The sequence below is a fragment of the Aliiglaciecola sp. 2_MG-2023 genome (assembly GCF_030548145.1).
Taxonomy (GTDB): domain Bacteria; phylum Pseudomonadota; class Gammaproteobacteria; order Enterobacterales; family Alteromonadaceae; genus Aliiglaciecola; species Aliiglaciecola lipolytica_A.
In genome coordinates, this window is the sequence record NZ_JAUORY010000028.1 from 1 (window position 1) to 57,671 (window position 57,671).

At 40.1% G+C, this 57,671-nt stretch carries 47 protein-coding genes (1 of these 47 running past the window's edge); 31 read left to right on the forward strand and 16 right to left on the reverse strand.

Features of this window, described 5'->3' with window-relative positions; genetic code table 11:
- Positions 1 to 182 precede the first annotated feature (182 nt).
- Positions 183 to 734 carry a hypothetical protein gene (locus tag Q4567_RS19715; RefSeq protein WP_303501895.1) on the forward strand — a complete coding sequence of 184 codons (552 nt, stop codon included), beginning with the start codon at positions 183 to 185 and terminating at the stop codon, positions 732 to 734.
- A 76-nt stretch (positions 735 to 810) separates the two neighbouring features.
- Here Q4567_RS19715 and Q4567_RS19720 read toward each other — a convergent pair whose 3' ends face one another.
- The 3 genes from Q4567_RS19720 to Q4567_RS19730 all read right to left on the reverse strand — a co-directional run bounded on the left by Q4567_RS19720 (position 811) and on the right by Q4567_RS19730 (position 2,338).
- A complete protein-coding gene (locus Q4567_RS19720; protein ID WP_216047621.1) occupies positions 811 to 1,065 on the reverse strand; it encodes a Txe/YoeB family addiction module toxin in 255 nt (84 codons plus the stop codon).
- Positions 1,062 to 1,304, reverse strand: coding sequence for a type II toxin-antitoxin system Phd/YefM family antitoxin (locus Q4567_RS19725; protein WP_252728951.1), 243 nt, complete (start codon positions 1,302 to 1,304; stop codon positions 1,062 to 1,064). Before Q4567_RS19725 ends, Q4567_RS19720 begins: the two co-directional genes overlap by 4 nt.
- A gap of 449 nt (positions 1,305 to 1,753) precedes the next feature.
- Positions 1,754 to 2,338 (reverse strand): DUF922 domain-containing Zn-dependent protease, encoded by a 585-nt coding sequence (locus tag Q4567_RS19730; protein ID WP_303501897.1) that lies wholly within the window; start codon positions 2,336 to 2,338, stop codon positions 1,754 to 1,756.
- A gap of 180 nt (positions 2,339 to 2,518) precedes the next feature.
- Here Q4567_RS19730 and Q4567_RS19735 point away from each other — a divergent pair, with 180 nt between their 5' ends.
- Together Q4567_RS19735 and Q4567_RS19740 are read left to right on the forward strand one after the other, a co-directional pair.
- Entirely contained in the window at positions 2,519 to 3,979 is a 1,461-nt protein-coding gene (locus Q4567_RS19735) for a hypothetical protein (RefSeq protein ID WP_303501900.1), read from the forward strand.
- A 19-nt stretch (positions 3,980 to 3,998) separates the two neighbouring features.
- Entirely contained in the window at positions 3,999 to 5,240 is a 1,242-nt protein-coding gene (locus Q4567_RS19740) for a glycine betaine ABC transporter substrate-binding protein (protein WP_216047625.1), read from the forward strand.
- A gap of 32 nt (positions 5,241 to 5,272) precedes the next feature.
- Here the strand turns inward: Q4567_RS19740 and Q4567_RS19745 are convergent, their stop codons facing one another.
- From Q4567_RS19745 to Q4567_RS19770, 6 genes are all read right to left on the reverse strand, one after another.
- Complete coding sequence (locus Q4567_RS19745) at positions 5,273 to 6,175, reverse strand: hydroxymethylglutaryl-CoA lyase (RefSeq protein WP_216047626.1); 903 nt, start codon at positions 6,173 to 6,175, stop codon at positions 5,273 to 5,275.
- 4 nt (positions 6,176 to 6,179) lie between these two features.
- Positions 6,180 to 8,198 carry an acetyl/propionyl/methylcrotonyl-CoA carboxylase subunit alpha gene (locus Q4567_RS19750; RefSeq protein WP_303501903.1) on the reverse strand — a complete coding sequence of 673 codons (2,019 nt, stop codon included), beginning with the start codon at positions 8,196 to 8,198 and terminating at the stop codon, positions 6,180 to 6,182.
- The gene (locus tag Q4567_RS19755; protein WP_303501906.1) at positions 8,195 to 9,016 is read right to left on the reverse strand and encodes an enoyl-CoA hydratase/isomerase family protein; all 822 of its coding nucleotides are present in this window, start codon (positions 9,014 to 9,016) and stop codon (positions 8,195 to 8,197) included. Before Q4567_RS19755 ends, Q4567_RS19750 begins: the two co-directional genes overlap by 4 nt.
- A gap of 13 nt (positions 9,017 to 9,029) precedes the next feature.
- The gene (locus Q4567_RS19760) at positions 9,030 to 10,637 is read right to left on the reverse strand and encodes a carboxyl transferase domain-containing protein (RefSeq protein ID WP_216047629.1); all 1,608 of its coding nucleotides are present in this window, start codon (positions 10,635 to 10,637) and stop codon (positions 9,030 to 9,032) included.
- A 72-nt stretch (positions 10,638 to 10,709) separates the two neighbouring features.
- Positions 10,710 to 11,879 (reverse strand): isovaleryl-CoA dehydrogenase, encoded by a 1,170-nt coding sequence (locus tag Q4567_RS19765; RefSeq protein ID WP_303501907.1) that lies wholly within the window; start codon positions 11,877 to 11,879, stop codon positions 10,710 to 10,712.
- Positions 11,880 to 11,884: 5 nt separating this feature from the next.
- On the reverse strand, positions 11,885 to 12,316 hold the full coding sequence (locus Q4567_RS19770; RefSeq protein ID WP_303501909.1) for a MerR family DNA-binding transcriptional regulator: 432 nt from the start codon (positions 12,314 to 12,316) through the stop codon (positions 11,885 to 11,887).
- Positions 12,317 to 12,811: 495 nt separating this feature from the next.
- On the opposite strand from Q4567_RS19770, the gene kynU reads away from it, so the two are divergent.
- Complete coding sequence (kynU, locus tag Q4567_RS19775) at positions 12,812 to 14,077, forward strand: kynureninase (protein WP_303501911.1); 1,266 nt, start codon at positions 12,812 to 12,814, stop codon at positions 14,075 to 14,077.
- Between the two features lie 31 nt (positions 14,078 to 14,108).
- Here kynU and Q4567_RS19780 read toward each other — a convergent pair whose 3' ends face one another.
- Positions 14,109 to 15,761: a response regulator gene (locus Q4567_RS19780; protein WP_216047633.1), complete on the reverse strand. Its 1,653-nt coding sequence runs from the start codon at positions 15,759 to 15,761 to the stop codon at positions 14,109 to 14,111.
- Positions 15,762 to 16,122: 361 nt separating this feature from the next.
- On the opposite strand from Q4567_RS19780, the gene Q4567_RS19785 reads away from it, so the two are divergent.
- The 5 genes from Q4567_RS19785 (at position 16,123) to gmhB (ending at position 20,723) form a co-directional block, all read left to right on the forward strand.
- Positions 16,123 to 17,280 (forward strand): acyl-CoA dehydrogenase family protein, encoded by a 1,158-nt coding sequence (locus Q4567_RS19785; RefSeq protein ID WP_216047634.1) that lies wholly within the window; start codon positions 16,123 to 16,125, stop codon positions 17,278 to 17,280.
- Between the two features lie 11 nt (positions 17,281 to 17,291).
- Complete coding sequence (locus Q4567_RS19790) at positions 17,292 to 18,431, forward strand: enoyl-CoA hydratase/isomerase family protein (RefSeq protein ID WP_216047635.1); 1,140 nt, start codon at positions 17,292 to 17,294, stop codon at positions 18,429 to 18,431.
- Positions 18,432 to 18,543: 112 nt separating this feature from the next.
- Positions 18,544 to 19,305, forward strand: coding sequence for an SDR family oxidoreductase (locus Q4567_RS19795; protein WP_216047636.1), 762 nt, complete (start codon positions 18,544 to 18,546; stop codon positions 19,303 to 19,305).
- A gap of 67 nt (positions 19,306 to 19,372) precedes the next feature.
- Positions 19,373 to 20,197 carry a putative RNA methyltransferase gene (locus Q4567_RS19800; protein WP_303501915.1) on the forward strand — a complete coding sequence of 275 codons (825 nt, stop codon included), beginning with the start codon at positions 19,373 to 19,375 and terminating at the stop codon, positions 20,195 to 20,197.
- Positions 20,187 to 20,723 carry a D-glycero-beta-D-manno-heptose 1,7-bisphosphate 7-phosphatase gene (gmhB, locus tag Q4567_RS19805; RefSeq protein WP_303501917.1) on the forward strand — a complete coding sequence of 179 codons (537 nt, stop codon included), beginning with the start codon at positions 20,187 to 20,189 and terminating at the stop codon, positions 20,721 to 20,723. The genes Q4567_RS19800 and gmhB overlap by 11 nt, the downstream gene beginning before the upstream one ends.
- A 1-nt stretch (position 20,724) precedes the next feature.
- Here the strand turns inward: gmhB and Q4567_RS19810 are convergent, their stop codons facing one another.
- Positions 20,725 to 22,257, reverse strand: a complete 1,533-nt coding sequence (locus Q4567_RS19810) for a DUF3413 domain-containing protein (protein ID WP_216047639.1) — start codon at positions 22,255 to 22,257, stop codon at positions 20,725 to 20,727.
- Positions 22,258 to 22,482, reverse strand: a complete 225-nt coding sequence (locus tag Q4567_RS19815) for a DUF1414 domain-containing protein (RefSeq protein ID WP_303501919.1) — start codon at positions 22,480 to 22,482, stop codon at positions 22,258 to 22,260.
- 122 nt (positions 22,483 to 22,604) lie between these two features.
- Here Q4567_RS19815 and yejK point away from each other — a divergent pair, with 122 nt between their 5' ends.
- The 4 genes from yejK (at position 22,605) to Q4567_RS19835 (ending at position 25,923) form a co-directional block, all read left to right on the forward strand.
- Positions 22,605 to 23,654, forward strand: a complete 1,050-nt coding sequence (gene yejK, locus Q4567_RS19820; protein WP_216047641.1) for a nucleoid-associated protein YejK — start codon at positions 22,605 to 22,607, stop codon at positions 23,652 to 23,654.
- Between the two features lie 101 nt (positions 23,655 to 23,755).
- Positions 23,756 to 24,631, forward strand: a complete 876-nt coding sequence (locus Q4567_RS19825; RefSeq protein ID WP_216047642.1) for a 6-carboxytetrahydropterin synthase — start codon at positions 23,756 to 23,758, stop codon at positions 24,629 to 24,631.
- Entirely contained in the window at positions 24,624 to 25,436 is an 813-nt protein-coding gene (locus tag Q4567_RS19830) for a M23 family metallopeptidase (RefSeq protein WP_216047643.1), read from the forward strand. The genes Q4567_RS19825 and Q4567_RS19830 overlap by 8 nt, the downstream gene beginning before the upstream one ends.
- A gap of 85 nt (positions 25,437 to 25,521) precedes the next feature.
- Positions 25,522 to 25,923 (forward strand): hypothetical protein, encoded by a 402-nt coding sequence (locus Q4567_RS19835; protein ID WP_216047644.1) that lies wholly within the window; start codon positions 25,522 to 25,524, stop codon positions 25,921 to 25,923.
- A 184-nt stretch (positions 25,924 to 26,107) separates the two neighbouring features.
- On the opposite strand, the gene Q4567_RS19840 is transcribed toward Q4567_RS19835, so the two are convergent.
- Positions 26,108 to 27,898 (reverse strand): M61 family metallopeptidase, encoded by a 1,791-nt coding sequence (locus tag Q4567_RS19840; protein WP_216047645.1) that lies wholly within the window; start codon positions 27,896 to 27,898, stop codon positions 26,108 to 26,110.
- A gap of 258 nt (positions 27,899 to 28,156) precedes the next feature.
- Here Q4567_RS19840 and Q4567_RS19845 point away from each other — a divergent pair, with 258 nt between their 5' ends.
- The 4 genes from Q4567_RS19845 (at position 28,157) to Q4567_RS19860 (ending at position 31,524) form a co-directional block, all read left to right on the forward strand.
- A complete protein-coding gene (locus Q4567_RS19845) occupies positions 28,157 to 28,837 on the forward strand; it encodes a PilZ domain-containing protein (protein ID WP_303501924.1) in 681 nt (226 codons plus the stop codon).
- 119 nt (positions 28,838 to 28,956) lie between these two features.
- The gene (locus Q4567_RS19850) at positions 28,957 to 29,418 is read left to right on the forward strand and encodes a DUF962 domain-containing protein (RefSeq protein WP_303501926.1); all 462 of its coding nucleotides are present in this window, start codon (positions 28,957 to 28,959) and stop codon (positions 29,416 to 29,418) included.
- Between the two features lie 212 nt (positions 29,419 to 29,630).
- Positions 29,631 to 30,716, forward strand: a complete 1,086-nt coding sequence (locus tag Q4567_RS19855; RefSeq protein WP_216047648.1) for a sensor histidine kinase — start codon at positions 29,631 to 29,633, stop codon at positions 30,714 to 30,716.
- Positions 30,700 to 31,524: a LytTR family DNA-binding domain-containing protein gene (locus Q4567_RS19860; RefSeq protein WP_216047649.1), complete on the forward strand. Its 825-nt coding sequence runs from the start codon at positions 30,700 to 30,702 to the stop codon at positions 31,522 to 31,524. The genes Q4567_RS19855 and Q4567_RS19860 overlap by 17 nt, the downstream gene beginning before the upstream one ends.
- Before the next feature lie 36 nt (positions 31,525 to 31,560).
- Here the strand turns inward: Q4567_RS19860 and Q4567_RS19865 are convergent, their stop codons facing one another.
- On the reverse strand, positions 31,561 to 32,718 hold the full coding sequence (locus Q4567_RS19865; RefSeq protein ID WP_216047650.1) for an ROK family transcriptional regulator: 1,158 nt from the start codon (positions 32,716 to 32,718) through the stop codon (positions 31,561 to 31,563).
- A gap of 417 nt (positions 32,719 to 33,135) precedes the next feature.
- Here Q4567_RS19865 and Q4567_RS19870 point away from each other — a divergent pair, with 417 nt between their 5' ends.
- From Q4567_RS19870 to Q4567_RS19905, 8 genes are all read left to right on the forward strand, one after another.
- Positions 33,136 to 35,577, forward strand: a complete 2,442-nt coding sequence (locus Q4567_RS19870; RefSeq protein ID WP_303501930.1) for a TonB-dependent receptor plug domain-containing protein — start codon at positions 33,136 to 33,138, stop codon at positions 35,575 to 35,577.
- 111 nt (positions 35,578 to 35,688) lie between these two features.
- The gene (locus Q4567_RS19875) at positions 35,689 to 37,269 is read left to right on the forward strand and encodes a sodium:solute symporter (RefSeq protein WP_216047652.1); all 1,581 of its coding nucleotides are present in this window, start codon (positions 35,689 to 35,691) and stop codon (positions 37,267 to 37,269) included.
- A 15-nt stretch (positions 37,270 to 37,284) separates the two neighbouring features.
- On the forward strand, positions 37,285 to 38,535 hold the full coding sequence (locus Q4567_RS19880; RefSeq protein WP_303501932.1) for a glycerate kinase: 1,251 nt from the start codon (positions 37,285 to 37,287) through the stop codon (positions 38,533 to 38,535).
- A gap of 179 nt (positions 38,536 to 38,714) precedes the next feature.
- Positions 38,715 to 39,989, forward strand: coding sequence for a trehalase family glycosidase (locus tag Q4567_RS19885; RefSeq protein ID WP_303501934.1), 1,275 nt, complete (start codon positions 38,715 to 38,717; stop codon positions 39,987 to 39,989).
- Positions 39,986 to 40,999, forward strand: coding sequence for a carbohydrate kinase (locus tag Q4567_RS19890; protein ID WP_303501936.1), 1,014 nt, complete (start codon positions 39,986 to 39,988; stop codon positions 40,997 to 40,999). The genes Q4567_RS19885 and Q4567_RS19890 overlap by 4 nt, the downstream gene beginning before the upstream one ends.
- A complete protein-coding gene (locus tag Q4567_RS19895; protein WP_303501937.1) occupies positions 40,986 to 42,188 on the forward strand; it encodes an AGE family epimerase/isomerase in 1,203 nt (400 codons plus the stop codon). The genes Q4567_RS19890 and Q4567_RS19895 overlap by 14 nt, the downstream gene beginning before the upstream one ends.
- 297 nt (positions 42,189 to 42,485) lie before the next feature.
- The gene (locus tag Q4567_RS19900) at positions 42,486 to 45,584 is read left to right on the forward strand and encodes an efflux RND transporter permease subunit (RefSeq protein WP_303501938.1); all 3,099 of its coding nucleotides are present in this window, start codon (positions 42,486 to 42,488) and stop codon (positions 45,582 to 45,584) included.
- Between the two features lie 27 nt (positions 45,585 to 45,611).
- On the forward strand, positions 45,612 to 46,679 hold the full coding sequence (locus tag Q4567_RS19905; protein ID WP_252728953.1) for an efflux RND transporter periplasmic adaptor subunit: 1,068 nt from the start codon (positions 45,612 to 45,614) through the stop codon (positions 46,677 to 46,679).
- A gap of 32 nt (positions 46,680 to 46,711) precedes the next feature.
- On the opposite strand, the gene Q4567_RS19910 is transcribed toward Q4567_RS19905, so the two are convergent.
- Entirely contained in the window at positions 46,712 to 47,710 is a 999-nt protein-coding gene (locus Q4567_RS19910) for a 6-phosphofructokinase (protein ID WP_303501940.1), read from the reverse strand.
- Positions 47,711 to 47,923: 213 nt separating this feature from the next.
- Between Q4567_RS19910 and Q4567_RS19915 the strand changes: the two genes are divergently transcribed.
- The 3 genes from Q4567_RS19915 to Q4567_RS19925 all read left to right on the forward strand — a co-directional run bounded on the left by Q4567_RS19915 (position 47,924) and on the right by Q4567_RS19925 (position 52,130).
- On the forward strand, positions 47,924 to 48,772 hold the full coding sequence (locus tag Q4567_RS19915) for a DUF6279 family lipoprotein (protein WP_216047659.1): 849 nt from the start codon (positions 47,924 to 47,926) through the stop codon (positions 48,770 to 48,772).
- Positions 48,773 to 49,047: 275 nt separating this feature from the next.
- Entirely contained in the window at positions 49,048 to 51,120 is a 2,073-nt protein-coding gene (locus Q4567_RS19920; protein WP_216047660.1) for a TonB-dependent receptor, read from the forward strand.
- Between the two features lie 86 nt (positions 51,121 to 51,206).
- Positions 51,207 to 52,130, forward strand: coding sequence for a DMT family transporter (locus tag Q4567_RS19925; RefSeq protein ID WP_216047661.1), 924 nt, complete (start codon positions 51,207 to 51,209; stop codon positions 52,128 to 52,130).
- A 44-nt stretch (positions 52,131 to 52,174) separates the two neighbouring features.
- On the opposite strand, the gene Q4567_RS19930 is transcribed toward Q4567_RS19925, so the two are convergent.
- The gene (locus Q4567_RS19930; protein WP_216047662.1) at positions 52,175 to 53,182 is read right to left on the reverse strand and encodes a LacI family DNA-binding transcriptional regulator; all 1,008 of its coding nucleotides are present in this window, start codon (positions 53,180 to 53,182) and stop codon (positions 52,175 to 52,177) included.
- 145 nt (positions 53,183 to 53,327) lie between these two features.
- On the opposite strand from Q4567_RS19930, the gene Q4567_RS19935 reads away from it, so the two are divergent.
- The 3 genes from Q4567_RS19935 to Q4567_RS19945 form a co-directional block, all read left to right on the forward strand.
- A complete protein-coding gene (locus tag Q4567_RS19935) occupies positions 53,328 to 55,109 on the forward strand; it encodes a hypothetical protein (protein ID WP_216047663.1) in 1,782 nt (593 codons plus the stop codon).
- Positions 55,110 to 55,185: 76 nt separating this feature from the next.
- A complete protein-coding gene (locus tag Q4567_RS19940; protein ID WP_303501946.1) occupies positions 55,186 to 57,249 on the forward strand; it encodes a DUF4962 domain-containing protein in 2,064 nt (687 codons plus the stop codon).
- A gap of 54 nt (positions 57,250 to 57,303) precedes the next feature.
- A protein-coding gene (locus tag Q4567_RS19945; RefSeq protein ID WP_303501949.1) for a 2,5-didehydro-3-deoxy-L-galactonate 5-reductase crosses the window boundary here: on the forward strand, positions 57,304 to 57,671 show its 5' end (the start). The gene runs 397 nt beyond the window's last position; the window shows 368 of its 765 coding nt (coding positions 1-368); the start codon lies at positions 57,304 to 57,306; its stop codon lies beyond the right edge, outside the window.

A 57,671-nucleotide genomic window follows, 5' to 3' on the forward strand; every position in this document is an offset into this window, starting at 1 on the left:
AGCTTCTCCGTTTGGTTTTGTCACCTATCAGAGTAGCCTAAAAGTTACGCTGATTGGGGAGGCTCAATGAGTATCAAGCTGTTTAACAAGGACAAAGTACAGTTGGCTTTTGCTCCTTTGTCGCTTATTTTAGCCAACTATATTTTGCCCGTTAACAGGGCGTTAGCACCCAAGGAGGAAATATGAGCTTTCAGGCATTTATAAAAGCAGCAAAATCAATAATCACAATTGGCTCTTCGGCAAATGCTACATCCAGACAAGAAATTATTGATGTGGTCGGAAGCTTGAGTGATGAGTTGGACCGCGCCTTATCATTAACCGACTCTTATCTAATTGGTGCAAAGTTTTCCGTAGATGATAATGAGCTTGCTCGTTACTTGGCTGATGTGGATGGCACCTTAATGCGAAGCTATCATGAGCATCATGTTTGTGCCGCTTTGTATCACCTCGCTGATAAGTTCGATCAAATATTCGACCCAACAAGGTTTTCTGTAGACATAACATCCTATAAGGAAATACCTAGGCTGATTGATGAATTGAAAAATGGTGAGCAAGTTGTTCTTGATGACCTTCAGGAAATAGCCATCAAGCTTAGAGATTACTCTAATGAGCTTCATTCTGGTTCAACGAGCCGTGATGACATCCTTAAAGCCATCGAATATCACAGGAAAGAAATTGAGACATATCGAAAACAAATCAAAGCCAAGCGGAGAAATCTTCTATCAAAAATATAAATGCTAACAAGTCAATCAACTTCGCGCCTAAGGCGCCGGACGCAGCGAAGCTGCGCCGGTTATTGAGGCGTTAGATTTAATAGTGGTAGCGAAGTTGCGCTATTAGGATTGTATCTTCTTGATATTTATAAACGAGTCTATGTTCATCATTGATTCTGCGTGACCAATAACCTGAAAGGGCATGTTTTAAAGGTTCTGGTTTACCAAGTCCTTCGTATGGTTCACGCTGAATATCTTTAATTAATGTATTAATCCTTTTTAAAATCTTTTTATCCGTAGTTTGCCAATACAGATATTGTTCCCATGCTTTCGTTGAGAAGGTTAATTTCATTCAAGCAATTCTCTAGGGGTACCATTCCCAGCCTCTAACTCAACTATCGATTCTATTAAGGCTCTCGTGTTTGCTGGTGATCTGAGTAGGTAGGTAGTTTCTTGCATTGATTCATAATCATCTAATGACATCATCACAACAGGGCTTTCGCTCTTTCGTGTAATTATTACTGGAGCATGGTCGTCGCATACTTTTTCCATCGTTTTCGCTAGATTTGCTCTTGCAGCTGTATAACTCATTGCTTCCATTTTTCTGTACCTGTACTTTATTCTGTACCAAAAGTATAATTAAACCTAACAAACAAATCAACAAGGACTAAAAATGTTTGGCTCGGCTCACTTCGTTCGCTAGTATAGCCAAACGTTTTTAGCCCTTTATTTGAAGCGTTGGTATGACTCCCTTTGTCAATAAAAACCGAGTATCTCCCTGACATTTTTTCGGTCCATAATTAGTTATTCTTTCACTCAAATAAATTGAACTAACGCACCGGATGAGGCAGTAATGTCGTCGGTTGGTATGCTGGTATCCGAAGGTTACTTATTCAGTGAATAAACAGAGCTGACCTTACTCGTTTTGTCCCGCGCCGGTCACCGGTAGCACCTTCTCATCAGTCTATGCTCGTGGATCAATCACCGATTGATTCTGCCGCAATTCAATCTGCTAAGAAAACGAGTTAAAAAAACGCCATTTATTTTGCCGAAATAAACACACCTTGGGTTTTGCCGTGTCCGGTGTCTTGGTCGTATTGTTTATTCTGTAGTTGGTAGAATTTTACGAGTTTGGCGACTTGTTTGCTGGCTTGGGATTTTAATTGGCTGCATTGAAAATGGGGAGGCATGCTTTTTAGTTTTCGTTCAATGCTTTCACCAGCTTCAATCCAAATAGCCTGATGGCCTTTTTCGTGATCCAATAAAGCGGTGTAATAATCGTCAAAGGTTTGTTTTAAGTTTTCTGCGGCGGTTTTTCTGTTAGACATTTCGGGCATGGTATAAAGCCCCTCTAAATACACTTTGATGCCTACAAGTCGACATAGGTTGCCGCTAGTTTGTAATCCAAAAACCGGTGTTAACTGCCATTGAGTGCGACCGTGAAATAGTTGATTTTCTTTCACTACGGGGGAGTTTGCGCGCAATTCAATTTTAATTTGCTGTCGCGTCGTGGGGGCAATGGAATAGTGTTCGAACTTTTCAGTTAACACAACCTCAGAAAAAGCATTTAAGCTTGTAAACAGCAAGAAGCCGCAACTCACGCGCTTTATTCCAGCTAAAAACATCAATAATTCACCGTAACATCAAACGAATACACTCTAAATTACGGCTTTATAGCCTAGATTGAAAGAGGTTTACGCTGACTATCCACTAGCTTGCCATGAATAATTCCTTTTATTTAGCTTAAGATTGTTATCAACCTGACAAATGCTAATTAATTGTATAAAATTTAAACAGGGAAGGTGGTGGTAACACCATCAATTTATAATGGAAAGGTTGATACTTTGAATACAGCTCGCACTAAAAGTAACCCTATGATTATGGTTAGCTTGATTGTCGCACTGCTACTTTTAATTGCGGCTATTGTGTATTCGAGTTCTAAACCCGCCACAGGACCAAAGGTCATCCATTTATCTTCAGGTGAATGGGCTCCGTATTCGGGAGAGTCTCTACCGCAAAAGGGAATTGCGAGTGTCATAGTCACCTCTGTATTTGAACAGATGGGCTATCGAGTCGATTTGCAATTTATGCCCTGGAGTATTGCCCAATCAAAAGCGGAATTGTCGCAGCAGGATAGTCAAATTCGAGGGACTTACCCTTATATCAAAACCGCAGAGCGAGAAAATCATTTTTACTTTAGTGAACCTATCATTGATGTTCCTAACGGGATTTTCTTTCACCTGAAACATACCCCACAGGCGGCCAACATTAGCGAACCGTCTGAGTTACAAAATTATGCGGTAATCACCTTGGCAGGTTACGAATACACACCTAGATTGGGACAGTATATTCCTAACAATACCTGCAATTTCAAAGATACGCTTCAGGGCTTTGAAATACTTGATGCTAACCAAAACTGGATACTGATTAGCGAAAAAAAGTTAACTCAAAGACAATTAGTTGAAGTAGCTAGTAGCGCAGAAGCAAAAAGGTTGAAGCTGACCGAAAGGGTACTTCAGGTTAAACAAGTGAACCCATTTCACTACAACCAAATAGATCCTCAACATTCTCAACCCCTTTATGCTTATCAATCAAGTGAACAGCAATTTCACTCAGGCAGTGAGTTAATCGAGAATAGTAATCTAATTGTTACCCCTGATGTCGCGTCTAAAACAGCAATAAAATCGAATCAGCCCACAGTTTGTCAAATGCCGATTAACACCGCGTTAATATGGCTGGCTTATACCTCTAAGCCTAAAGTTTTCATTGAATCTCAGCAAGTCGGTGAAACCTTATTAACCCAGTCGATGCCAACGTTATCGGCAAAAATAGGCTTTGCAAAATACGTTGATTATGTGCCGCATAGCGTGATGTTTTCTAAAAATAATCCGAATAATCTCTCACTTAGAAATCAGTTTAACCAGGTTCTAGATAATCTAAAAAGTAATCCGCAGGCCTATGACAGCTTGTTGACGCAAGTTGCAAATGAAATTGATATGGCTGATTCAGTGAAATTGGTATCAACTGGTGGTAGTGCCCTTGTAGAAGGGCAGCGGTATGATCCTCAATCAAATCGTTGTTCGCCAACCGAAGTATTTACCTTTCCAAAAGGAAGCAAAGCGTTGGTGCGTCAATGGCCTGAAATTTTCTTAAATAACGCACGCATACTCACACAGCAGAAAGTCATTGCCAGTGTGTTAAATGGTCCATTGGCGTCAAAAACCACTTTATATTGTTTTGAGCCAACCGCTGTGCAACTACAATAAAGTTTGTTACGGAGAACGTATGAAACGTAAAAAAAACAGTAGTTTTTTATCAAAATCGGCACCTTACTTACTGACAATATATTGTTTGGCGGTGCTATTATTCTTTCTTGCTGAGTTAAAGCTCTTTGGCCTTGACGAATATTTGAGGGCCACCAATCAGGTATTGATCTTATTTGCATTGTTGATCATGCCATTTGTGATTATCAATATGCCGAGTTTTATTCAGTCACTCACCTTGAAGGTTTCCGATAAAGAGTTTCATGTTCAGCTCAATGAATTGGAATCAAATTTTAGTCAAACCATTGGGCGGGTGCAGCAACAAGTCAGTACATCGGAGCAGTCATTCTGGCCAATACTGGCTGGAGAAGATGTATTGGCGTCAAAACGTCTGGAAGGGCCTAATCCGAAAATCATCATTGGCGCTAAAAATGACCTCTCTCAGATGTTTTTTACAGAGCTTTTAGCGTTGGCTATAACCCATGAGAATTCACATATTGTCTGCGAAATACGTTATCCAAATGGTGATAGCATGCATAACTTCGCCGAACTTAAATACCGATGGCTGGATGTTTACATGGACTATACCGGTACCTGCCTGCAATATTTTAATATCCATCATAAAACCGAAACCGGCGGAATTAAATCACCAGATGAGCTCACTGAGGAGTTAAATCAATATGGACAAGGGTTAGGCATTCAATGGTTACCTAATTTAGGTTGCAGTGAAGATTATTGTTTAGTTATGACCCCTGAATACGCTGAATCTGAAGAAATAATCAGTATTAGCGATTTAAAAACCAAAGGCGGTAAACTGACGTTTAGTGCAGATCCTGAATTTATGAACAGAAAGGATTGCCTATTAGGCTTGTTAGACTACGGTGTGAAATTCAAATCTGTTTTACCTTGCAGTGTTACCGATCGTTATTCAGCCAAAGAAAGTGGTGAAGCTGAAGTGTTTGTAGGTTACGAATCTGACCCACAAGTATCAAGAGGCGAAGTGACTATGCTAAAAGATACTGATCAGTTTTTTCCTCGTTATTTAGCTCAACCGTTAGTGTCAGCTGCGGTTTTGAAAAAATTTCCGGAGCTTGAAGCACGGCTGCTAATATTGCATGACTGCATGGATACAGAACAATTAAATGAGATTGTTGCCAAAATAGGAAATTCGAATAATGATCCTGTGCGAGCTAAAGAGGAAGCGAAAAAAATATTTAAACAGGCACTGAAAAAGCACCAACAAAAAAACACAATGCAGATTTAACGACTCCGTCATAAAACAATCAGACTCAATACTCAAGATAACAGGGCGTTTGCGACCTTAGAGGTAGAAGACCGACCAAGCGCTTGCATTATATTGTTTCCCGCATTCACTAGTTTTTCGATATCAATGCCGGTGTGTATACCCATACCATTTAGCATGAATACCACATCTTCAGTTGCAACGTTGCCAGAAGCGCCTTTTGCATAAGGGCAACCGCCTAAACCTGCCACCGCGCTATCGATGGTACTAATTCCTTGTTGCAACGCGATCAAAATATTGGCTAAAGCTTGACCATAGGTATCATGAAAATGCACCGCAATTTTTTCCCTCGGAATAACCTGTTGAACGGCTTCTAACATCTTACTGGTTTTAATCGGTGTGCCAACACCAATAGTGTCGCCAAGTGACACTTCATAACAACCCATAGCCAATAAATGTTGTGCAACCTCTGCTACTTTTTGCGGCGCGATATCGCCTTCATAGGGGCAACCTAACACACAAGAAACATAACCTCGAACTGGCATGTTGTCTTTTTTAGCTTGCTCAACAATGGGAACAAAGCGCTCTAAACTTTCGGCAATAGAACAATTTATGTTTTTCTGTGAAAAGGTTTCAGAAGCCGCGCCAAATATAGCCACCTCATCCACATTTACCGATTTGGCATTGGTGTAACCTTGTAAGTTGGGAGTGAGCGCTGAATAGGTTATACCCGGTATTCGCGTTAACTCTCGAAATAATTGAGTACTATCAGCCATTTGTGGCACCCACTTAGGTGATACAAAGCTACCTGCTTCGATAAATTTTAAACCAGCCAGGGCCAAATCATCAATTAGCTGCAGTTTACTGGCTAAATCAATCAGTTGTTTTTCATTTTGTAGACCATCTCTGGGACCTACTTCGACGATTTTAACCTGTGTTGGATAACTGCTTGTCATAGGTTTACTCCTCGGCTTCAAAGTCGAGCAGCACAGCACCGCCATCTACAAGATCACCGGCGACAAAATAAAATTCTTTGACCACACCTGCTTTTGGCGCTTTGATGGCGTGTTCCATTTTCATTGCTTCCATCACCATTAACGTTTGTCCTTTTTCTACTTCCTGATTAACCTCTACTAATTGCGCAACTATTGTGCCATTCATAGGAGCCGCAAACCCGCCATGGTGATCATCTGCGTCACTGAGACCTAAATCTGCGGTATTGAGTTTACATTGGATGGCAAACTCTTTAGTAAATAGGGTCGTGAAGCCTTGATGGGGTTGCAGCTTCATCTGCAGATTTTGACCATTGATAGTGACGTCAAAGTGATGGCCATCAAGTTTGCAAACACATTCAAAACAACCTTCAGATGTGCTGACATTAATGACTGTGAAACCTAATTGGTTGCATGGTAAATACTCAACTGTCACTTCGATACTCTGCTGTTGAATATCAACGCTTAGCACTTCTGTGAACCGTTCGTTCATGCGCCAGTGGTTCTGTGCATGCCAAGGCGAGTTTTTATTATCTGAGACTGACGTTAAAGCCTGCCGTTGTAATATTAAGTACGTTACTGCCGCTGGGGTTATTAGTTCATGTTGCAGGGCGTTTTTGACAAAAAGTTCAGACTCATGTTGTTCAATAAAGTGAGTAGTTAACTGTGCTTGTTTGAAGGCTGGATGAGTTGCCAAGTTGTACAGAAAATCAATGTTTGTAGTAACCCCGTCAACTTGATACACACTTAAGGCGTCAGCAAGTTTGCTAAGGGCTTTTTCACGATTTTGATCCCATACAATTAATTTCGCAATCATAGGATCGTAAAACGGTGTTACTTCGTCACCTTCTATCACGCCTGTATCAACTCGCACATTATCCGTTTCTGTAGGTGGCGTTAACTGACTTAATAAACCAGTAGAAGGTAAAAATTGATTATTTGGATCTTCAGCGTAAATTCGCGCTTCAAATGCATGTCCATTTATACCTAGTTGGTCTTGTTGTAAGGGGAGAGGTTCACCTTTGGCCACGCAAAGTTGCCATTCCACTAGATCTTGGCCAGTGATCATTTCAGTTACTGGGTGCTCTACCTGCAATCTAGTGTTCATTTCCATGAAGAAAAATTGGCCATCGGGTTCCAGCAAAAATTCTACAGTGCCTGCGCCAATGTAACCAATTGCTTGTGCGGCAGTTAAGGCTGCTTGTCCCATTTGTTGGCGTAATTCTGAAGTCATGCCGGGTGCAGGGGCTTCTTCAATGACTTTTTGATGGCGTCGTTGCACTGAGCAGTCTCGCTCAAACAAATAAACACCGTTTTCATGGCTATCGCAAAATACTTGGATTTCTACGTGACGAGGTTGCGCTAAGTATTTTTCAACTAGCATAATGTCATCACCAAAACCTGACATGGCTTCACGTTTTGCCGCATCCAATGCATCGTAAAACTCATTGCTATGAGCGACTTGTCGCATACCTTTACCACCGCCGCCGGCAGCCGCTTTTAGCAGAACCGGATAGCCCATGTCATCGGCATGTTTTTTCAACAATTCTGGAGATTGATCATCACCGTGATAACCCGGTACTAGCGGAACGCCAGCTTGCTCCATTATATGCTTAGCGGCCGATTTGGAACCCATAGCTTCTATTGCCGCAACAGGTGGTCCAACAAAGATAATATTATGTTGTTCACATAAACGACAGAACTGTGAATTCTCTGATAAGAAACCGTAACCGGGATGAATCGCATCCACGTTTAGTTTAATTGCCGCGGCGATAATCAGCTCGCCTTTTAGATAACTATCACGGGTTGGCGCGGGGCCAAGTCTGACTGCTTCATCAGCCATTTTTACATGCTGCGCATTGATATCAGCATCGGAATAAACTGCAACGGTTTTAATGCCTAACAATTTGGCGGTTTTTATAATTCGACAAGCAATTTCTCCGCGATTAGCGATAAGCAATTTGTCTATGTTTTTTAGGTCATTCATGATTTTTCCCGCCATGCTGGTTGTCTTTTTTCCAAAAACGCAGCTAATCCTTCTTGACCCTCTGCTGACACCCGTGTTGTCGCAATACGTAAACTGGTTTTCTCAATAAGCTCTTCGTCCAGTTGTTCGTCTTTAATATCAAACACTAATTGCTTGGCAGCAGCTACTGCGACAGGCCCGTTATTGATTATTTGAGTAACCAATAAATCAACTGTTGAATTTAATTCTTCCTCGGTAACCGCTTCACTGACTAAGCCCAAACGACGTGCTCTGCGAGCAGAGAAAACTTCCGCAGTCATAAAATAGCGGCGTGCGACTCTATCGCCAATCGCATCGATAACATAGGGGCTAATAGTCGCAGGTATCAAACCCAATTTAACTTCGCTTAAGCAAAATTTGCTTAAGCGGCTGGCAATGGCGATATCACAACAAGAAACTAATCCAACCGCACCACCAAATGCTGCGCCCTGAATTTTTGCAATAGTAGGTTTGGGCAGGGTGTAAAGAGTATGCAGCATATGCGCTAATGCATTTGCATCCGCTAAATTTTCTTCATAACTAAAGTTAGCCATGCGCTTCATCCAGTTGAGATCCGCGCCAGCGCAGAAACTCTTGCCATTGGCTTGTAATACCAGTACTCGCGCTTTGTCGTCTCTGGCCACCCGCTTAAAACAATCGGTAAGCAATGCAATAGTGTTATCGTCAAACGCATTGTGAACTTCTGGTCGGTTCAAGGTAATGGTCGCAACGCCGCGGGAATCAAGGGCGTAGATTACATCTTCTGAATGTGTTTGTAGGGTACTAGGAGTATTATTCATAACGGAAATCACCTTACATTCTAAACACGCCAAAGCGTGTTTCTTCAATGGGTTTATTGAGTGCCGCAGAAATTGAAAGCGCGAGCACAAAACGGGTATCAGCAGGATCTATTACACCATCATCCCAAAGTCGCGCGGAGGCATAATAAGGGTGGCCTTGTTGTTCATAGGTATCAATAATAGGTTGTTTAAATGCGTTCTCTTCTTCTACACTCCAGCTTTCGTCGTGCCGTTGTTTTTGATCTCGTTTGACTTGCGCTAGCACGCCAGCAGCTTGCTCTCCACCCATCACCGAAATTCGCGCATTTGGCCACATAAACATAAACCTAGGATCATAAGCTCGGCCGCACATACCATAATTTCCAGCGCCGAAACTACCGCCAATTAACACGGTAAATTTAGGCACTTTGGCACAGGCTACTGCGGTGACCATTTTAGCTCCATGTTTGGCGATTCCGCCCGACTCGTATTGTTTACCCACCATAAAACCGGTGATATTTTGTAAAAAAACTAATGGAATTTTTCGTTGTGCACATAGTTCAATGAAGTGTGCGCCTTTTTGTGCAGACTCTGAAAATAAGATGCCGTTGTTGGCAACTATTCCCACGGGATGACCGTAAATACGTGCAAAACCGCAAACTAGAGTAGTGCCGAACAGCGCTTTGAACTCATCGAACTCTGAGCCATCGACTACTCTTGCGATTATTTCACGGACGTCGAACGGTTGTTTACTGTCTTTGGGAATAACGCCATAAATATCGCTAGTGGGGTAGGCAGGCTCTTTAGGTTCAATTAAGTCCAAATAATTGGGTTTAGGTCGGTTTAGACGGGCAATTGCATTTCTGGCTAGTTGCAATGCGTGATGGTCATTGTTAGCTAGATGATCGACAACACCCGATGTACGGCAATGCACGTCACCACCACCTAGTTCCTCAGCCGTGACCACTTCACCCGTGGCGGCTTTCACTAAAGGTGGGCCACCTAAGAAAATCGTACCTTGGTTCTTGACGATTATGGATTCGTCAGCCATGGCAGGCACATATGCACCGCCAGCGGTGCATGAACCCATCACAACCGCTATTTGTGGAATATTTTGGGCAGACAAATTTGCTTGATTATAAAAAATTCGACCAAAGTGCTCCCGATCTGGAAAGACTTCATCTTGTCTTGGAAGATTCGCACCACCTGAGTCCACCAGATAAATACAAGGTAAGTTATTTTGCTCGGCTATGGTTTGGGCGCGCAAATGCTTTTTAACGGTTAAAGGATAATAGGTGCCACCTTTAACCGTCGCGTCATTTGCGACTATCATACATTCCACGCCTGATACTCGACCTATCCCCGCTATTACGCCCGCTGCGGGGACATAATCTGCATAGACATTCCATGCAGCAAGTTGGGACAACTCTAGAAAAGGAGAGCCACTATCTAACAGCGCATTTACTCTGTCTCTGGGGAGTAATTTCCCTCTTGCGGTATGACGTGCATTGGCCTTATCACCGCCACCCAATTTAATTTTGGCGATAACTTCTTTTAAGTCGTTAACTTGCCGAGCCATGTTGGCAGCGTTATCGATAAACTCTTGGCTTTTAACGTTTAATTTGCTGACGATAGGGGGCATGCATTCGCTCCTAATCCGGTTAAGTAAAATTTAACCCCATTGTGATGACATCTAAATGTCAAAAGTTGGGAATTAGCAGGTTTCGTTAAATAATTCGCGACCAATTAACATGCGACGTATCTCTGAAGTGCCAGCGCCGATTTCATACAGTTTTGCATCACGCAACAAACGACCTGCTGAAAACTCATTGATATAACCGTTACCACCGAGTAACTGAATAGCATCTAAGGCCATTTTGGTTGCTAATTCGGCCGAATAAAGTATCGCGCCTGCTGCATCTTTACGGGTGGTCTCACCTCGATCACAAGAACGCGCTACGGCATAAACGTAAGCTCTGGCGGCATTCATCTGGGTGTACATATCAGCAACTTTGCCTTGTACTAATTGGAACTGACCAATAGATTGACCAAATTGTTTGCGGTCATGAATGTAAGGAACAACAAGATCCATGCAGGCTTGCATGATCCCAAGTGGTCCACCTGAAAGCACTAATCTTTCATAATCTAGTCCACTCATTAATACGCGGACACCGCCACCTTCTTCGCCAAGGATGTTTTCCGCAGGCACTTCGCAGTCTTGGAAAACAAGCTCACAAGTATTCGATGAGCGCATACCTAATTTGTCGAGTTTTTGAGCTTGGCTAAATCCAGCAAAAGATTTTTCCACTATAAAAGCGGTAATGCCTTTGGAACCAGCTTTTACATCTGTTTTTGCGTAAATGACAAAGGTGTGGGCATCAGGGCCATTGGTTATCCACATTTTGTTGCCATTGAGGATGTATTTATCCCCTTGTTTATCGGCTCGTAGTTTCATACTCACGACATCTGAACCAGCATTAGGCTCACTCATCGCGAGCGCACCAATGTGCTCACCAGATACTAGCTTTGGAAGGTATTTTTGTTTTTGCGCTTCAGTGCCGTTTTTGTGAATCTGATTAACACAAAGATTTGAATGGGCTCCGTAACTTAAACCGATCCCAGCAGATGCTCGGCTGACTTCTTCCATGGCGATAGTATGAGCTAAATACCCCATATCTGAACCACCATATTGCTCCGCAACCGTCACGCCCAATAAACCCATTTCACCTAGTTTAGGCCAAAGATGATTAGGAAATGCATTTTCTTCATCGGCTTTTTCTGCCAAGGGCGCTATTTCTGCTTGGGCAAAATTGTATACGTGATCACGAAGCATATCGATATCTTCGCCTAATCCAAAATTAAGTGTAGGGTAGGGAGCGTTCATCAAACTTATCCTTTATTTAATTGTTCAAGTTCGTCTTTGCATCGAGACTCAACTTCATCTAGCTCGATCATCAGGACGTTTATATCTTCAAGTTGTTGAATCAAAATGGCGCGTTTTTCTGTGGTCATTTCTAACATAGCTTGAAGCTGAATTTTTGAATTTTGGTGGCTATCGTAAAGGTTAAAAAGGGTGCGCGTTTCTGCTAAGGAAAACCCCAATCGTTTACCACGCAAAATGAGCTTTAATCTAACTTTGTCTTTTTTACTGTAGATTCGAGTTTGCCCCGCACGTTGCGGAGACAACAACCCCTGTTCTTCATAAAAACGTATGGAGCGGGGTGTTACATCAAAATGTTTAGATAACTCCCCTATACTGAATGTGGGCGCGTCTTGTTCGACTCCAGAGCTGTGTTTCTCAGATTTATTATCAGCATTCATTTCGCATTCCTAAACGTGTAAAACGGCGATAGTGTGTATATGTCACAAGTTTATATTTTTGTTTGTTTTAAAATTAAAGCTTACGTTTACGTATACGTCAACTTGATGCCGAGAATAAACTACCTCAATTAGAAGATCAACTTTTTAACATTTCCCATTTAATATAGTTGATATTATTTATTCAGTTAAAACGAGTGAATAAATATGAAAAGCAAACATGACAAGAAGGTAGGTTAATAGATTAGCTTAGGGCAAAAATAACGGGCTTTAATTTGCCGCTGAATAGCCAAAGTTAAGCGTCGGGTAAACAGCTTCGACTCACATTAAAAGTTTTACTGAGTAGCTAACAGCTTTAACAAGGTAAACTACTGATGTTGCGCAAAATATGCTTATTATTACTAATGCTAGTATTTCTAGTCTAGACAGTTTGATTTTTACGATCAAAATTGAATGCGATAAACCTTTTAACTAAACAATTCTAAATTGAGTAAATAAATGCCAAGTCCTAAATCTTCACCTGCAAAGCAAATTGATCAGCAAGCTCAACAATTAGATTCAACGGATAAATTGAGTGCGCTAAAAAGCCAGTTTGAATTGCCCGAAAACGGTGTTTATCTCGATGGAAATTCACTCGGCGCACTGCCTATTATTGCCAAACAACGAGCGCTAGAAACAGTTGAATTGCAGTGGGGGAGAGACTTAATTGCCAGTTGGAACAAGCACCATTGGATTGATCTTCCCATTACGGTAGGAGAAAAAATAGCGCGCTTAATAGGCGCAGGTGTTGGGCAAACTATATGTTGTGACTCCATCTCTGTAAATTTGTTTAAGTTAATCTGTGCAGCATTAGCAAAGCAACCGGGGCGAACGACGGTTTTATCCCAAGTTGATAACTTTCCAACAGACTTATATATGGTCCAAGGTATTGAGTCTTTGTTGAGTCAAGAACGCTGTCAGCTTAAATCGGTGAATGCAAATAATATAGAACAATCACTTACCGAGGAGGTGGCGGTTTTACTCGTAACCCAAGTCAATTATAGGACGGGCTACATTCATGACATGGCAAAGTTAACCAAATTAGCTCATGCTAAAGGAATTTTAGTTATTTGGGATCTTGCTCACAGCGCAGGCGTGCTGGATCTAAAACTTGACGATTGCCAGGTAGACTTTGCGGTGGGTTGTTCTTATAAATATCTCAATGGTGGGCCAGGCGCCCCTGGTTTTATTTATGTTGCTAAACGACATTTATCACATTTTAAACAGCCATTGAGTGGCTGGATGGGGCATAGTCAACCCTTTCAGTTCTCACCAACATTTGAAAGTGACAAGAGTATTTCACAATGTTTAACTGGTACACCTGCAATTATTTCTATGAGTATATTGGACGCTGCATTGGAGGTGTTTACGGCAGTGGATATGTCAGATGTAATGAGCAAATCTAAAGCCTTAACCTCGTTTTTTATGCAGGGTTTAAAAACACTTAAATTAGATCAAGAGTTAACCTGTATTTCACCTCAATCAGCAGAGTTGAGAGGCAGCCAAGTGGCGTTAACACATCCCTACGCATTTGCCATCTGTCAGGCACTTATTGCACATAAAGTTGTGGCTGATTTTCGTGCACCTGAGGTACTTCGTTTAGGTTTTGCGCCCTTGTATATTAGTTTCGAAAATGTTGCCACAGCATTACACAGGCTCAAAAAGATCATGCAAAATAAAGAGTATTTAAAAGCCGAATTTCAGCAACAGGGTAAGGTGACTTAAACAGCCTAATTACTTAAATTTTAATGATGGGTTAAGAATGAGTGGTCAGTTTATCGTTGTCTTTTATGATAAATCGTTCTTTGTCAGCGCTGAGTCTGCCGCCAATCTCATTCAATCGCTTACGATTACTGTTGCTTAATTCACGTTTGTCTAACTCATTAAATAGGCGCAATGTTTTCGCTTTTTTATATTCCGCTAAATTGGATTCCAATAACCCTTGCAGTAAATTTAAACCAAAGGCAGCTTCCTTAGGAAACAGAAGATAGGCTTGGTAGAAGTAATCTACGGATTCTTGATAACGTTGCTGATTGTGTAAATTCAAGCCCTGTTTGTTAAATTTGAGGGCTCTAGGGCGTCTTTCCCCTAACTCTTCTTCTTGCTGTGCAATTACCATTGAAGAGATGGTCTGGTCGGTTAGATCTTCTGTTTCTAACATTTTTTCTTCACAATCAAATAAGATTTGAGCCGCTCGCAATTCATCTCCTACACCTAACCATGCCTTTATGGCATCAGTCATTGTAGGGACATCTGCGGTCGTGAAGTCTTTTTGGTCTGCCTCTTCCAAAAGGGCTACGGCTTTATCTTGATCATTTTCTAACACGGCGACCAAAATGTTCATATAGTCACGTTTAATCGCAAGATTTTCTTCTAAATAATTGCGTCCTGCATTACCGATTAAAAATCGGGCTACTTGCAACGCGTTTGCTCTTTCATTTGCTTGTTTAGATTCTGCTATTGATAAGTAACAGCGCGCCAGTTCCAAGGATAATTCAGCGTATTTTTCACGTATATCTTTTGCGTTAAGCCGTTTTCGTTCCAACAAATCGATTGCTTTATCCATTTTGTTTTGCAACTGGTAAACATAGGATTTGAGCTTGGCCGCGGTCATTGAAAGTGCACTTTCTTTAATTAAGTCTATGTACTCTTCGGCTTCTTCATATTCTTTTCTACCAATACAAATTCGCGCAAGCCACTCGCAGGCTTTGTCATTGGTTAAGTGCGCACCTAGCATGTCTTTGAGTAATTCTTCACTGATTTCTATTTTGCCGGCTAAGTATTGAGCATGTATAACCCCCCATTTTGCCCAAATAACATTTTCTGCACTTTGTAACACGCTGTCATACAACGCAGTGGCTTCATCAAATCTTGAAAGCTTAAGGAGCAGTCTGGCGCGAATTTTTAACAGGGTAGTGCGGGACTTAGGTATCGAGTTGCTTTTAGCGATTTGTTCCAGCTTTTGTAGTGCGACATCCCAAAGCTTTTCATCCATCAGGGTTAGCACTGGCATCAGATGCCTACGAATTCTTAGTACGTTGGCGATGGTTTTTTCTAATATACGAATGGTGTAGGGCTTGATGACTAAGTCATCTGGATGGATATCAACAATTTGACCAATAATCAGTGGTAACCGGTCTGAGGTGACAAATATTAAACTGGTGGTGTTTTTTAACAGCTTTTCACGGTTCAACTCTTGAATAACTTCCACACCATTTTTATGATCACCAAGATGAAAGTCCATTAAAATCAAATCAAACTGACGAACCTTTAATGCTTTTTTGAGTTCTCTGCCGTGAATATAACAGGAGACATTCGAGTAGCCCATTTCTAGCAAATGGTTCCGTAAAAGAATTCGCGCCATGCCATTATCTTCAACTACAGCGATGTTGATTTTTGGTCCAACCACGATAATTTCTTCTTTCTGATCAATTTATTACGACAATATAGCAAGCATAGTATCAAAATAACAATGTACATTGCTATGGATAGATATTTATCCCTCGGCTTTTTACCAATTAGTTCGAAAAATCGGTAACTGGCAGCATTATATTGGCTGGTCTAGGATTACTGAAATGGTAAAGAAGTGGATTATTCATGATGAATATAACCCCATTTAACAAGTTTATGTTGTTGACTGTATACAGAAGTTGGCAGTATTTGATTATTTGATTTTAATTTACGTTAACGTTAAGGTGAGATTTTTGGTAACCTTATTTACAAAGCATTAACACTGTCCATTTAATCGGTTTTCTAAAGGAAACTAGCATATGAATTTTGATTTAACCGAAGATCAAATCGCCTTCGTTGATACAGCGAAACAATTTGCAGATCAAGAACTTGCCCCCCACGCTGCGCATTGGGATAAACATCATATTTTTCCTAAGGAAGTAATTCAGAAAGCCGGTGAATTAGGCTTCTGTGCTCTTTACACCCCTGAAGATGCGGGCGGTTTACAACTTAGTCGTTTAGATTCAGCGCTTATTTTTGAACAATTGGCAAGTGGATGCACTGCCACCACAGCAATGATGACAATTCATAATATGGCCACTTGGATGATCGCGACTTGGGGTACTGAGACAGTCAAGTCGGCCTGGTGCCCAACGTTAGTGACGGGCGAACATTTAGCATCCTATTGTTTAACTGAGCCGGGATCTGGCTCAGATGCAGCATCATTGCGCACCTCTGCGGTAAAAGAAGGTGACCATTACCGTATTAATGGCTCTAAGATGTTTATCTCTGGTGCGGGAGAAACCGATGTTCTGGTGGTTATGGTCAGAACAGGTGACAAAGGCCCTGGCGGTATCTCAGCCGTGGTGATCCCTGCTGATGCTGAAGGGGTCATTTATGGTAAAGCAGAAGAAAAAATGGGCTGGAATGCTCAACCTACTCGGTTGATTACGTTTCAAGATGTTTTAATACCCGTTGATAATCTTCTCGGAGAAGAAGGGGAAGGGTTTAAATTCGCCATGATGGGACTCGATGGTGGCAGGGTAAATATTGCAACTTGCTCCATTGGTACTGCGCAACGGGCGTTGGAAACTGCTACTGAATATATGCAAACTCGCACTCAGTTTGGTAAACCCCTTGCGGCATTTCAAGCACTACAGTTTAAATTGGCTGATATGGCGACCGAATTAGTCGCGGCCCGTCAAATGGTAAGATTGGCTGCGTTTAAGATTGATAGCCAAAGCCCAGATAAAACGACTTACTGTGCCATGGCTAAACGATTTGCAACAGACGTGGGTTTTCAAGTTTGTAATGAAGCGCTACAAATTCACGGTGGTTATGGTTACATTCAAGAGTACCCACTTGAGCGTCATGTGCGGGATGTGCGTGTACATCAAATTTTAGAAGGTACAAATGAAATTATGCGCGTCATCATCGGTCGACGTTTATTATCAAACAGTGATAGCCAAATCCTTTAGGAGTTTAGATTATGGAATTACCTGTAGTTTTTGATATTCAGACTTGTAAAAATGGCAAATCTATTGGAATCGCAACGCTCAACAGACCTAAATCGTTAAATGCATTAGATTTGGAAATGGTTAATTTATTGCTATTACAATTACAGTCTTGGCAGCACAATAACGACATTGCCATTGTGGTTCTAGACAGTCGCGGAGATAGCACTTTTTGCGCCGGTGGCGATGTGGTTTCAATGTACAATGCAATGAAAGACTCTAAAACAGAACAAAATAATCCGGCTATGGTTCCTGAATTACTCGAAACATTCTTTAGCCAAGAATACCGTTTGGATTATCTAATCCATACTTATCCGAAACCTATTTTAGCGTGGGGCAACGGCATCATAATGGGGGGCGGACTAGGATTGTTGGCTGGGGCGAGTCATAGAGTCGTAACCGAAGATGCCTTGATTGCCATGCCTGAAGCAGCCATCGGTTTGTACCCTGATGTCGGTGGTAGTTGGTTCTTAAATAAAATGCCAAAAGGTGTGGGGCAGTTTTTAGGTGTCACAGGGGCGAAAATCAATTGTCACGATGCTAAATTTGCAAACTTAGCTGACTTTGTTATTCAACATCAAAATAAACTGCAGGTTTTACGTCAAATCAAAACTACTGATTGGACTGAAAATTTCGCGCAAAATGGTCAACTCTTAACTGCGCTGTGTGCTGAGTTTGCACAAACCTCAGGAGTTTGTAATTTGCACAAACACGCTGATCTATTAGCAGGTTTGGCAGACACTACTACTTTACAAGACTACATAGATGCTTTAACAGCAGTTTCAATTTCTGATGATAAGTGGTTCAAAAAAGCACAAGATGCAATTGCATACAATTCACCAATATCGATGCACTTAGTGTTTCAACAACTTCACAGAGGAGTCGACTTATCTCTAGCTGAATGTTTTCAGATGGAACTAATTATGTCTTGCCGATGCGGTACCTATGGCGAATTTCAAGAAGGGGTTAGAGCGTTATTAATTGATAAAGACCGTAAGCCAAAATGGGCATTTGCAAATATTGCTGAAGTTGATGAAAAAACACTTAATCAGTTTTTCACCTCTATGTGGCCAAATAATGGGAATCCATTAAATGATTTGCAGTTAGCAAGTTAAATATATTGATTGTTGTTAATCTGTGCTTAGTGCTCAAAAATGTTTAACAGTGATGGGTTAATAAATTCTTCGACTGTCATTAATTGTAACGATAAAGATTGAAAGGTGAACTATGGAACTGAAAAATAAAGTAATTGCAATTACAGGTGCAGCCCAAGGACTCGGGTTGGCAATGGCTAAAACCTTCGCCGATGCTGGTGCCCATGTTGCGATGCTAGATATGCAAGATATTGTGGTTAAATCTGCAGCTGAACAAATTTCTGAGTTAGGCGTAACCGCTAGAGGCTACGCTGTTAATGTTACCGATGAATCGGATGTGGAATACGTGTTTTCACAGATTAAGAATGACTTTGGTCAATTGAATGGCTTAATCAATAGCGCAGGTATAATGCGTGACGGTATGTTGTTAAAGATAAAGGATGGAAAAGTCGTTGATAAAATGTCAAAGCAACAGTTTCAATCTGTTATTGATGTGAATGTTACAGGTACTTTTTTGTGTGCTCGAGAGGCAGCCTCTACAATGATTGAAACCAACAGCTCTGGTGTCATCATTAATCTATCTTCAGTGTCTCGCGGTGGCAACATGGGACAAACCAACTATTCTGCCTCTAAATCAGCGGTAGCCACTATGACAGTGACTTGGGCCAAAGAGCTAGCTCGTTATAACATTCGTACCGGTTGTATCGCCCCTGGATTAGTGAACACCGCCATGGCAGCGCAAATGCGGCCGGAAATGATCGAGCGATTCTTATCTACCGTTCCTGCTGGACGCTTAGCGGAAGTGGAAGAATTGGGCCATGCGGCAAAATTTATATTCGAGAATGACTATTTTACCGGGCGTACACTTGAATTGGATGGTGGAACAAGGGTTTAATACCCCCATTCTCTAAACCGCTGGGCTTTAATCTAGTTTGGCTGAAAATTTAAGGTAGTCTTTTTACATGTGGATTTGTCCAGCTTGTCGTCTTCCATTGTCATTGGAAAGTGGTACTTGGCGTTGTGAAGCTAAACATAGTTATGATAGAGCTAAAGAAGGTTACGTAAACCTGCAGTTGGCACAGGAACGCAGCAGCAAAGCGCCCGGCGATAACAAAGATATGATTTTGGCTCGTCGTGAGTTTCTGCAACAAGGATTTTACGATCCACTTATCGCTCGTATAGCTGATTTAATTCAAGCCCAATGCCTCAGTCCTGAGATACATTTATTCGATGCAGGTTGCGGTGAAGGGTATTATTTAGAACAAATACGCAGACAATTAGAAAGTGCCAAGCATCAATGTATTGCAGCAGGGTGTGATATATCCAAAGTGGCGATACAGCGCGCTGCAAAGACTCATAAAGCATGTCAATTTGCAGTTGCTAGTACATTTAAAATTCCTGTTGGGAGTGAAAGCTTGGATGTCGTCATTCAAGTTTTTGCACCTTCTAGCGAACAAGAAGTGGCTAGGATTTTAAAGCCAAATGGATTATGGATTCTAGTTAACCCTGGACCTAAACACTTGCAGCAACTAAAAGAATCCATTTATGACGTATCAAAGCCGCACACACTAACCCAAGTAGACACAAACAATTTCACGGTTCAAAGTAGAGAGTCACTTGGTTTTGATTTGAGTTTTAGTCAACCTGAACAGCGTTTGGCTTTACTTAAAATGACGCCTTATTTTTGGCATACCAGTGAACAAAATAAAGCCCAGTTTTTGCAATCCCAGATTGATTGTCAAACGGAATTTGATATTCAAGTATTGAGGAAAAATAGTGACATCTAAAGCGTTATTTTTAGATAGAGACGGTGTCATTAATGTTGACCATGGTTATGCATCCCGCCCAGATGAAATCGACTTTATTGATGATGTATTTGCGTTGTGCACACGCTTCCAACAGCAGGGGTATTTAATTCTGGTTGTGACCAATCAATCTGGGATAGGACGCGGATATTACAGCGAAGAGGATTTTTTACTATTATCGAAATGGATGCAGTCAGAGTTTGCAACGCGGGGGATCACGATAGATGATTTTTTCTATTGTCCCCATCATCCATTAAAGGCAAAAGGAGATTATTTACAACAATGCCATTGTCGTAAACCAAACCCTGGCATGTTTGAACAAGCTAAGCAAAAATACAATATCGATATGGCAAAGTCGTTCATGATTGGTGATAACAAGACGGACATGTTGGCGGCGGCTAGAGCTGGGGTCACCAAGCGTTTTCTTTATACAACTTCAGAAATCGCTGATGACACCAATATTGGATTTGAATGCATTGATAGCTTAAATCGAGTTTCCCCTGCGTAACTCAATAAAAATGCATTAAATGTTTAATTGCCTGACTTAACAGTCCGGTGTTAAGCGTCTCAATACTTTCTTCACCCGTCTCACGGTCAAAAATCTTATAGCTACCGTTAGACAATACTTCTATGCGATTGCTGTTTTGCATCACAATGACTTTACTGCCTTTAGTGCCAACCAACCAATTGCGACGAGGAGCCTGCATTGATTGTCCGATGGAGTAATCATCAGAAAGGGCTTTACAGCCTAAGTTTTCTAACACAGTAGCAGGGAAGTCCAAATGGCTAGATAAGGTTTTGTCGAGTTTGAAATTAGCATATAGCGGCACTTGCTGAATATCGTCTCGATTTGAAGCAAGCTTCGAGATTATCACTTGGTTGCCATTCAACACACCTGATTTTATCAATTGTTGAATATTTGCATTGGATACAAATCCTATGGCTAATTTCGGTTTATCGGAAATACTTGCGGCAACAAAGCTTTCAAAATTTGTGCTTAGCTCAGTCAATTTTGAATTTTCTAAAGATAAATCAGAATATAAAAATACCGGCAATCCTAACTTTTGAGGAAGTTCTACCATTAGTGGGGTTTTATTGGTTAACTCCGACGTATAAATTTCCGGTAAGCCAAACAAACTCGAAAATTGAGAAGAGTGGTGGTTCGAGCTTAAATCATAGTGATCGTTGTAGGCGGTTAATGCCCTGTTTTGCAGATTCAGATCAGCATCGTCAGTTTGGATAAGTAAAACAAATTGTTTGTTGGTATTAATACTGCAATACACTGGATTAGCAGGATAATTAATGCCATGGACACTTCGATCAAACTGCAAGGCTTTGCGTTGCTTATAATTTTCTATGTCCAATAACCCATATTTTGACATCAGCGCTTTAGCTGTTGCTGGGTATGATAAAGGAAACAAATTATCTTGTTTTACAATAGGTTGATAGAGATTTGCATCGGCCCAAATATGTAAAGCATGACTGCATACAAAACAGGTTACAAATACACTGCTAATGGGCATACCTAAGCGGAATTTTTGTAATCGTTCAATTCTTTTCCACAGAGCATTGGCTAAAATAAGTTGAAATGACAGCCAAACTACAAATAAAAGGAGTAAAAACCCCCATTGTTGCCAGCCAAATGCATTAATAACCGGTTGAGTCTCACTTTTAATCAGATCCGCAGAGCCGAAATTTAGGTGCAATCCATATTTAGTGTAGAGCAATGCATCAAATGCTAAGAGCGCTAAGCCTATGGCGGCTATCGTTGAAGCCGCGCCACGTATAAGCCGAGACTTAGGGAAAGCATATATCAGAGGTAAAACTAAAATGACAAAAGCGAAAAAAGTTAAAAAGCCAATATGACTGACCCAATTGACTAATAAAAATGTTATTCCCAACAAAGAATCTGGCAAAGGCGATGCAAAAACGTAAATTCCTGCAATCACCAAAGCAACGACAATATTTGAAAGGGTAAACCAATGTCCCCAAGCTACTAGCTTGGTTAACATGATGCGCCGAGGCGTTTCTGAGAGTATCATTTATTTTTGATTTCCATTGATACTTTTCATCAAGATTTGTGTAAACTGAGCGGTCATTTTTTCGCGCTGGTTATCGTTTACTTGATGCAAAAAGATGTTGGTGATCACATTACCCAACGCCATTAAAGATAAGTCTCGATTTGCTTGGTTTTTTTCAAGGGCAAATACGATGTCATTCATTAGCGCTTCAAATTGAGCGTCTGAATATTTGGATTGTTGAGGCATGTTTGAACCTTTAAACCGATTTTTGTGAATAGTAACAAGTATTCGAACAGATAGTAACTAGGTGCCGTTTTTTCAATAGTCGGTTTTCTTATTTTCCATAACTTTTAGAAGGTTAGATTTTCATGAGCGCTGTTATTCAACACTTTGTAGTACATCAATTAGGGATTAATGAACAACAAGAGTTAACCGTTGTTCCCAAAAGCACCTGTTTTGACGTCACTCCAGATATTGAAACACTTGCACAGCAAATTAATCAAGTATTCAATCAAAAACCTGGCAAAGGGGTCGGTAGTTTTATTGATCAAGCTTCTCAGTCAACCGATTCGGCAGAACAAGATACGGTTAAAGCTAACGATGAATTTCGTTCAGAATTGCTGGCGATGATTGCAGAACCTGAAACCTTTATTGATTTTAGTGTTGCCAGTTGTGAAAAACTCAAAAAGAGTATGGTCGAAATGGCAACAGTGGAAACCGGTTTTGTTATCTTCAGCCATTATGAATTTTTAGCCACCGAATACCTAATGATTGCGTTGTTGAATACTAAACAGCACGTTGAAATCACTGAAAGATTAGAATTGACCTACAGTGATCATCTAGATCTAGCCAAAATGCAATTAGCGGTAAGAATCGATTTAACCCAATTAAAAACTCAACCCGAGCAAAACCGTTATATTAGTTTTATTAAGGGGCGAATGGGCAGAAAAGTCTCTGATTTTTTCATGCACTTTATCGGTTGCGAAGAACTTGTTGATATCAAACAGCAAAATAAGCAACTGCTGAAAACGGTAGACGAGTTTATCGCCTCTGAGCAATTAGACAAAGAAGAGCAGCAGCAAACACGGCAAATCGTTTCTGACTACTATAAAGCTAAATTGGAGCAAGGAGATGATATTCAAATTGAAGAATTGTCGCAAAGCCTACCCCAAGAAGATGGTCGCAATTTTGTTGATTTTAACCAACAAGCAGAAACGCCTTTGGAAGCTTCCTTTCAGGCCGATCGCAGTGCGTTAAAAACCCTTGCCAAGTTTAGTGGTCAAGGTGGCGGCATTAGTCTGAGTTTCGATAGAGTTTTGTATGGCGATCGAGTGCAATACGATGCGAATTCTGACACCCTATTGATTAAAGGGGTACCACCTAATTTGAAAGATCAGTTAACACGACATAATAGTTAGCTTTGTTGTGTTCAAACATGCCGATTTAGTTTGAATACGATATACTGACGCAATCATAAAACGATATTTACAACATCAAAATAACAGGACTTTTTTACACTATGCAGCTTTTTGTCAACGACTTAACCGTAATGGATTTTTCCTATCTTTGTGCACAAAGAGGGATGGTTGGTGAAAGTTGGATTGTCGATGTGATTTTAGATGGTGAACTTAATGAAGAAAGCATGGTGCTAGACTTCGGAAAAGTTAAGAAAGAATTGAAATTTCTTATCGATGAATATGTCGATCACAAATTACTCGTACCAGCCGAACATGCTTTTAGCCAGATCAAACGCGATCCCAATACCGATGAAGTAAAAGTAGATTTTTTACGACCCAATGGTAAGTCGATCCATCTGTTGTGTCCTGCAGAAGCTTATGCTTTTGTTTACGCTTCTGAGGTAGATATAGATTCTGTTGGCCAATATTTAAAAGAAGTGATTGCCACACATCTGCCAAGCAATGTTGATGGTATTGAGTTAATTTTGCGTCCTGAAGTAATAGACACACCGTTTTATCACTACACTCATGGCCTAAAAAAACACGATGGTAACTGTCAGCGTATTGCCCATGGGCACCGCTCAAAGGTTGTGATTTATGAAAATGATAAATTGAATCTAGCGTGGCAGGCATATTGGGCTGAACGTTGGCAAGACATCTACATAGGGAGTGAAGAAGATATTGTTGACGGCCAACAAAGTGTTTTAGCTGGACAAGTAGAGAACACGGAAACACATTTTTTCTTCACCTATGAATCCTCGCAAGGTGAGTTTTCATTAGCTATTCCAAAATCTGAATGCGAAATTGTTAACACCGACTCTACGGTAGAATGTTTAGCCCAATACATGGCATTGGATCTGAAACAACAGAGTCCGCAAAGTCATTTTAAAGTATTCGCATTTGAAGGGGTTGGAAAAGGAGCCATCGCTTATGCTTAAAACGTTGTTTTGTTGTTTCTTGGGTTTGATATTGAGTGTTCATGCCTTTGCTATTGAATTGCAAGGGGAGCTTTCGCAAGGTGCACTGATACGAGGGAAAGCACCCGTAGGCAGTCAAGTTTGGTTGGATGGTAAAAGCTTAGAGGTTTCGGAACAAGGATATTTCGTTTTTGGTTTCGGGCGTGATGCCGCCCTTGAGCATGAACTAAGTTGGCAGGCGCCAGAACAACCTAAACAACAACAAGATATCATTTTAAAAAAGCGTGAATATGATGTTCAACGCATTGAAGGCTTACCTCCTAAAATGGTGACACCTCCGGAAGATGTGTTAGCCAGAATTCGCCTAGATAACCAACAGGTCGCAAAAGCCCGTGCGCTTCGAGACTCGCGCATCGATTTTATGCAATCGTTTATTTGGCCTGCTGAAGGACCAATTAGTGGCGTTTATGGCAGTCAACGGGTGTTAAACGGACAACCCAAAAGACCGCACTTTGGACTCGATGTAGCAGCACCTACGGGCACTCCTGTTTATGCTCCGGCTGCAGGCGTGGTGACACTCTGGGTACCTGATATGTATTATTCGGGTGGTACTATGATTATTGACCATGGTCATGGTGTTTCTTCTACTTTTTTACATTTGCATGCAGGTCATGTGAAAGTGGGGGAGCAGGTTGAACAAGGGCAGTTGGTTGCTGAAATTGGTGCCACTGGCCGAGTTACTGGAGCACATTTGGATTGGCGAATGAATTGGCAAAATCAACGAGTAGACCCAGCGTTACTCGTCCCTGCAAGACCTTCTGAATAAACTAAAATCTTTGCTAAAAACTGTACCATGGCTAACTTGTTTTGGTGATATATTTTGTATTGAGTCATAAACAAAGGTTTCTGCAATGAAATACGATTTAGACATGAGTACGATTATCGGGATCAAACCCATGAAGGCGTCTGAAGTGGTGAAAATACATCAAGTATTGGACGGATTTGAACCAAACGGCGTTGCCTTTGAAGATGTATTAAAGCAAACGAAGATGGATCCCGTGCGGTTAAGAGAGTTATTAGATAAATATCATTTTTACTTCACTGAAGTAGGTGATTCATCTCGCTATATCGTTAATCGATATCACTACGATGAATCAGATCTAGATGAAGTTATCGACAGCATAGAAAGACGGAATGTACGATTCGCAATCGCTAAATTTACGCCATTTTTCTTAATTGGTCTGGTTTTGTGCAGTGCCACTATTGGTTTTATGCTTTCGGCAATTGTGAATAAAAATGGCGGTTATTGGTAATTCAATCTCAATTACGCGCATCTGCTGGGAACATTCGACCTAGCTAGGTTTAAATAAATGCCAATAGTTTAGAGTTGGCAGTTTTAAAGCCACTGGCAAGTGGCATAAAACGGTTTGTTAAGGTAATTCGAAGTTATGCCAATTGGCGTGTTTCTTTTTAAAACATGAGCAAACAACAACTGGCTTACTGAGCGTTTAACCATAAAGCCTGTTTTTGTAGATTTGAAGTCGTTAAGTAAATTGTATCTTTGGCTGCATTTTTAATCGGCATGTCAAACGTTTTAAGTTTGCCGTCACGGAACACAAATAATTTCACTGTTGGTTGCTCGCTATAATTTTCTAACGTGGTAAATACAGAATCTTTATTCACTTGCCATTGTTCAATGGCAATTAGGTTATCTTTGATCTGTAAACCGGCTAAATACGCAGGTGAACCTTCTAAAACTTGTAAAATAGAGATGCCCGTTGCTGCAGCTTCGAAGCTTGCGCCAAAATCAATAGAGAGGGTTTCATCTGCAGGCTTTCCGCCTTTATCATTTGCATCTTTTCTTGCTCTGTAGTGCATATCAACACCGAAGTCTGCCAACAATTGCTCAGTAGGGAGAGGTGTTGTGGTATATAAAGCCGTTTCCAAAAATGCATCTAAATTGATGTTTAAATTTTGCTTTAAAATCGTTTGAATAGAGTCGTTTTGGGTACCAATATTGACGTAACCAAATTGCTGCCAAAGTCGTTTTAACAGGTCGAAAATGGTAAAACGATTGGCTGACTCTTTGCGTATTAACAAATCTAGGCATAGTGCTATTTCTGCACCTTTAGCGTAATAACTCACAATATTATTTGCGGCACTAGCATCTTGTTGATAAAAGCGAGTCCAAGCGTCATAACTCGACTCTGTAACCGTTTGTTTTAGATAACCAGGATTACGTTTGAGTCGGGTTAATGTTTGTCCAATAACTTCAAAGTAGCTAGGCACATCGATTAATTCACAGCGCAACAAGCTGAGATCATCAATGTAGCTGGTAAAACCTTCGTAAATCCATAGTTGTTCAGAATAGGTTTCTTTACTTAAATCTAAATCGATAAATTCCGCAGGCTTGGTTCGTTTAACGTGCCAGGTATGGAATAACTCGTGACTACATAAGCTTAAAAATGTGCGATAACCGTCAGGCATTTTATGTTGTTGTGCTTTGCTTGGAAGCTGATTGCGAGCGAATTGTAAAACAGTCGAATGACTATGCTCTAAACCACCAAACCCAGATTGACAGAGTAAAGTTATGAATACATAACGATTAATTGGCGTGTTTTCGTTAAACAGTGCCAAATGATGCTCACATATTTTTGGCAAGTCGCGACAAATTCTATCGGTATCAACTTGATGAGAGCCGGTCAAAACAAATTCAAATTCAACCTCCTGCACCTTGAAATAGGTAATATCCAGTTCACCTATTATCACTGGATGATCAATCAGAGTTTGATAATTATCGGCACTAAATTTCTTGGTTAATTTGTTTGATTGGGTTTCCAACATTGCTGTTGCAACAGACCAGGTATCCAACTTTGTTGCAGGAAGGTTGATCTCAACGCTGCAAGGGCCAGAGTAGCCCTCCACTTCAAAGAAAACGCTGGTGCCGTTAAAAAAAGCATATTCATCGCATATATAGGCGCTTCTTACTGACAAATCAAAGGCATAGACAATACTCTCGATATGAATCTTGCCACTGCCAGCTTTTACTTTCCAAGTTTGTTTATCTAATTTTTCAATATCTAAACTGTTTTGATTATCGTCGTACGCTTTGAGAGATACTATATTTTTAGCAAAATCTCGGATCATGTAACTTCCAGGGATCCATGCCGGTAACTTTATCTTGATATCAACTTGATCAGCAAAGTTGATGGTTTGAATAATTTTGAATGTGTGCCCAGCAATGGAGTCAACAGTTACGGAATAATGTACTTGTTCAAATGTTTGCAAAGTTGTGCTCTATTATAGTTTTATTGATTTAATCAACCGCCAGATAAATCACTTATTAAGTGACGGGACGAGATATCTTTAGCATAACCGATAGCCTTTGTTGAGTTAAGTTAAAAGCAGTTAAAGCATTGATATTATTCTCAGTTATGACAGTTAAAAGTTGTAGAGTCAGAGTTTAAATGATAAAAAACATACAACTTGTAAGGATTAATGGTTTTGATGACAATCAAAAGGTAACTTTTAGGAGAGTTCGAAAAGGTGGCAATATTAAAGGACAAAGTAGGCTTAACGCGGGAGGATTTGCGTAAATTGCGTGCTATGCGACCCGGACTTTCTTTGGATCTTCAAGTTATGGCTGCTTCTGGGGTTAAAAGAATCAAGACTGAATTTGTTGGATTAGACGGCAGCCGCTGTTTAATTATTAAATTTCCTGACGAAGCTCGTTGGGGCAATTTACGGGATGTCATATATCCTGATAGTGTTTTAGTCGTGCGTTACATTCACGAAGAAGATGCCGGCGAAGTAGTCGCATTTAAAGTCAAGATTAATGTCATACTGAATAAACCAGGTAACTATATATTTACTTCGTTTCCGCTTTCACTTCAGTGTCATGCACTGAGAAGTGAGCAACGAGCCCAAGCCCACGTATTTGTGACTGTGGTAGAAACTGAATCTGATGTGATGTTATTTGATGGTCTAATAGTGGATTTGTCTTCAAGTGGCTGTCGCGTCTCAGTGGACCGTCAACTGGTGAAACAAAAATTGGCGCTAAAAACACACATCACCTTAGCGATTAAAAATCCAGACGGAAAAATATCCGAATTAACTGGTATAGTTATGAATCAAAAAGTCGATGAAACCCGTTTTTACTTTGGTGTTAAATTCGAGGCTTCAGAAAAAATTGTCGAAGGTTTGTTGCATCAACTGATGATAGCTTGACCTTTTACTGGGTGACATTATGGGCGTTGTCGTGGGGATAACTCCTAATTGAGTGGCATCACTATTAATAATAATAAAATTAAGATGTGCAGAGCTTTTGCTCCATTTACGAGGTATCTATGCGAAGAGTCGAAACGTTATTAAATGAATATGGCGAAAGTCATCAAAATAAAACAAATGTTTTAATCCACGGAATTGCCGTTCCGGCCATTTATTTTGTGACATTTGCATTAATTTGGTCTATTCCCACCCCTGAATTTTTAAATCATTTCGATATCACATGGGCCCATGTGATTTCTATTCCTGTGCTTTGGTATTACTTTAAATTGTCTGGCCCAATTGGGGCTGCAATGACGTTGTTCACTATTTTATGTTTTGGCGGAATCCGGCTGTTAGCTTATTTGGATATTTCCGTATGGCAATTTAGCTTAGCGCTTTTTGTGGTGATGTGGATTTTGCAATTTGTAGGTCATAAAATTGAAGGAAAAAAACCATCCTTTCTTAAAGATATTCAGTTTTTATTAGTCGGTCCTGCTTGGTGGTGGGTACACTGGTTAAAACGTTTTAATATTCAATATTAAAACGCCGATTTGAGACATTTAAAAAGCCAGTTGATTGAGGCGTTCAATCACAGGTATTTAGTCTTTAACTGAATATCGCAAGTTGAAAAACTGCGGAAGTTCGACGGATTACTTACTTTGCGACAAACACAACTATGGTTGGGATTAACAACGAGTTTTTGATTATCTGCAAGGGTATAATAAACGCTTAATCTGTTCACTTGAGATTTACTTTGATCAATTGGCAAAAACTGTTCGAAAATCGTGAGAGGCTATTCTGGACCCTGCATACCGGAGGGTGGGCTGGTTTCGCGATTGTTTATTATATTGGTTCATTCTTACATGATGTACGCGGAATATGGATTTTTGTCATTGCACTAAATGCAATGGCAGGGTGGTTGTTAACCATACCTTTGCGCTACATATACCGTTGGGCTCATCAACAAACTGCATGGAAAATGCTACTTACTGTAGCCGTCAGTGCTTATTTTATTGCCTTATTCTGGGCCGTTCTGAAAAATATTAATTATTGGGAAATTTATAAACACGGTTATCGACCTGAAGCTTGGTTTATGTATTTCACTAACACCATTAATTCATTGATCATGGTGGTATGTTGGAGTGGATTGTATTTCGGGATTAAGAACTTCCAAATGCTGCAAAAAGAAAAGCAAAATGCACTCAAAGCGTCAACAATGGCCCACCAAGCACATTTGAAAATGCTCAGGTATCAATTGAATCCGCATTTTTTGTTTAACACTTTAAATGCGATCAGCACGTTAATTTTAATTAAAGACAATAAAACTGCTGAGGCAATGGTCAGCCGGTTAAGTGACTTTTTGCGTTATTCGCTAGATAAAGATCCGATTAAAAAGATTTCACTTAAGCATGAAATACAAGCCTTAGAGCTATATTTAGAGATAGAAAAAGTACGTTTTGATGATCGCTTAGACGTTGAATGGGATATCGCTGAAGATTGTAACCAAGCCTTGGTTCCCAGTTTAATTTTGCAACCAATCATCGAGAATGCGATTAAATATGCTATTTCTAAAATGGAAAAGGGCGGTAAAATAAAAGTTGTCGCTAAATCGTTTGGCCGCGATTTGATGCTCGAAGTAAGTGACAATGGCCCAGGTGCTAATATTGAAAATGGTCAATTAAATCGTAGCAATGGTGTTGGATTACCGAATATCCAAGAACGACTCAACTCATTGTATTCAAATAACTTTTCTTATGTCGTATCTCACAATCAGCCTACGGGTATAAAAGTGAGCATTCGAATTCCTTTTGAGGTGAATGAACATGACAACCAAAATTAAAGCGTTGATTGTAGATGACGAGCCATTAGCAAGAAAAGGCTTGGCAGTTAGGTTGCAAGAATTTGATAATATTGAAGTATTAGGGGAGTGCCAAAACGGCCTCGAAGCTGTTTCAGTGATACCTCAACTTCGTCCCGATTTGGTATTTTTGGATATCCAAATGCCAGGCTTAAACGGTTTTCAAGTGATCAATAAACTCAGAGAATTGCAGCAACCGGTTCCTATTATTGTGTTTGTTACCGCCTATGATAGTTACGCCATAAAAGCCTTTGATATTCATGCTTTAGATTATGTTTTAAAGCCTATCGATGAAAAACGCTTGCGGGTAGCAATCGAAAAAGTATCTGCGGTATTTGGACAAAATAGTGAAGGTGAACAAAAAGTTAAGTTAGCTAAACTCGTCGCTGAATTTACCGGAGACGATTGTGAAGATATTTTACAACGTCTGGCATCAGGCGAAACTATTGATAACAAGCGTTATCCTTCTATTTTAGCCATAAAAGACGGTTCCGAAGTGACGCGAGTTGCCGTTGACGATATTCAATGGATTGATGCAGCAGGGGACTATATGTGTGTCCATGCTTCTGATGGTACTCACATAATGCGCCGCACTATGAAGGAACTAGAGGAAGAATTGGATCCCAGAAAGTTTGTCAGGGCCCATCGTTCAGCAATCGTCAATATTCAATATGTCACTAAAATGGTCAGTCATGTTAGTGGTGAGTATCATCTCGTACTGAGTAATGACACTGAATTAAAAGTGAGTCGCAGTCATAGAGATAAAGTGAAGGAAATGATCAGGGTTTAATAACGACACTTTTTGCTTAATCTGCAGTTCTTTTGGCTATAAACACAATTCTCGCAATGGCAGGCTCGCTGCACCGACGGCGACAGGACACTCTTGTACTCCAGCAGTAACTATTTTGGGAAGCGGTCTTTTTGCACCTCGTCGAAATTGAGCATAGACATCTATCCTTGGGATTAACTTTTCGGCCAAAGAAACGGGAATGTGACCTCCTAATACTATTGCTTGAGTATCTAATAACGCCGAACAGGCAGTTGCAACCAAGTCTAACGAATCTTGAACTTTATAGATCCATTCTTCTACACCAGGCCAATTGACATCAAAGTTATTATGCAAATTATAAATAGAGTGGACTTCTACGTTGTTTTTTATCAGTATCCGTTTTAACAACGCAAGATTGGGATGAGAATATATTTTAGAAGGAAGCATGTCACCTAGCTCACCAGCGTTACCATATGTCCCGCGTAAGACTTCGTTATTCGACACCAGTCCACCACCAAAGCCATAAGAAATGAAAAAATATACGAAGTTTTTATAATTTCGTCCAACTCCGGCGATTCCTTCACCAGCTGCAGCCCCTGTGGCATCATTAACTACCCAGGTAGGTAACTTAAATCGCAAGGAAACGATTTGTGCTATATCGACTTGAGCCCATTCTTCAATCAAATGGTGCGTGTTCATTTTACCGTCCATAGCACTGAAAAAACCAGATATTCCTACCCCCATTCCCAGTACCTTCGACTCGTCGATATGATTAACTTTAATCAGATCATTCACAATTAGCTCAGACTGGGATAATACGTTTTCAATACTCATGTCTTTTAGCTCTTGAAGACGTGTATCAACCACATTTCCTGCAAAGTCCATTAACGCGATGCCCACAGCGTCTAATAAAATTGATAAGCCAAAGCAATAAGCAAAAGTTGGGTTAGGTTCCAACTCAAAACTAGGGTTACCCCTTGATGATGAAGATATTCGGTCGGTTTGTAAAAGTACGCCTTTTTCCAATAAGTTTTTAACTAATCGTGAAACAGACTGTTGCGGTATCTTGGTGGCATCGACTATCGTTCTTTGGTTTACATTTTTAGACCAAAATACCAATTTAAGCACATCTCTTTCATTGTCCTGAAATAACTTCCCACCTTTACCTAGTTTAAAACTATTTCTTAGATAAACCCCGTTTTTAGAAGAAAGCATGTGCGACCTTATTTTTGATTTTAGTACTTATCATAATACAAGAAATTCGGAAAAGTTAGGCTCCGAAAGAAGTCTCGACTCTACTAAAGTTTGTAATTTATTGGCAAGGGCTAAGATTAAATATCTTGCAGATATTAACTAACTTATTTTTTTATACCGCTAGTTTACGCTAATTACTGAATTATTATCCTTCAAATTCAATGGTTTTAGTTTCTCCACTAACAACCCATATTAATTTTTACATGTTGTTATGAGTTAAAAAAACACATAAAAATAATTAAATTATATTTTTACAACCCAAAAAGGGTTGTTGTTGTGTTTTTTTTATGTTCAAATATTAACAAGTACGCTACATAACATTAATAATTTGATTGAACTACGCACTTTGTAGTCTGCAACTACACTGGAGAAATACTAATGAAAATGACACCCATAGCTTGCGTTTTATCCATGGCTTTTACTGCGACAATATCAGCTCAGGAAAATGCTAACGATACTAATGCTGATGTTGAAAAAATAATCGTAACTGGCTCTAGCGTTGCTCGAACAGAAGCCGATACACCAGCGAAAACCACGTTGATAAACAAAGAAAATATAGCCAATACAGGGTTTTCTAGCCAAGCTGATATTTTAATGAGTGTACCCGGTATTAAAGTTGAAGGTGGTGGCGGAGAAGTGGCTACAAATGCATTTGTAAGAGGGTTGCCATCTGGTGGTCAATTTCAGTTCACACCGCTAAATTATGATGGAATGCCAGCTTTTCAATCCGGTATGACTTCTTCTGCACAGGATGTCTATTATCGCCCTGATATCGGCATCGAACGTGTAGAGTACGTAGGCGGTGGAGTTTCCAATTTATTCGGACCAGGTTCAGTGGCAGGTATTATAAATTACATTTCTCGCAAAGGTAGCGATGACCCAGAGAGTACCATTCAACTGGAAATAGCTGAAGATGGCAGAATCAGAACAGATTTTTTTAATAGCGGAGCACTGTCTAGCGACGATAATATATATTACGCATTGTCTGGTTTCTATCGTTACGATGAAGGTCCTTTAGATACCGGATTACCTACAAAAGGCTATCAAATCAGAGGGAATATTCGAAAAGAATTTGATGATGGTTTTATTACATTTCACGGTCAAATGATAAATGACAAAGTTCAGTTTTTCTTACCGCTACCTCTTGATGGAGCGAGCCGCGATAGGCTTATTGGCAATGATGGTTCTACCGTCTTTGTAGGGCAAACTGTAGCCGCCGCTGAACTAAGCTACCCAACCGCCAATGGTCAATATGAATCACCGATTCGCGATGGTGTATCTACAGAAGGTGGCTCGTTTGGTGTTGATTTTGCAAAAGAACTTACTGATAGCTGGCGTATCGCAGGTAAAGCGAAAGCCGCTAGCTATGATCATCAGTTTAACCTGTTCCTAGACGGAGATGGTATTGCTAATTCGCCAGAGCCTCTTGATGGATATATAAATAATTCTGCCAGAACAATTAATGGTGATGTATTAAGTGCGCTAGGAACAGCTAATTTTACTTGGTCAGAAACTGGATCAGCAGTGCCAGAGGATTATTTGTTATTTGGTAACCGTTTACTTGATCGACAGCGTGATGGTGATTTTTTTAGTACTGAATTCAACTTAACAGGTGAGCTAGAGGGTGGTGGTTTTGACCATACCGTCAACATAGGTACCTTTTTCATTCATGCTCAACAGATGGATTACAACATCATATCAAGTTACCTAGCTGATTTCAGTAATGGCAAAAATGCGCGATTAGTAGACCTTTCCTTTACTAACGCAAGTGGTGAAACGGTAATGTATTCCAGAAACGGTGTCGTTGGACCGGGCACTAGTTACACTAACAAAGATTTGACCAGTAAACGCACGGCCTTTTATATCACCGATCAAATGGAAAACGAAAGTTGGGCGTTTGATGTAGGTATGAGAATAGAACGCGCAGTGGGGACATCCAAATCAGAAGGTAGTGAAGTAGTAGTGGTTTCAGATGATCCAAGCTTAGCACCTAATTTGCAAGTGAATACTACCGGTAACGGCAAGTTCACCTATGGTGAGGTCTCTACCACTGAAGCTGCATTTTCTGCCGCATTACTTTATAAAATGGAAGACAGTGATTTAAACCTATATGCAAACGCCTCTAAAGGTTATTTCTTCCCACAAATCAGAAGTATTACCTTTGATCCTAACGGAGAGCCACAAAGCTACGAAGGTGAAGATATTACACTGGGTGCAATCGGCTTTAAATATTTCCCTAAAGATTTATACATTGACGCTTCATTGTTCATTGCAAATTTGGACAACAGACGATCAGTTGATTTTGAAAATGACGGCTCGGGAGGACTTATAGAACTCGTAAAAACACAATCAACTGAAACCATAGGGGCTGAAGTCATTGGTCGTTATAACTTATCTGATGAAATCGTTGTTGAAGGTAATGTTACTTATCAAGATGCTGAATTTACTGAAGGTAATGACACAGGAAAAGTGCCTAGAAGACAACCTGAGTTCACCGGTAATTTAGCCGTTTCTTATAACAACGGATTTGTCGATTCAAGATTAGCACTTAGTTACTTTGGTGACGCATACGCTAATGACGATAATTCAGTCGAGTTGGATAGCCATACAATTGCTACATTTAACGCTGGATATACTTGGGAACTTAACAATGACCAACGGATCCGTGTGGGCGTGAATGTGTGGAACTTGTTTGATAACGAAGGAATTACAGAAGGCTCACCAAGACAAGGTAACAGTCAGGTTTCTGGTGGCGAATTTTTCGTTGGTAGACCTGTGTTGCCAAGACGCATCAGCTTAACAGCCAGATATGATTTCTAACTAAATTACGAATGCGTTCAGAGCGCTCGATAATTCGAGTGCTCTATTTAGCAGGTTTAAGATCATTCTGAGTCGAACCTACCTTTAAATTACAAGTTAAGTTGTGCAAATATGAATACTTTTGATTACGCCATTGTTGTTATATACCTTGTATTGCTTGTTGCTATGGGATTTAGCTTTCGCCAACAGAATACTAAAGACGATTATTTTTTAGGTGGTCGAACCTTGGGGTGGAAAGCACTGACCTTGTCGGTGATGGCTACTCAACTTTCTGCTATCAGTTTTGTATCAGCCCCTGCATTTGTTGGTCTACGAGAGGGTGGAGGGTTGCAGTGGTTATCATATGAGTTGGGTGTTCCGCTAGCAATGCTGCTCATTTTAAGTACTATTTTACCGGCTCTATACCGTTCAGGGTTTGTCAGTATTTACGATTATCTAGAGCAACGTTTTGGTCGCTCAACCCGAATTTTAATTAGTTTCGTGTTTCAGTTTAGTCGCGCGTTTGCTACCGGAATAATGATTTTTGCTGCATCACTTATTCTGCAAGGTACCATGGGAATCGAAGCTTGGCAGGCGATTGCATTAACCGGTGTGATAACGGTTTTGTACTCGTTGCAAGGTGGAATGAAAGCTGTGGTTTACGGTGACGCCATACAAATGATTATTATTGTTTTGGGCACTATTGCTTGTATAGTATTTGGCCTGCATTACCTTGGAGGGGTGGATGAATTCGTTAATAAAGTTGATCCTGCACGGTTAAACGCGATAAAGCCTGATTCCTTTGGATTTGATGGTGAAGGTTTTGGATTGTTACCAATGATATTTGGTGGATTCGTACTCTACGCATCTTACTACGGCTGTGATCAGACCCAAGCTCAACGGGCATTGGCCGCTTCAAGTACACGAGACTTAAGATATATGATGCTGGCGAATGCGACTGTGCGTTTTCCGATTACACTACTTTATTGTTTTTCCGGTCTAATTGTCGGTACTTTGGCGATGACTGATACCGGTTTCATGGCACAAATTTCCGCTGAAAATCCAGATTGGATGATGCCTCTTTTCATTCTAAATTACCTGCCTCATGGCATGATTGGTATATTGGTTGTGGCTATATTAGCTGCAGCTATGTCGTCATTAAGCTCTGCAATAAATTCTTTAGCAGCGGTGAGTATTGAAGATTATTGCCGTATTACAGGTAAAAAACTTGAGCCCAAAGAATATTTAAAGAAAGCAAAATATGTTGGTCTGATTTGGGGAGCCGTCACCTTGGCTTTATCTTTCTACGCAGGCGACATAGCGCCAACCGTAATTGAAGCAATAAATAAGGTCGGTTCAGTGTTTTACGGTCCTATTTTAGCTGTATTCCTGTTAGCTGTTGTGGACAAAAGTTTAGGTGCACGTGAAATTAACATTGGTCTTATTGCAGGTGTATTAATCAATATTATTGTTTGGTTAACAATGGACAATGTATTTTGGTTCTGGTGGAACTTTATCGGCTTCATTGTCGCGTCTTTAATGGCATATATTGTAAAAATGTTGATTGGTGGCAGTTATAAATCCCCCGTGCCAAGTATAGAAAAAAGCTTGGAGAAAGTATCTATTTTGACTAAGTCCGACATCATTATATTGTTAAGTTCGTTCATTATCATGTTGGCTATTTGTGCCTACATTCCAACATTATTCGCATAGGAGAATAAAATCAAAATGAATAACTCGCGCGCTTTTTTATTCTCATTATTTGAAACAGCCGTTCATGCTTGCCTTCCAAGTGTTTGCTTAGATAAGCATCTTGATCACATAGATACCAGTCGTGGAGTATGCGTAATCGGCGCTGGCAAAGCTTCAGCTGACATGGCCGCAGCTGTTTTTAAAAAATATGGCGATGCTTGCTATGGAAAAGTAGTTACTCGCTATGGTTATGGTACTGAATTGGCAACAGGTAATATTGAGATTTTATATGCTTCACATCCTGTTCCAGATAAAAATAGTTTGTTAGCAGGTAAAGCATTACTTGAATTGGTTGCACAGACTCCGCCGGATATTCCTATTATATTTTTGATTTCTGGAGGCGGTTCGGCATTAATGTCTATTCCTGTGGAAGGGGTAAGTTTTGCAGACAAAATGGAATTACATCGGTTCTTATTAAGAAGTGGCGCTTCAATCGATGAGATGAATGTCGTTCGCAAACAACTGTCAGCTGTTAAAGGGGGCAAACTTGCAGAAGCTGCAAAAAGCATTAGCCATACTTATGTAATTTCCGATGTGGTTGGAGATGATCCTAGCCTAATTGCTTCTGGGCCAACAGTGAAAGACAACAGCACAGCAGAGCAAGCATTAACAATACTGGAAAAATACAATTGGCAGCCGATTGATTCAATTTATCAATTTTTAACTAAGGCTATCAAGTCAAAATGCATTACACCTCCTTCGAATACAAGCCATTATACTGTTGTAGCAAATGCGCACCAAGCCATCGATGCTGCAGTTGCTAAAGCAAAAAATGCTGGCTGGGAGACACACGTACTCAATTATGAACAGCAAGGTGAAGCATCCAGGATTGCTAAAGAACATGCTGCTATAGCGTTGAAATTTAGAGATGATGGAAAAAAAGTTTTGCTTTTTTCAGGTGGAGAATTAACCGTTACCATTGACAGTGCTACCGGTGATGGCGGACCAAATCAGGAATATTTACTCGCGATGGCTATTGCTTTGGACGGTGCATCAGGAATATCGGTATTGTCCTGTGATTCTGACGGTGTCGATGGTAGCAAAGACATTGCGGGTGGTTTCATTGATGAATCCACATTGACTACCGCTAAATCAAAAGGGCTATCCCCTCAATCCTATCTAGCAAACCATGACAGTTTTCATTTTTTACAAGCGGTTGGTGGGTTGATAATCACTGGGCCGACTCGGACTAACGTCAATGATTTTAGAGTCATCATGATCAATTAAGGGCCGATATAAATCGTCCTGTATTCGAATTTAATAGATTCAAAATCAAATAGGTAGACACAGATTTTTAAAGTTAAAAAATTTTGCAATATTAAACCCAAAATGGGTTGTTAAGATTGGTTTAATAGCGGATAATTAAATTATATTAACTCAATATGGTTTGGGTGGGAGAGTATAAAGTGACAGAAGATAAACAATTATTTAATGCCGGTGCAGATATCTTAAAAAAGAACGACTTCGGTGGATACACAGTTCCTACCCAAGGACTTTATCCTTTCCAATGGAACTGGGATTCAGCGATTACGGCCTTAGGTTGGTTAAAATTTGATGAACCAAGAGCTTGGCAAGAACTGGAAGTGTTAATCAGTGGGCAATGGGATGATGGAATGATCCCGCACATATTATTTCATCGAGATTCAGATACTTATTTTCCTGGTCCTGATGTTTGGGGATCGGATAAAAAAGTTAAAAGCACTTCAATTTCACAACCGCCTGTACTGGCTACGATTGTGAAGATTCTGTGTGATGAAGTGAAAGATAATGATCTTAAAAATGAAAAATTAAAGGAAATGTTGCCAAGTTTAATACGATATCACTTGTGGTGGTATCGAGACAGAGATCCTGAATCTACCGGATTGGTAGCAAGTTATCATCCGTGGGAATCAGGTATGGACAATAGTCCAGCGTGGGATAAAACGCTTGATGCGGTTCCACAAGTAACTTGGGAGTATCAACGTCGAGATCTTAATCATATTGACGCAGCTGAAAGACCGCACAAAGAACAATATGACAGATACCTTTATCTAGTTGAGTTTTTCAAAAATAATCAATTCGATAGCGCTAAAATTTATCGTGATTGCCCGTACAAAGTAAATGATGTCAGTCTAATCTCGATACTTCATCGAGCTACATTGGATTTACTTGAAATCTGTCAACAATTGCATGTGGTTGATGATGAAGTTCAAGAGTTAAAAGCTAGAGCAGCGTTGACGGAAAGTGCAATAAGCCAACTATGGTGTGAAGAAACAAAGTTCTTTTATAGTCGAGATCTTATGACTGATTCGCTTTGTAAAATTAAAACCAACGCTGGTTTTCTGCCTTTATTTGGACAACTGGCAAGTATTGAACAGGCCAAATATTTAGCTGAAGAAGCACAGGCGTGGATGGCCGCTAGTCCTTACGCTATTGCCTCAACAGATCCAAGAGAATCAAAATATGAACCTCAACGTTACTGGCGCGGCCCCGTTTGGCTGCACATTAATTGGATGATAGCGTTAGGACTCGAATTTTACCAGTTTGAGCAAACATCGAGTCAAGTGAAACAAAAAACCAATGAACTGTTTAGAAAGTTTAAGTTTTATGAATATTTTAATGCTGATACTGGGGTAGGTTGCGGTGGAAATGACTTTTCCTGGACTGCTGCGATAGCAATGTATTGGTTGTTAGACTTATGAAGCCTGTCAGCCAAGCAGGGAAAGTCATTTGTTTCGGCGAAGCGCTTATAGATATGCTCTCCAATAAAGTGGCAAATTCGATTGAAACAGAAAATGAAACCTTTACTAAATTTGCAGGTGGTGCACCAGCGAATGTTTCTGTTGCTTTGGCTAAATTAGGCGGCAATAGTTATTTCTGTGGAATGCTTGGCAAGGACCCTTTTGGAACCTTCTTGTTTGATTCTCTAAAAACTCAACATGTAAAAACTGATTATGTTTTGTTTACTGAAAAAGCAAAAACTGCAATAGCATTTGTATCCTTGGATGAGCAGGGAGAAAGGACTTTTTCATTTTATCGACCACCTTCAGCTGACTTGTGTTTTGCCTGTCGCGATTTTGATAAACAATGGTTTACGGAAACAAGGATTTTTCATTTTTGTTCTAATAGCTTAACTGAATCAGACATTTTAGACACAACAAAGTATGGCGTTTCTTTAGCTCGGCAACACGGTGCTCTGATTAGTTTCGATGTTAATTTACGTGAGAACTTATGGCCCGTAAATGCCGATCCTTTTGGGGTTATTTGGTCCATGATAAGGGATATTGATGTTCTTAAAATTTCCCTCGAAGAATTAACTTTTTTGTGTGGGAAAAACCAGCAAAAACAGACTATTGAAAAACTTCTACAACGACGCTGCAAGCTTATTGTCATTACCGATGGTGGCAATAATTTACAATGGATTTCTAAAACATCTCACGGCGAGATCGCGCCGCCAGTCGTAGAGACCATTGATGCAACGGCTGCAGGAGACGCCTTTATCGGAGGGCTATTATTTAAGCTGCAATATCACATCGATAATGTAGCAAGTTTTGAGGATTTACTGAACAACCCCATTGAATTAAATAGTGTGCTTCGATTTGCTTCAGCATGCGGAGCTCATGATGCTTCGAAATACGGAGCTTTTCCTTCTTTACCCTCTATATCTACTCTTGAATTGCTAACAAAAGAGATAAATTATGAACTTTCCTGATTTCAGCCAATCCAGTTTTTTACGTCAACATATTCGCAGTATCTTGGATTTCTATGAACCAAATGTGGAGGATCCTCATGGTGGCTTCTATCAGAACTTTCTAGATGACGGAAAGGTATATGATCACCAGACTCGTCACCTGGTAAGTTCAGCACGATTTGTTTTCAATTACGCTAGGGCTTTTTTAGAGTTTAATGACCCTAAATACCTGAAAAGGGTTAATTCAGGTATCGAATTTATTCGCAATGCGCACTTTAATCCTCAATTTAAAAGTTATGGTTGGTTGCTAAACGTAGAACAAGGGAAAGTCGAAACAAAGGATGACAATAACCACTGTTATGGTTTTGCATTTGTAATGCTAGCCTACAGTTGGGCAATTAAAGTGGGTCATTCAAAAGCCGAGGAGTATCTTGAAGAAACATGGTCGACTATGGAGCGGGTATTTTGGGATGCCGATAATTTATTATATAAAGATGAATTTGATGGCACATTGAGTAAAGATTCCGGTTATCGAGGACAAAATGCCAATATGCATACCTGTGAAGCACTAATCGCTGCTTATCACGCAACCAGTAAACAAAAGTTTTTAGATAGAGCGATGATACTGGCTGACAGTATTGTTAATAGACAGGCTGCACTAACCAATGGATTTATTTGGGAGCATTTTCATCGGGATTGGACTGTGGATTTGGAATATAACCAAGATGATCCCAAAAATCTTTTTCGTCCATGGGGGTTTCAACCCGGCCATCAAACAGAATGGGCCAAATTATTGTTGATGCTTTATCAACTCACTAACAAACCTTGGTTGTTAGAACGCGCCCAACAATTATTTACAAGAACCTTAGCAATTTCATGGGATGAAAAAAATAAGGGTATCGCTTATGGGTTTGATTTGCAGAATAAGATCTGTGATGGCGAAAAGTACTTTTGGGTGCAAGCTGAATCATTCGCTGCCGCTGCTTATTTATATGCACACACTAAAAAGCAAGAATATCTGCACTGGTACCAAAAGATTTGGCAGTATTCATGGGAACACATGGTTGATCATAAATATGGAGCTTGGTTTAGGATCTTGAGCAATGACAACCAAAAGCTTGAAAATACCAAAAGTCCGATAGGTAAGACTGATTATCACACTATGGGAGCTTGTTATGATGTTCTTTCACTTAGACTTTCAGATAGCTGAATAGAAGTGCGACGACCAACAGTATTTGTTTAAGATGGATGTTGAATTAACGGGAAAGTTAATGCCGTAACCAACTATTGGCTAATAATTTTTAATAGTTTGGATTTCTTTAATGCAATAGATAGTTATCCCGGGCATGTTTTTTTACCTATTTACTGCTATTCATCGCACTGACAAGTAGCTCATTTTTAGCCTTGTTGTTGGTCGTATTTTTTCTGTTACTAACAGATTTAAACTTTTTACACTATCAAAGCGACTTATAGTTAACGGTACGTTAATTATGTAAAAGTTTTGTGTATGGATATAACCAGATCTGCGTTAAAAAACGCCTCAGGTGTCGCTATTTTAGTGGGTATTATCGCGTTCCTGGGACTTTATAGTCTATTTAAGTTACCGATTCAGTTATTCCCCGATATAGAACGGCCGACTATTTCCATCCAAACATTTTGGCGAGCAGCCTCTCCTCAAGAAATTGAGTCTGAGATACTAGAACCCCAAGAAGAGGTGTTGCAAGGTATTCCAGGATTACAAAATATGCGTGCATGGGCTAACCAGGGTAATGCTTGGATCAACTTGGAATTTGGTTTAGAAACTGACATGCAGCGTACTTTGATAGAAGTGATTAGCCGTATGAATCGCATTCCACCTTTACCTAGGGATGCACTGTCTCCAAATATAATGATGGGTGGCGGCGGTGGTGGGACTCCCGCACTTACTTATTTCTTCTTACAAAAACTTCCTGGAAATGAGCGTGAAATTTCACAATATGTAACTTATTTTGAAGATGTTATTCGACCTTCTCTTGAGTCCATCAATGGCGTGGCTAGAGTTCGCATGGAAAGTGGGGTAGGTGGCAATGAAGAGTTCCAGATTGTATTTGATCCCTATTTAGCCGCCGAGTTAGGTGTGGATATTACCAATATTTCCAGAATTTTAGGATCGTCCAATGATGTTTCTGGTGGTTTTGTTGATGTTGGCAGACGTAAATATACCATTCGATTTAGAGGTAAATATTCACCATTAGAAATGGGCGATATGATTTTAGAGTGGCGGGATGGCAGTCCTATTAAGCTAAGCGATATTGCCGAAATAAAAATTCAACGAGCGCAAGCTTCAAATTTCAGTGTGCAAAATGGTAACCCTGCTATTTCAATTCGCATAGACAGGGAAAATAAAGCGAATGTCTTAGCCACTTTAGAAGCTGTGAAATTAAAAGTAGACGAACTGAATCAAACGGTTTTGATTGATGAAAAACTAACAATGGCCCAATCATTTGATGCTTCTGTTTTTATCTACCGCGCAGTGAACTTAGTCACCAGTAACTTAATTATTGGGATTTTGCTATCGATAGCTATTTTATGGTGGTTTATGGGTCAAGTTCGCGGAACACTGATAGTTGCGTTAGCCATTCCTATATCACTACTCAGTACTTTTGTCGTTTTGCACTTAACTGGACGTTCGCTAAATGTTATTTCATTGGCAGGATTAGCATTTGCCGTTGGAATGGTGTTGGATGCAGCCATAGTGGTGTTAGAAAATATTGTTAGACACAAACAGAAAAATGAACACGCTATAAAAACCGCTCAAAGAGCAACCAAAGAGGTCTTTGGCGCGCTGTTAGCATCTACCGCTACTACGGTCGCAATTTTTATTCCCGTTATTTTTTTGCAAGATGTAGAAGGCCAGTTGTTTGCCGACTTGGCGCTTACCATTGCCATTGCCGTGATAATTTCTTTTGTGGTTGCAGTTACTGTACTGCCTGTTGCTGCGAGCCGCTGGCTGCAGGTTGATTTACCACCAGATAGATTAACGAATGTGTGGGCTAAAATAACTGACAAAATCATGATGCTAAATGCAACGGCTAAGAAGCGCTATATAACCATTTGCTTACTAATGGTTGTACCAATCACGTTTACTTTAGTGTTGATGCCAAAATTAGATTATTTACCCCCAGTTAAGCGTGATGCCATTGATTCATTTTTTAACTTTCCGGCAGGGGCAAGTGACAATTTTATTCAACAAGAAGTGATGTCAATTGTGGTTGAGCGACTCAAACCTTATATGGCTGGTGAGAAAGAGCCCGCACTTAAAAATTACTACATTATTACCTGGCCGAATGGCGGAACATTGGGAATTCGAGCAAAAGACCAAAACAATGTCAGAGCGTTAGAGAGTTTAGTTAGAGACGAAATTTTGAAAGATCTACCGGATACTGAGCCTTTTACAATGCAAGGCAACTTGTTCGGTGGTTTTGGTAATGGTAGAAGTATTGATATGCGCTTACAAGCAACTAACCATGAAGGGCTTACTGTTGCCGCTCAACATGGATTAGATCTACTTCGAGAAGCATTTCCTGATGCGAATGTACGAGCTAACCCAAGTCTTGAGCAAGCAGAGCCCGAGCTCCAGCTTTACCCTAACGATCACAGAATGATGGAAGTGGGAATGGATCGAACACGCGTTGCCAGCCTTGTGAGATCTATGGGGGATGGTATGTATGTAGGGGAGTATTTTGATGGTATCAAACGGATGAACATCATATTTAAATCCCAAGATTGGGGCAACCCTGAACAATTAGCCGTTACCCCAATCATCACGCCTAGCGGAGAGATGGTGCAGTTGGGAGAATTGGTCAATGTAGTGAGATCGGTTGGCCCAAGCCAAATTCAACGTGTTGATCGGCGCCGTACCTTAACGTTATCGGTTAATCCTCCTGAAGGTATGTCGCTCGAAGAAGCTATGGCAAAAATTAAACAGGATGTAGAACCTCAATTGATGGCAATGATGCCCTCTGACGGCGCGATTAATTATGGCGGAAGTGCGGATAGTTTAAATAAAGCAATCGCAACGATGAGTCAGAATTTTCTATTTGCAATGGCGCTACTCTTTGTATTGATGGCTGGACTATTTAAGTCGCTCATCGATAGCTTAATGGTGATTTTGAGTATTCCCTTGGCAACTGTGGGTGGCGTGATAGCGGTTCGATTGCTCAACATGATTAGCTTCCAACCTATGGATTTGCTCACTATGATTGGTTTTATTATTTTGCTTGGTCTGGTGGTGAATAATGCCATTTTGTTAGTTCATCAAACCCGTAATGGTGAGCGACAAGGCCTAGCTAGACAACAAGCTGTGCATCAGGCTTTGTTAATGCGTTTACGCCCCATTTTTATGAGCACATTAACCAGTATATTTGGCATGCTGCCCTTATTGCTATTGCCTGGTGCTGGCAGTGTCATATACAGAGGCCTTGCTGCCGTTATCGTAGGGGGCATGTGTGTTAGTACAATATTTACATTATTACTATTACCAACATTGCTGTGTTTAAGGCAGGGCAGCCAAAGGCATTTAATCAATCCTAAAATGGCTAATGAACAGCCAATTGTCAGTCATTAACCAAACTCAATTTTATTGGAAAACAAAATGATAATAAAAAACAATAAAACGCTTTTGCTCTCGCTACTACTCACTTTTAGCGGCCACACATTGGCACAGCAAGATTCAGATACCTTAGTTGAAGTTGATGCTGTTTATAGCGAAATGATCTCACAACAAATTTGGGTACCGGGGACTGTGGTCAGTCGCAGTGACTCAAATATTGCTACGGAAGTACCTGGACGAATTACCTGGATGGCCGAAGTGGGTGATTTAGTTGAGGTCGGAGAGGTGTTAGCGAAAGTAGATGATCATATGCTGAAACTCAATTTAGAGCAAAATCAAGCAAACGTTGCTAAGTGGGAGTCGCGAGTCGATCTTTTGAGTCGTAAACAACAACGGTTCAGTAGTATGGCGCAACAGGCGAATACATCTAAAGATCAACTTGATGAAATCGTGTCTGAACTAGAAGTTGCAAGACAGGAGTTAAATCAAGCTAAGGTCGATCAAAAATTAACCCAATATCGGATTACACAAAGTCAAATCAAAGCCCCCTTCAAAGCAATGGTGGTGGAACGAATCCAAAGCCCTGGTGAATATATCTCAACTGGGCAAACAGTACTTAGAGTGGTCGACACAGGCAATATTGAAGCTTCTATTAAAGCACCGCTTTCAGCTGTTCCTTTTATCCAACAAGGTTTAGCGGTGAAGGTTGTTGTCGGAGAGTCTGAAAAATCACATCAAATTCGGGCCATTGTACCTGTTGGAAATGCCCGTTCGCGGATGATGGAAATTCGAGTTCAACTTACCCCTGATGAATATGCAATTGGTGGTGCGGTGCGTGTTGCATTGCCTCATAGTGAGTTTCATCAAGCATTGACTGTTCCAAGAGATGCGTTAGTTTTAAGAAAGTCAGGGGCGTTTGTGTATCAAATCGCCGGAGACAATGAAGTTAAACAAGTGGCAGTAACTGTAGGTATTGGTGTCGGAGAAAGGGTTGAAGTGTTTGGTGATCTTAACCATATTTCGCCAGTTGTTGTGCGTGGCGCAGAAAGACTAAAAGATGGTCAGAAAGTACGTTTTTCTGAGCAGTTGGAAGAGCTAGCCACATTGTGAAATGTGGCTAAGTCGAACACGGCGATTATCAGTTAAGGTCGCTTTAATATGTCGAATAGATCCTGTTGAATTTTAACTAAATAAGGATCTAATGGTTTTTTCTGTTGCCAACTCGTCTCTAATTCACTGCATACCAACTGTTGATTAATTTCGCCCACCATTACGCCTGTCTTGCCTTCCAGTGCCATTTCAACAGCAAAAGCCCCGAGTTTGGTAGCTAGAACTCGATCCTGTGACACTGGAGAGCCCCCTCGTTGTACGTAACCGAGAATCACTGGGCGACATTCTATTTGGGTTTTTTGGCTCAGTATCTCAGCTAACTTTGTTACCCCCTCTGGCCACAAGTTTTCTGCTATTACGACAATATAACTGCTATTCCCTCTGCGCTTTTTCACCGCTTCGATATGGGCAATAAGGTTTTCTAGTTCATCCTCACAACTGCGGGATATTTCTGGCAGCATAATATGATCAGCGGCAGAGGCGATGGCGGCATTTAAACCGATAAAACCGGCGTGACGTCCCATCACTTCGATGAGAAAAATCCGTTCAAAGGCATCGGCTGTGTCTCTAACTTTATCGATGGAGTCTAAGGCCGTTTCGATTGCGGTGTAATAGCCTATAGTGGCGTCTGTCCCATCTACATCATTATCTATTGTGCCAGGTAATCCTATTACTTGACCTGACCAATGTTTAGCAAGATGCTTTGCTCCGCGAAAAGAGCCATCACCACCAATTACCAATAAGGCTTCAATTCCAAGCGCATCCAAATTTTTCGCTGCCGTTTTAGCAGAATCATTGGATTTAAAGCTTAAACACCTTGCGCTGTTTAAAATCGTGCCGCCTCGTTGAATGATATTTAATACATTTTTGGCTCTTAGGTTTAAATATTCTTGCTCTAATAACCCATTGTATCCATGACGATAGCCGTAAACCTCTAGTCCATAACGTAGACTGGTGAGAACAATTGCACGGATACAAGCATTCATGCCGGGTGCATCACCGCCTGAAGTGAGAAGCGCGATTTTACGCATGTATAATACCCCTTAGCTGACTAAATAATTTAAACCTTTGCTAAACATAGCCTTTTTATTGAAAACTATAAAGATTTAGCAGAGCAGGTGTCATAAGTGACATAGTTATTAAAACTGTAAGAATTGATGTTTCACTATTGCCTCACTGTCACTAGTAAGCAATGATGCAAATAAGAATAAAGATACTTAGAACTACTAGAGATGTTACTTACTATGTTTAAACGTTTATTTTGCACTTTTTGCTTAGCGGCTGTGTTATTACTCACTGGTTGTACTTCAAAATTCGCATATAACAATATTGATTGGTTGTTGTATTGGTACGTGGATGATTATGTTGATCTAGATAAGTCTCAGAAGCAAATGTTAGACGCAAAAGTAGAAAAGTGGCTGCTTTGGCATCGACAAGATGAGCTTTTGCGCTATCGGCAACATTTAGAAGATTTAAAAACAGACATACAAAATGGCGTTTTAAGTTCTCAGCAGTGGTTAACTCATTTCGACCGAGGAAGTGCCCACTGGAAGCGCTTTAGAGGTGAAATTAGCCCTGAGTTGTCAGAATTGTCGTTGCACTTAAATGACCAACAAATCGATGACATGTTCGCTGCATTGGAAAAGGATAATCTGAAACAAGAGAAAAAGCGCAACAAAATGTCTAAGCAGCAGCGCATAGAAGACTCTATAGAAAATACTCAAGAGCAAATTAAAGAGTGGCTAGGCAAGTTGTCGAATCCTCAGAAAGTGCTAATAAGTGAATATGTCAGTGATTTTAAGCCTACTTTTGAATACTGGATGTCATATCGACGGGAAATTCAGAACGTTACAAAAACCTTAATGTTATCTCGACATCAAGTTGATGACTATGCGAGTAAATTGAATCAGTTGATGCAAAATCCAGATCAATTTAAAAGCTCCGAATATCTGCAAGCAAACGAATATAATCGAATCAAATATGCCAATTTGTTAAATGCCTTAAATATGACCTTAACTGAAAAACAAAAGAAACATATGAAAAATAAATTAAATGATTTAATCGAAGATATTGATGATCTAATTCAAGATTAGAGTGTTAATTTTTTGAAAGTAAAATGTGTTTATTTTAATCCTTAGGTCGTGTTTTTACTGCTTTGAGTAGTCTTTTTGCTTATTTTTCAAATGTATACAGTTGTTAAATAAGCGGTGAAATTTCATACCCTTGACTGATTTTCTTCTTAACTTACTGGTTAGCCAGTTTCTTATAAAGTTCTTGATGTTGCAGTTGTAATGTTATATTAGTATGACATTACATCTATATATCTATCCAAAACCATCCACTAAAACATAACAACGGGAACTCAAAAATGAGAGAGTACAATAATAAAAAATCTAGTTTTACGGGTCGTAAATTGCTATTGGCTTCGTCAATTATCTTTGCATGCCAAACGCTTCATGCTCAGGAATTAGAACGGATCACAGTAAGTGCCCAATACAAAGAAGAAGATTTACAGACAGTTCCCATTGCGATTACGGCATTGAATGAAGAAGAAATCGAATTGCGTAATATGACTGACGCGCTTTCGATTGGTGAAGCTGTACCTAATATTTACATTGCTAAAAATGTTGGTTCAGCAAGTGGTATGAAAGTATTCCTTCGAGGTATCGGAGAAGACGAATCTCGTGTGGGGGTTGATCCTGCGGTAGGTATTTATGTGGATGGTGTTTATATTGGTCGTCAGACAGGGGCATTGTTAGATTTAGCGGATATTGAATCTATAGAAGTATTGCGTGGCCCTCAAGGAACACTATATGGTCGAAACTCCAATGGTGGTGCAATCAGAGTCACCACTAAACAACCGAGTATTTCAGATCGAACTATTTTAAAAATGTCATTGGGTTCAGATCAATTAACCGATGGTTATTTAATGGTCAACAAAGGTCTAACAGACAAGCTAGCCGGTCAAGTGTCAGTATTCAGTAAAAGTCGTCGTGGATTCATAAAAAACACAGATAACGGCGAATACCTAGGTGATGTAGACAAACTAGGGGCGCGTGTAGCGCTTGCTTACTATGGCGATGTTTGGGATTTATCTTGGTCAGCAGATTTCATGAGAGATAACTCAGAACCTGGTTACTCCTCGTTAGTGCTAGACGATGATGGTGATATATTCACCATTAATCAAGCTGAGTTTCCAACAAGTGGGTTAGTTAATGGTGAAACAGAGTTGGGTGAATATTATAATCACTTATATCAAAGCGGCACCAGTTTTAAAGCACACCGTACCTTTGGCAATGAAATTTCGTTTGATTCAATCACCTCTTACAGACGTTTAGATCAAAGAATGTTAACCATTGTAACTTTGCCTTTCTTTCAAGACGTTCATCAAAACCAGATGAGTCAAGAATTTAGATTTGCTAAAGACGCTGAAGATTACAGTTGGGTTACAGGTGTTTATTTATTTCGGGAAGAAGCCGATCAGTATACTGAATTTGTTTTCGGTGGTGCAGATATCGACTTGTTAACTGAATCGGCTGGTTTGTTTGGTCAATATACATATAACGTATCTGACAAGTTACATGTGACTGGTGGTGTTCGTTATACGTGGGAACAAAAAGATTTTGATGCCGCACCAACTGCAGATTATTGGAGTTCACTTGGTCAAGCAAATGCTGGGCTACAAAGTGATCAATGGGGTAAATTCTCATGGAAAGGGGTAGTTTCATACGATGTAAATGACGATATGATGACTTACGCATCGATAACCACTGGTTTCAAATCAGGTGGTTGGTCACCAGATAGTTTTGACCCAGTACAAGAAGAGTCGGTAATTACTTATGAAATGGGTATGAAAAGCGATTTATCTAAATCTTTCCGTTTAAACGTAACCGCTTTTTTCAACGATTATACCGATTTACAAACCAGTGGTTCAACCGCTAATGGCTTTACCCGAATTAATGCGGGTGACGTAGAAACTTACGGTATTGAAACCAATATTACATGGCAAGCTACGGAAGATTTAACCATAGATGCATTTGTTGGATTGTTAGAAGCTAAGTATGTTTCACTTACTGAAGAAGCAACATTCTTTGTTGAAGAAGACTTTGATTTAAAACAAGCGCCACCAGTTAGTTATGGTGTTAACTTCAACTATGTTAAAGAAGTAGGTGATGGTCAACTAATTTACAATGTGCAATATGCGTATACAGATGATCAGTATAACGATTTAGCTACAACTGAACTTATTAAGCGCGAAGCAACGGACATTTTAAATGCGCGAGTAGCTTACAAGTGGGGTACAGACATAGAGTACAATGTTGCATTATGGGCTAAAAACGCACTGGACGAAGAGTTCGCTGCATCAGGCACTACCGGTAATTTAGCCATATATCCTGGTGACCCTAGAACCTTCGGAATAGACTTTTCAATAAACTATTAATAATTAGAATTAAACTGTAAATTTCTATAATAATACGGTTAAATAGTGAAATTGAAACTCGAAGAATAGCCAACGGTAATAAAATTATGAGAATTAGGTTAAACGGATTTTTCCTAGCTCTAATTACGGCTGTTCTTTGGGGTGTTCTACCGGTTTTCTTGCAAATATGTCTACAAGCTTTGGATAGTATGACGATCACATGGATTCGTTTTTTATTCGCCGGGCTTGTGGTTTTTGTCTTTCTACTTAGTACAAATGCGTTACCGAGCATATGGAAACAAGTGCCTAGAGCACAATTTATTTTAATAGTCGCGGCATTAGCGCTGGTTGTTAACTATGTTTCTAATGTAAAAAGTCTCGATTATGTAAATCCCGAAACGGTTCAAGTGGTGATGCAAATAGCTCCTATTTTATTGATGTTAGGGGGCATCGTTTTTTTCAAAGAACGACTTAATCGACTTGAAATCACCGGAGCGATAATTTTATTTTTGGGTTTGGGTTTATTTTTTAGTCCCAAGTTAGATTTACTCTTTTCATCTATCAATTCTTATAATTCAGGCATCATGTTGGTTGTTCTAGCCGCGGTAACTTGGGTCGCCTATGCTCTGATGCAAAAAGTCTTGTTACGCTCATTTACTGCCAAGCAATTAACCTTACTGATTTATTTAATTGGTATTCTTGCGCTTACTCCTTTTATCCACTTATCGGCCATCACGGATTTAAATCAGCTGCAATACTACGCTTTGCTATTCTGTTGTTTGAATACTGTAATTGCCTACGGCTGTTTCACCGAAGCATTGAATATTTGGAGTGCAGCAAAAGTGAGCGCAGTGATTGCAACAGGGCCATTGTTTACATTTTTGAGTGTGGTGATCGCTCAACAACTTCTGCCTGAGCAATTTAGCTTAATTGAGCTAGATAGTTATGTCATTTTTGGGGCTATTTGTGTTGTATGCGGTTCCATGACAACGGCTTTAGCAAAACGTAAAGTTGTAAAACCAGTTGTTTAACTAAGGGTTTTGACTAAACAGTATTAGTCGAATTAGTTCGAACTCTAAATCTGTTTACAGGACAACCTTTTAATCAACGAGCAGGGGATCATTATCTTCTCTGACGATGGCTCTTTATTGTTGATGTTGTTCAACAATAACTTAGTCGCTTGTCGACCTATTTCATAAGGATTTTGAGTAATTACTGTGATGGGGACTTTAAAGAAGTCGGCCATAGGAATGTCATCAAAACCTAAAATCGACACGTCATCGGGAATAGATATATTTTCGGCATTCAACGCAGTTAATATATCTGTGGTAATCGCCAGATGTTGAGTGAAAAACACAGTTGGTGGATTATCTGCATCTAGTAAGCTGGTGGGGGAGTGTTCAAATCCAGTTTCACGGCGCCAATACTGAATGAGTTGTTCATCGAGTGGAATACCATGTTTTTGCAGCGCATCAGAATATCCTAAATAACGATCTTTTCGTGATTTAACATGTTTAAAATCTTGAGTGACAAAACAAATTCGCTTATGGCCTAATTGTATTAGGTACTCAGTTGCCTCAAAAGCCGCTTTTCGATAATCAGATATAATGATATTTTTTTCATTACCATCATGTTCAAGTTGAAAATGCACGATCGGTAAGCCACCGTCACTGTATCTATTGATTAAATCAGTATTCTTTCCCGACGAAGCGATAATAATGCCATCAACCCGCAGTTGGTATAATGTCTCTAATGATTTCGCTTCAACTTTTGGATCTACGTCAGTGTTATAAATTAATAAATTGTACTCACTGGTTTTACAAAAATCGTCAATTCCTCGAATGGTACGGCTCGTATAGAAACCTGTTATGTCCCTAACTATCACCCCAATGGTTTTTGTCTTATTCATTTTCAGGCTACGAGCAATAGGGTTAGGCACATAATCCAATTCGCTAACGGCTATTTTTATCCGTTCCTTTGTCTTTTCAGACATGTAGTCGAAACGGCCATTTAAGTACTGAGAGACAGTGCTATTTGACACCCCAGCTCGTTCAGCCACATCAATGAGTTTAGTTTTTGCCATTTAAATATTTCTTGAAAGGTTCTGATTAGTCGAATATTGACATTCTGCAACAATATGTTAACTTAATCAACTAAACCGTTTTAGTAAAACGTTTTTGTTTTTGTATCCTATTGATAATATTAGGCAATCTAACAAGAGGCAAAATGTGGAAATTTCTAATATTGAATACTTAGTCATCATTGGCTATTTAGCGTTGATTGTTATCGTTGGTTTTGTTTTTAAAAAATTCTCAGCTAATACCGATGACTATTTTAAAGGCGGTTGTAAGGGCACCTGGTGGCTTGTTGGTAGCAGTGCCTTCATGAGTGCTTTTAGTGCGTGGACCTTTACCGGTGCTGCTGGCATTGCTTACGAATCAGGATTTTCTGCGATGTTTATCTTCTTCGGTAACGTGCTGGGGTTCTTCGTAAACTTTTTGTTTATGGGCCCTTGGTTACGGCAAATGAGAGTGACAACATTTCCTGAGGCCATTGCCAGTCGCTTTGGTGAAACAACCCGTGATTTTTACGCCTATTATGAAGTGCCTATTCGTATTTTGTATTCTGCTATGGCGCTGTATGGACTTGGCATTTTTTGTTCCGCAGTGTTTGGTTATGACATCAACTATGTGATTGTAGTCTGCGGTGTCGTTGTACTGCTTTATTCTGCTACCGGCGGACGTTGGGCTGTGATGGCCACTGACTTTCTGCAAGGATTAATCCTCGTTCCTTTAACTTTAATCGTTGCTTGGTTGTGTTTGGACGCCTTAGGTGGAATCAACAATTTGTTTGCTGAGATTGAGGCGCAAGGTTTAACCGAAGAATACAGTATGGTCAATTCTGCGACCTTATTTGGAGGGGCTTATACTTGGGGCTGGGCGAGCGCAATGATGGCCAAACAATTCATCGTTTTCAATTCCATGAATGCAGCACCAAGATACTTTTCGGTAAAAGATGGGCGAGAAGCGCGCAAAGCCGCTTTGTTCTGCTCAATATTAATGTTGTTAGGTAGCTTAATTTGGTTTTTACCCCCAATCACCGCACGACTTTTATACCCTGAACTTGTTATGGCATTTGATATAGCTAAGCCCGCTGAAGCGAGTTATGCGGTTGCCAGTATCAGCTTATTACCTGTGGGGCTAGTAGGGTTGATCGTGGTCGCTATTTTAGCGGCAACTATGAGCTCAATGGATACTGGCTTAAATACCAACGTGGCGATTTTGATAAAAGATATTTATCCCAAGGTCTCACGCAAATTACGCTGGCAATCTAAAGGCGAATCAGAGCTTTTAAATTATGGCCGCACCTTAACTTGGGTTATGGGTTTCTTAATTGTACTTTTGGCGCTTTATTTTGCCCAACAAGATGGTTCTGGGATATTCGAAATCATGTTGCAAGTGGGCACGTTGTTGTCGATGCCAATTACGATTCCACTATTATTGGGCATGTTTATACGGCAAACACCTTGGTGGGCAGCGCTTTTATCTATCGCCTGTGCGTTGCTATTTTCTTGTTTAGCTTTCTTCGAAGTTCCTTTGAGCTACTTAGGGTTTTCGCAGTCTTATAGCGATGCCTTTGAATGGAATTTTCAACAACAATTTTTTGGTGTGTTAGGTACAGGCACATTTGGCTTTTTGGTATCTATGCTATTTGCACCAGCTTCGAATTCCGCCCATCGGAAAATGGTAGATAGGTTCTTTAAAAATATGAAAACCCCCATCGATTTTGAAAAGGAAATAGGTGAGGGGAATGATCTTAGCCAATTAACCGCTATTGGCCAGTTTGGCGCGGCAGTAACAGGATTCATCGCCTTAATGTTGATAATTCCTAATCCGATAGAAGGCAGAATAGCGATACTGGTACTTGCGCTAATAATAGGAGCAATCAGTGTCTTAATGCTAAAAGCCGGTAAGCCGCCCGCAGCCGAGATTAAATCAGTAGCACCGTAATTCAAATTATGGCGCTCATTTACTCTAAGAATTGCAATTTATTAACGATTATGACTTTTGAATACAGGGATTAACCATGAACTACTTACTTATTAACGACCAACTTGAAGTGCTTAAGGCGGAGCTTAAAACCACCCGCAAAGAGCATTTAACTCGGCTTATTGAGCAGTGTCGTTTATATGAAGACGAAGTGCTCTCAAAAGAGCATCCACATACTAGTATTACTTATATGGGGATGGCCGCGGCAAATTTAAGTTTGGCATATCTACTCACTGAACAAGAACATTATTTGATTGAGGCTAAACGCTGGATCTTTACCGCAGTTGATTATGACGTTTGGGGGTATGGGTTTCTGGTGGACGTTGATCTCAGTGCTTCATGGATGCTATTTGGTTTAGGCTTATCTTACGACTGGCTCAAAGATCATCTCACGGACGATGAACGCACTAAGTTTCTAAATAAATTGATCCTGCAAGGCAATAAAATTTTTGACTATGGACAACAAAACCTCGGACATTGCTGGTCTACTAATTATTGGCAGAACCATAATTGGATAAATTATTCTGGCCTGTTAACCACCGCTTATGCGATTCGCCCTGAACATGAGGGCGCACAGGTATGGATTGACGAAATTAAAGATAACTTTGACAAAGTATTTGATTATTTGCCTGAGGATGGTTCCAACTACGAAGGCACCGGGTATTGGCGCTTTGCGATGAATTTTTTTTTAGTTGCTGCAGACTTGATTCGTAAAGATGGTGGTACTGATCATTTTAAAACTGGCTTTATGCAGAATACGTTTGATTATCGACTTTATCAGTCTGCACCGAATTGGGAAGAGAACATTAACTTTGCGGATGTACACGATAAACGCAGCTCTCATTCAATTTGTGCATACTACAAGATAGCATCTGAGTATAACAACGGTCAGGCACAGTGGCTAGGGGAGATGGTTCGCACCAAATTCCTGTTTAGAGAAGCCTATCAAAGTAAAATTTTTCCAGGTATCTTGCCAGAAGCCTTTCTTGAGTTAATTTGGTATAACCCTGAAATACAACAGCAATCCCCGGAGAATTTACCCCTCACCAAATATTTCCCTGATCTTGGCTTAGTGGTAATGCGTTCAAGTTGGGATACAGATGCGACTCATTTATCATTTAAATGCAGTCCTGCTGGTGGCCACAAACAATGGAAGATGAGCTGGGAGCTGGATAAAAAGAACGATTGGAAAACCCGCAGTCTTACTCATTATCACGTAGACTTTAATCAATTTATCCTTGTTCATAAAGGCGCATCACTGGTCATCGACGAAGGCTATAACCGAACTTCTAAAGCGGAAATTCATAATTTGGTTACCGTTGATGGTACCGGTTGTGTTGGTGAGAAAATATGGGACGAGGGAGACTTAAGTGATCCCGTACTATTTGACCTAAATTGCAAAGGTATTCATAACGTATGGCGCGATGTTCCTGAAAGTGCGGTCGCCCAAGTTGAGGCATTCTCTAATCAAGATGGTTATTGCTATGTGGTTGGCGAATCAAGTCGTATGTACTATCCAGAAATGCAGTTAACCCGTAATGCTAGGCATATTATTAATAGTGAATGTGGCTATTTTATCTTGTTAGATGAATTGGAAAGTCATTTAGAGCATACTTATACTTGGCGCATCCATTCTGAAAAATATGCTAAAAAAATAAGTCAAAATCAGTTTGAAATTGTTAATGGTAACGGCGCACTTAATGTATTTACCGCGTTTCCTGAAGCGAGGCAAACGAAAATAGATGAAACCTTAGTTGAAGAGATAATGACCCCGCAACGGCCAGATGATATTCGTCGGATTAGTTTAAAAACACTGTTAATTGAAAATCCTGAAAAAACGAAAAATACTTACTTCCTCAATGTTTTTCAGCCTAAAGACGCAATTCAATCACAAAAGAGCAAGGATATTTCGGTTCAATCCCTTAAAGGTGAGAATTGCATAGGTGTTGAAATTAGCTCACCGCAGTTCACTGAAACCTTCTTATATTCCAGTGAAAATAAAATCGAGTATGGTGATATTAATGCTCAATCGAAATGGATATCCATCTTGCGCGATAAGGCCGGAAAAATCGTTAAAACAACAAGTTACGATGGTGTTTGAGCAAAACCTCTGGAAAGTATTACCTGTGATTACACTTATTATTAGGAATAGAAAATGTTAGATAAATTTAGTTTAGAAGGAAAAGTCGCTTTAGTTACCGGCTGCAAACGTGGGATAGGTAAAGCAATCGCATTGGGTTTTGCGGCTGCTGGGGCAGACATTATTGGCGTTTCAGCGAGCTTAGAATTACAAGGCTCGGAAGTAGAAAAGGAAGTAAATGGCCTTGGTAAAAAGTTTAAAGGTTACCAATGTGATTTTTCTGACCGCAAAGCTTTGTATGCATTCATTCAGGAGGTCAAAGCAGATTTTCCTAAAATAGATATATTAGTTAATAATGCTGGCACCATATTGCGCGCACCGGCCGCTGAGCATAGTGATGAACTTTGGGATAAAGTCATAGATGTTAATTTAAATTCGCAATT

Bases quoted from the DNA above. Each gene is read 5' to 3' on its own strand.
- Q4567_RS19715 (WP_303501895.1), top strand. From the start codon at position 183: ATGAGCTTTCAGGCATTTATAAAAGCAGCAAAATCAATAATCACAATT.
- Q4567_RS19720 (WP_216047621.1), bottom strand. From the start codon at position 1,065: ATGAAATTAACCTTCTCAACGAAAGCATGGGAACAATATCTGTATTGG.
- Q4567_RS19725 (WP_252728951.1), bottom strand. From the start codon at position 1,304: ATGAGTTATACAGCTGCAAGAGCAAATCTAGCGAAAACGATGGAAAAA.
- Q4567_RS19730 (WP_303501897.1), bottom strand. From the start codon at position 2,338: ATGTTTTTAGCTGGAATAAAGCGCGTGAGTTGCGGCTTCTTGCTGTTT.
- Q4567_RS19740 (WP_216047625.1), top strand. From the start codon at position 3,999: ATGAAACGTAAAAAAAACAGTAGTTTTTTATCAAAATCGGCACCTTAC.
- Q4567_RS19745 (WP_216047626.1), bottom strand. From the start codon at position 6,175: ATGACAAGCAGTTATCCAACACAGGTTAAAATCGTCGAAGTAGGTCCC.
- Q4567_RS19750 (WP_303501903.1), bottom strand. From the start codon at position 8,198: ATGAATGACCTAAAAAACATAGACAAATTGCTTATCGCTAATCGCGGA.
- Q4567_RS19755 (WP_303501906.1), bottom strand. From the start codon at position 9,016: ATGAATAATACTCCTAGTACCCTACAAACACATTCAGAAGATGTAATC.
- Q4567_RS19760 (WP_216047629.1), bottom strand. From the start codon at position 10,637: ATGCCCCCTATCGTCAGCAAATTAAACGTTAAAAGCCAAGAGTTTATC.
- Q4567_RS19765 (WP_303501907.1), bottom strand. From the start codon at position 11,879: ATGAACGCTCCCTACCCTACACTTAATTTTGGATTAGGCGAAGATATC.
- Q4567_RS19770 (WP_303501909.1), bottom strand. From the start codon at position 12,316: ATGAATGCTGATAATAAATCTGAGAAACACAGCTCTGGAGTCGAACAA.
- kynU (WP_303501911.1), top strand. From the start codon at position 12,812: ATGCCAAGTCCTAAATCTTCACCTGCAAAGCAAATTGATCAGCAAGCT.
- Q4567_RS19785 (WP_216047634.1), top strand. From the start codon at position 16,123: ATGAATTTTGATTTAACCGAAGATCAAATCGCCTTCGTTGATACAGCG.
- Q4567_RS19790 (WP_216047635.1), top strand. From the start codon at position 17,292: ATGGAATTACCTGTAGTTTTTGATATTCAGACTTGTAAAAATGGCAAA.
- Q4567_RS19795 (WP_216047636.1), top strand. From the start codon at position 18,544: ATGGAACTGAAAAATAAAGTAATTGCAATTACAGGTGCAGCCCAAGGA.
- Q4567_RS19800 (WP_303501915.1), top strand. From the start codon at position 19,373: ATGTGGATTTGTCCAGCTTGTCGTCTTCCATTGTCATTGGAAAGTGGT.
- Q4567_RS19810 (WP_216047639.1), bottom strand. From the start codon at position 22,257: ATGATACTCTCAGAAACGCCTCGGCGCATCATGTTAACCAAGCTAGTA.
- Q4567_RS19815 (WP_303501919.1), bottom strand. From the start codon at position 22,482: ATGCCTCAACAATCCAAATATTCAGACGCTCAATTTGAAGCGCTAATG.
- yejK (WP_216047641.1), top strand. From the start codon at position 22,605: ATGAGCGCTGTTATTCAACACTTTGTAGTACATCAATTAGGGATTAAT.
- Q4567_RS19825 (WP_216047642.1), top strand. From the start codon at position 23,756: ATGCAGCTTTTTGTCAACGACTTAACCGTAATGGATTTTTCCTATCTT.
- Q4567_RS19830 (WP_216047643.1), top strand. From the start codon at position 24,624: ATGCTTAAAACGTTGTTTTGTTGTTTCTTGGGTTTGATATTGAGTGTT.
- Q4567_RS19835 (WP_216047644.1), top strand. From the start codon at position 25,522: ATGAAATACGATTTAGACATGAGTACGATTATCGGGATCAAACCCATG.
- Q4567_RS19850 (WP_303501926.1), top strand. From the start codon at position 28,957: ATGCGAAGAGTCGAAACGTTATTAAATGAATATGGCGAAAGTCATCAA.
- Q4567_RS19860 (WP_216047649.1), top strand. From the start codon at position 30,700: ATGACAACCAAAATTAAAGCGTTGATTGTAGATGACGAGCCATTAGCA.
- Q4567_RS19865 (WP_216047650.1), bottom strand. From the start codon at position 32,718: ATGCTTTCTTCTAAAAACGGGGTTTATCTAAGAAATAGTTTTAAACTA.
- Q4567_RS19870 (WP_303501930.1), top strand. From the start codon at position 33,136: ATGAAAATGACACCCATAGCTTGCGTTTTATCCATGGCTTTTACTGCG.
- Q4567_RS19875 (WP_216047652.1), top strand. From the start codon at position 35,689: ATGAATACTTTTGATTACGCCATTGTTGTTATATACCTTGTATTGCTT.
- Q4567_RS19880 (WP_303501932.1), top strand. From the start codon at position 37,285: ATGAATAACTCGCGCGCTTTTTTATTCTCATTATTTGAAACAGCCGTT.
- Q4567_RS19890 (WP_303501936.1), top strand. From the start codon at position 39,986: ATGAAGCCTGTCAGCCAAGCAGGGAAAGTCATTTGTTTCGGCGAAGCG.
- Q4567_RS19895 (WP_303501937.1), top strand. From the start codon at position 40,986: ATGAACTTTCCTGATTTCAGCCAATCCAGTTTTTTACGTCAACATATT.
- Q4567_RS19900 (WP_303501938.1), top strand. From the start codon at position 42,486: ATGGATATAACCAGATCTGCGTTAAAAAACGCCTCAGGTGTCGCTATT.
- Q4567_RS19905 (WP_252728953.1), top strand. From the start codon at position 45,612: ATGATAATAAAAAACAATAAAACGCTTTTGCTCTCGCTACTACTCACT.
- Q4567_RS19910 (WP_303501940.1), bottom strand. From the start codon at position 47,710: ATGCGTAAAATCGCGCTTCTCACTTCAGGCGGTGATGCACCCGGCATG.
- Q4567_RS19915 (WP_216047659.1), top strand. From the start codon at position 47,924: ATGTTTAAACGTTTATTTTGCACTTTTTGCTTAGCGGCTGTGTTATTA.
- Q4567_RS19920 (WP_216047660.1), top strand. From the start codon at position 49,048: ATGAGAGAGTACAATAATAAAAAATCTAGTTTTACGGGTCGTAAATTG.
- Q4567_RS19925 (WP_216047661.1), top strand. From the start codon at position 51,207: ATGAGAATTAGGTTAAACGGATTTTTCCTAGCTCTAATTACGGCTGTT.
- Q4567_RS19930 (WP_216047662.1), bottom strand. From the start codon at position 53,182: ATGGCAAAAACTAAACTCATTGATGTGGCTGAACGAGCTGGGGTGTCA.
- Q4567_RS19940 (WP_303501946.1), top strand. From the start codon at position 55,186: ATGAACTACTTACTTATTAACGACCAACTTGAAGTGCTTAAGGCGGAG.